This is a genomic window from Isoptericola sp. NPDC019571 (assembly GCF_044389385.1).
GTDB lineage: Bacteria > Actinomycetota > Actinomycetes > Actinomycetales > Cellulomonadaceae > Isoptericola > Isoptericola nanjingensis.
In genome coordinates, this window is sequence record NZ_JBIRXZ010000003.1 from 1 (window position 1) to 57275 (window position 57275).

General features: G+C 73.2%; 50 protein-coding genes and 2 rRNA genes (1 of these 52 running past the window's edge). 42 read left to right on the forward strand and 10 right to left on the reverse strand.

Annotated elements, in window-relative coordinates; genetic code table 11:
* The 6 genes from ACH443_RS05785 to ACH443_RS05810 all read left to right on the forward strand — a co-directional run.
* A 23S ribosomal RNA gene (locus tag ACH443_RS05785) occupies positions 1 to 144 on the forward strand; the annotation flags it as partial.
* A 135-nt stretch (positions 145 to 279) separates the two neighbouring features.
* Positions 280 to 396, forward strand: a 5S ribosomal RNA gene (gene rrf / locus ACH443_RS05790).
* Positions 397 to 950: 554 nt separating this feature from the next.
* Positions 951 to 1454, forward strand: coding sequence for a 2-oxo-4-hydroxy-4-carboxy-5-ureidoimidazoline decarboxylase (uraD, locus tag ACH443_RS05795; RefSeq protein ID WP_430589728.1), 504 nt, complete (start codon positions 951 to 953; stop codon positions 1452 to 1454).
* Positions 1451 to 1789, forward strand: coding sequence for a hydroxyisourate hydrolase (gene uraH / locus ACH443_RS05800; protein WP_429763806.1), 339 nt, complete (start codon positions 1451 to 1453; stop codon positions 1787 to 1789). The genes uraD and uraH overlap by 4 nt, the downstream gene beginning before the upstream one ends.
* Before the next feature lie 129 nt (positions 1790 to 1918).
* Positions 1919 to 2863, forward strand: coding sequence for a factor-independent urate hydroxylase (pucL, locus tag ACH443_RS05805; RefSeq protein ID WP_430556055.1), 945 nt, complete (start codon positions 1919 to 1921; stop codon positions 2861 to 2863).
* 55 nt (positions 2864 to 2918) lie between these two features.
* Positions 2919 to 4616, forward strand: a complete 1698-nt coding sequence (locus ACH443_RS05810; RefSeq protein ID WP_429763808.1) for a nucleobase:cation symporter-2 family protein — start codon at positions 2919 to 2921, stop codon at positions 4614 to 4616.
* An 80-nt stretch (positions 4617 to 4696) separates the two neighbouring features.
* Here ACH443_RS05810 and ACH443_RS05815 read toward each other — a convergent pair whose 3' ends face one another.
* Positions 4697 to 5449, reverse strand: a complete 753-nt coding sequence (locus ACH443_RS05815; protein ID WP_429763809.1) for an IclR family transcriptional regulator — start codon at positions 5447 to 5449, stop codon at positions 4697 to 4699.
* A gap of 106 nt (positions 5450 to 5555) precedes the next feature.
* Between ACH443_RS05815 and ACH443_RS05820 the strand changes: the two genes are divergently transcribed.
* From ACH443_RS05820 to ACH443_RS05880, 13 genes are all read left to right on the forward strand, one after another.
* Positions 5556 to 7034 carry an NAD-dependent malic enzyme gene (locus ACH443_RS05820; RefSeq protein ID WP_429763810.1) on the forward strand — a complete coding sequence of 493 codons (1479 nt, stop codon included), beginning with the start codon at positions 5556 to 5558 and terminating at the stop codon, positions 7032 to 7034.
* Positions 7031 to 8287, forward strand: coding sequence for a DUF6986 family protein (locus ACH443_RS05825; protein WP_430589729.1), 1257 nt, complete (start codon positions 7031 to 7033; stop codon positions 8285 to 8287). Before ACH443_RS05820 ends, ACH443_RS05825 begins: the two co-directional genes overlap by 4 nt.
* A gap of 204 nt (positions 8288 to 8491) precedes the next feature.
* Positions 8492 to 9295, forward strand: a complete 804-nt coding sequence (locus ACH443_RS05830; protein WP_430589997.1) for a hydroxypyruvate isomerase family protein — start codon at positions 8492 to 8494, stop codon at positions 9293 to 9295.
* Positions 9296 to 9305: 10 nt separating this feature from the next.
* Complete coding sequence (locus ACH443_RS05835) at positions 9306 to 10223, forward strand: 2-hydroxy-3-oxopropionate reductase (RefSeq protein ID WP_430589998.1); 918 nt, start codon at positions 9306 to 9308, stop codon at positions 10221 to 10223.
* Between the two features lie 45 nt (positions 10224 to 10268).
* Positions 10269 to 12056, forward strand: coding sequence for a glyoxylate carboligase (gene gcl, locus ACH443_RS05840; protein ID WP_430589730.1), 1788 nt, complete (start codon positions 10269 to 10271; stop codon positions 12054 to 12056).
* Positions 12057 to 12146: 90 nt separating this feature from the next.
* On the forward strand, positions 12147 to 13313 hold the full coding sequence (locus tag ACH443_RS05845; protein ID WP_430589731.1) for a glycerate kinase: 1167 nt from the start codon (positions 12147 to 12149) through the stop codon (positions 13311 to 13313).
* On the forward strand, positions 13310 to 14641 hold the full coding sequence (gene allB / locus ACH443_RS05850; RefSeq protein ID WP_430589732.1) for an allantoinase AllB: 1332 nt from the start codon (positions 13310 to 13312) through the stop codon (positions 14639 to 14641). The genes ACH443_RS05845 and allB overlap by 4 nt, the downstream gene beginning before the upstream one ends.
* Positions 14642 to 14706: 65 nt before the next feature.
* Positions 14707 to 15183, forward strand: coding sequence for a thioredoxin-dependent thiol peroxidase (bcp, locus tag ACH443_RS05855; protein ID WP_429731455.1), 477 nt, complete (start codon positions 14707 to 14709; stop codon positions 15181 to 15183).
* 121 nt (positions 15184 to 15304) lie between these two features.
* Complete coding sequence (gene aceB / locus ACH443_RS05860) at positions 15305 to 16891, forward strand: malate synthase A (RefSeq protein ID WP_430589733.1); 1587 nt, start codon at positions 15305 to 15307, stop codon at positions 16889 to 16891.
* Between the two features lie 159 nt (positions 16892 to 17050).
* Positions 17051 to 17347, forward strand: a complete 297-nt coding sequence (gene gatC, locus ACH443_RS05865) for an Asp-tRNA(Asn)/Glu-tRNA(Gln) amidotransferase subunit GatC (protein ID WP_429731461.1) — start codon at positions 17051 to 17053, stop codon at positions 17345 to 17347.
* A gap of 1 nt (position 17348) precedes the next feature.
* Complete coding sequence (gene gatA / locus ACH443_RS05870; protein WP_430589734.1) at positions 17349 to 18911, forward strand: Asp-tRNA(Asn)/Glu-tRNA(Gln) amidotransferase subunit GatA; 1563 nt, start codon at positions 17349 to 17351, stop codon at positions 18909 to 18911.
* Between the two features lie 18 nt (positions 18912 to 18929).
* Positions 18930 to 20435 (forward strand): Asp-tRNA(Asn)/Glu-tRNA(Gln) amidotransferase subunit GatB, encoded by a 1506-nt coding sequence (gene gatB, locus ACH443_RS05875; protein ID WP_429763817.1) that lies wholly within the window; start codon positions 18930 to 18932, stop codon positions 20433 to 20435.
* Entirely contained in the window at positions 20435 to 21019 is a 585-nt protein-coding gene (locus tag ACH443_RS05880) for a GNAT family N-acetyltransferase (RefSeq protein WP_429763818.1), read from the forward strand. Before gatB ends, ACH443_RS05880 begins: the two co-directional genes overlap by 1 nt.
* 26 nt (positions 21020 to 21045) lie before the next feature.
* Here ACH443_RS05880 and ACH443_RS05885 read toward each other — a convergent pair whose 3' ends face one another.
* Together ACH443_RS05885 and ACH443_RS05890 are read right to left on the reverse strand one after the other, a co-directional pair.
* On the reverse strand, positions 21046 to 21780 hold the full coding sequence (locus ACH443_RS05885; RefSeq protein WP_430589735.1) for an aspartate/glutamate racemase family protein: 735 nt from the start codon (positions 21778 to 21780) through the stop codon (positions 21046 to 21048).
* Positions 21781 to 21797: 17 nt separating this feature from the next.
* The gene (locus tag ACH443_RS05890; protein WP_429763819.1) at positions 21798 to 23342 is read right to left on the reverse strand and encodes an NCS1 family nucleobase:cation symporter-1; all 1545 of its coding nucleotides are present in this window, start codon (positions 23340 to 23342) and stop codon (positions 21798 to 21800) included.
* Between the two features lie 269 nt (positions 23343 to 23611).
* Here ACH443_RS05890 and ACH443_RS05895 point away from each other — a divergent pair, with 269 nt between their 5' ends.
* A complete protein-coding gene (locus tag ACH443_RS05895; RefSeq protein ID WP_429763820.1) occupies positions 23612 to 24451 on the forward strand; it encodes a bifunctional allantoicase/(S)-ureidoglycine aminohydrolase in 840 nt (279 codons plus the stop codon).
* A 15-nt stretch (positions 24452 to 24466) separates the two neighbouring features.
* Here ACH443_RS05895 and ACH443_RS05900 read toward each other — a convergent pair whose 3' ends face one another.
* Entirely contained in the window at positions 24467 to 25843 is a 1377-nt protein-coding gene (locus ACH443_RS05900) for a cryptochrome/photolyase family protein (protein ID WP_430589736.1), read from the reverse strand.
* Between the two features lie 67 nt (positions 25844 to 25910).
* Between ACH443_RS05900 and ACH443_RS05905 the strand changes: the two genes are divergently transcribed.
* The gene (locus tag ACH443_RS05905; protein WP_430589737.1) at positions 25911 to 27431 is read left to right on the forward strand and encodes a peptide MFS transporter; all 1521 of its coding nucleotides are present in this window, start codon (positions 25911 to 25913) and stop codon (positions 27429 to 27431) included.
* A 30-nt stretch (positions 27432 to 27461) separates the two neighbouring features.
* Here the strand turns inward: ACH443_RS05905 and ACH443_RS05910 are convergent, their stop codons facing one another.
* Complete coding sequence (locus tag ACH443_RS05910) at positions 27462 to 28037, reverse strand: DoxX family protein (RefSeq protein WP_430589738.1); 576 nt, start codon at positions 28035 to 28037, stop codon at positions 27462 to 27464.
* Positions 28038 to 28282: 245 nt separating this feature from the next.
* On the opposite strand from ACH443_RS05910, the gene ilvD (ACH443_RS05915) reads away from it, so the two are divergent.
* The 13 genes from ilvD (ACH443_RS05915) (at position 28283) to ilvC (ending at position 43759) form a co-directional block, all read left to right on the forward strand.
* The gene (ilvD, locus tag ACH443_RS05915; RefSeq protein WP_429763824.1) at positions 28283 to 30145 is read left to right on the forward strand and encodes a dihydroxy-acid dehydratase; all 1863 of its coding nucleotides are present in this window, start codon (positions 28283 to 28285) and stop codon (positions 30143 to 30145) included.
* 32 nt (positions 30146 to 30177) lie between these two features.
* On the forward strand, positions 30178 to 31092 hold the full coding sequence (locus tag ACH443_RS05920) for a tryptophan 2,3-dioxygenase (RefSeq protein WP_430589739.1): 915 nt from the start codon (positions 30178 to 30180) through the stop codon (positions 31090 to 31092).
* Complete coding sequence (locus ACH443_RS05925) at positions 31089 to 32102, forward strand: hypothetical protein (protein ID WP_430589740.1); 1014 nt, start codon at positions 31089 to 31091, stop codon at positions 32100 to 32102. Before ACH443_RS05920 ends, ACH443_RS05925 begins: the two co-directional genes overlap by 4 nt.
* Positions 32099 to 33352 (forward strand): kynureninase, encoded by a 1254-nt coding sequence (locus ACH443_RS05930; RefSeq protein ID WP_430589741.1) that lies wholly within the window; start codon positions 32099 to 32101, stop codon positions 33350 to 33352. Before ACH443_RS05925 ends, ACH443_RS05930 begins: the two co-directional genes overlap by 4 nt.
* Positions 33349 to 34191: a PaaX family transcriptional regulator C-terminal domain-containing protein gene (locus ACH443_RS05935; RefSeq protein ID WP_430589742.1), complete on the forward strand. Its 843-nt coding sequence runs from the start codon at positions 33349 to 33351 to the stop codon at positions 34189 to 34191. The genes ACH443_RS05930 and ACH443_RS05935 overlap by 4 nt, the downstream gene beginning before the upstream one ends.
* The gene (gene ilvD, locus ACH443_RS05940; protein ID WP_430589743.1) at positions 34188 to 35900 is read left to right on the forward strand and encodes a dihydroxy-acid dehydratase; all 1713 of its coding nucleotides are present in this window, start codon (positions 34188 to 34190) and stop codon (positions 35898 to 35900) included. Before ACH443_RS05935 ends, ilvD (ACH443_RS05940) begins: the two co-directional genes overlap by 4 nt.
* Before the next feature lie 60 nt (positions 35901 to 35960).
* Positions 35961 to 36275, forward strand: coding sequence for a 4a-hydroxytetrahydrobiopterin dehydratase (locus tag ACH443_RS05945; protein ID WP_430589744.1), 315 nt, complete (start codon positions 35961 to 35963; stop codon positions 36273 to 36275).
* 138 nt (positions 36276 to 36413) lie between these two features.
* The gene (locus ACH443_RS05950; RefSeq protein WP_430589745.1) at positions 36414 to 37742 is read left to right on the forward strand and encodes a VOC family protein; all 1329 of its coding nucleotides are present in this window, start codon (positions 36414 to 36416) and stop codon (positions 37740 to 37742) included.
* Positions 37743 to 37874: 132 nt separating this feature from the next.
* Positions 37875 to 38903, forward strand: coding sequence for an ABC transporter ATP-binding protein (locus tag ACH443_RS05955; RefSeq protein ID WP_430589746.1), 1029 nt, complete (start codon positions 37875 to 37877; stop codon positions 38901 to 38903).
* The gene (locus tag ACH443_RS05960) at positions 38900 to 39988 is read left to right on the forward strand and encodes an ABC transporter permease subunit (protein WP_430589747.1); all 1089 of its coding nucleotides are present in this window, start codon (positions 38900 to 38902) and stop codon (positions 39986 to 39988) included. Before ACH443_RS05955 ends, ACH443_RS05960 begins: the two co-directional genes overlap by 4 nt.
* A 290-nt stretch (positions 39989 to 40278) precedes the next feature.
* Positions 40279 to 42117, forward strand: a complete 1839-nt coding sequence (locus ACH443_RS05965) for an acetolactate synthase large subunit (RefSeq protein WP_429763834.1) — start codon at positions 40279 to 40281, stop codon at positions 42115 to 42117.
* 5 nt (positions 42118 to 42122) lie between these two features.
* Positions 42123 to 42644 carry an acetolactate synthase small subunit gene (gene ilvN, locus ACH443_RS05970; RefSeq protein WP_429763835.1) on the forward strand — a complete coding sequence of 174 codons (522 nt, stop codon included), beginning with the start codon at positions 42123 to 42125 and terminating at the stop codon, positions 42642 to 42644.
* 86 nt (positions 42645 to 42730) lie between these two features.
* Positions 42731 to 43759, forward strand: a complete 1029-nt coding sequence (ilvC, locus tag ACH443_RS05975) for a ketol-acid reductoisomerase (RefSeq protein WP_429763836.1) — start codon at positions 42731 to 42733, stop codon at positions 43757 to 43759.
* 152 nt (positions 43760 to 43911) lie between these two features.
* Here the strand turns inward: ilvC and ACH443_RS05980 are convergent, their stop codons facing one another.
* The gene (locus ACH443_RS05980) at positions 43912 to 44346 is read right to left on the reverse strand and encodes an NUDIX hydrolase (RefSeq protein WP_430589748.1); all 435 of its coding nucleotides are present in this window, start codon (positions 44344 to 44346) and stop codon (positions 43912 to 43914) included.
* 27 nt (positions 44347 to 44373) lie between these two features.
* Between ACH443_RS05980 and ACH443_RS05985 the strand changes: the two genes are divergently transcribed.
* A complete protein-coding gene (locus ACH443_RS05985) occupies positions 44374 to 44901 on the forward strand; it encodes an ASCH domain-containing protein (protein ID WP_429763838.1) in 528 nt (175 codons plus the stop codon).
* A 34-nt stretch (positions 44902 to 44935) separates the two neighbouring features.
* On the opposite strand, the gene ACH443_RS05990 is transcribed toward ACH443_RS05985, so the two are convergent.
* Entirely contained in the window at positions 44936 to 46705 is a 1770-nt protein-coding gene (locus ACH443_RS05990) for a DUF222 domain-containing protein (protein ID WP_430589749.1), read from the reverse strand.
* A 140-nt stretch (positions 46706 to 46845) separates the two neighbouring features.
* Between ACH443_RS05990 and ACH443_RS05995 the strand changes: the two genes are divergently transcribed.
* The 4 genes from ACH443_RS05995 (at position 46846) to ACH443_RS06010 (ending at position 51183) form a co-directional block, all read left to right on the forward strand.
* A complete protein-coding gene (locus ACH443_RS05995; RefSeq protein WP_430589750.1) occupies positions 46846 to 47349 on the forward strand; it encodes a GNAT family N-acetyltransferase in 504 nt (167 codons plus the stop codon).
* A gap of 196 nt (positions 47350 to 47545) precedes the next feature.
* Entirely contained in the window at positions 47546 to 48589 is a 1044-nt protein-coding gene (locus ACH443_RS06000) for a 3-isopropylmalate dehydrogenase (RefSeq protein ID WP_429763839.1), read from the forward strand.
* 218 nt (positions 48590 to 48807) lie between these two features.
* Positions 48808 to 49980 carry a branched-chain amino acid aminotransferase gene (locus ACH443_RS06005; protein ID WP_430589751.1) on the forward strand — a complete coding sequence of 391 codons (1173 nt, stop codon included), beginning with the start codon at positions 48808 to 48810 and terminating at the stop codon, positions 49978 to 49980.
* 24 nt (positions 49981 to 50004) lie between these two features.
* On the forward strand, positions 50005 to 51183 hold the full coding sequence (locus ACH443_RS06010) for a winged helix DNA-binding domain-containing protein (RefSeq protein ID WP_430589752.1): 1179 nt from the start codon (positions 50005 to 50007) through the stop codon (positions 51181 to 51183).
* Here the strand turns inward: ACH443_RS06010 and ACH443_RS06015 are convergent.
* Entirely contained in the window at positions 51134 to 51718 is a 585-nt protein-coding gene (locus ACH443_RS06015) for a hypothetical protein (RefSeq protein ID WP_430589753.1), read from the reverse strand. The two genes, ACH443_RS06010 and ACH443_RS06015, sit on opposite strands and share 50 nt — an antisense overlap.
* 277 nt (positions 51719 to 51995) lie before the next feature.
* Between ACH443_RS06015 and cimA the strand changes: the two genes are divergently transcribed.
* Positions 51996 to 53645, forward strand: coding sequence for a citramalate synthase (gene cimA, locus ACH443_RS06020; RefSeq protein ID WP_430589754.1), 1650 nt, complete (start codon positions 51996 to 51998; stop codon positions 53643 to 53645).
* A gap of 6 nt (positions 53646 to 53651) precedes the next feature.
* On the opposite strand, the gene ACH443_RS06025 is transcribed toward cimA, so the two are convergent.
* Both ACH443_RS06025 and ACH443_RS06030 read right to left on the reverse strand, forming a co-directional pair.
* The gene (locus ACH443_RS06025) at positions 53652 to 54536 is read right to left on the reverse strand and encodes a MurR/RpiR family transcriptional regulator (protein WP_429763844.1); all 885 of its coding nucleotides are present in this window, start codon (positions 54534 to 54536) and stop codon (positions 53652 to 53654) included.
* Positions 54533 to 55591: an N-acetylglucosamine kinase gene (locus ACH443_RS06030; RefSeq protein WP_430589755.1), complete on the reverse strand. Its 1059-nt coding sequence runs from the start codon at positions 55589 to 55591 to the stop codon at positions 54533 to 54535. Before ACH443_RS06030 ends, ACH443_RS06025 begins: the two co-directional genes overlap by 4 nt.
* A gap of 91 nt (positions 55592 to 55682) precedes the next feature.
* Between ACH443_RS06030 and ACH443_RS06035 the strand changes: the two genes are divergently transcribed.
* A complete protein-coding gene (locus tag ACH443_RS06035) occupies positions 55683 to 56759 on the forward strand; it encodes a lipoyl protein ligase domain-containing protein (RefSeq protein WP_430589756.1) in 1077 nt (358 codons plus the stop codon).
* 339 nt (positions 56760 to 57098) lie between these two features.
* Positions 57099 to 57275, forward strand: the start of a protein-coding gene (locus ACH443_RS06040) for a sugar ABC transporter substrate-binding protein (RefSeq protein ID WP_430589999.1). The gene runs 1128 nt beyond the window's last position; 177 of the gene's 1305 nt are visible here — the first part of the coding sequence; the start codon lies at positions 57099 to 57101; the stop codon falls past the right edge of the window.

Sequence of the window (57275 nt, forward strand, 5' to 3'; positions counted from 1 at the left end):
GAAGCCTGCTTCAAGATGAGGTTTCCATCCCCCTTGCGGGGTGAAGGCACCCAGCTAGACCACTGGGTAGATAGGCCGGATGTGGAAGACAGGACCAAAGACTGTCGGAGCTGACCGGTACTAATAAGCCAACAACTTCACACACCTACCAAACACTGTTTGGTCAATAACACTGCTTCGCGTCCACTGTGCGGTTCCCGAGAAACGGGCACCACCCCCACCACCACCAGATACCCACCTGGTGGCAGGCAAGGGGTCACCCCGAAAACTCGATACTGTTACGGCGGTCATAGCGTCGGGGAAACGCCCGGTCCCATTCCGAACCCGGAAGCTTAGCCCTTCAGCGCCGATGGTACTGCCCTCGCGAGGGGGTGGGAGAGTAGGACGCCGCCGGACACCCATTCACGAAAGGCCCACCCCACACCGGGGTGGGCCTTTCGCATACCCGCAACACCCCACCACGCCGCCGTGCCGATAGGCGTGCTCGGCGGCGAGCCGGCCCGTGGTCGCGCACACGGCATCCCGCGCCGTCCGGGGGCGCGCGGCAGTGGCGGGCCCGACGACACGATGACGTGGCGTGCGCGCCGCGACACCGTCCCGTTCCGCTGCGCGCCGGCGCCCGCGTGCTCCGAGCTCCGGGGGAACTCCCGAGGTCGGCGCGCTGGACCTGCGGGCGGGCCGGCGCGCGCTGGCGGGAGCTTCCGCGTCCTCCGACCGGCGCTGAGCCCCCTCTGCACTCTTCTCAGGGTCTTCACGAGCGTGTCCGGGCGGTCGTTTCAGGCTGCTGACCTGGGGTGATGATGTGCCGCAGCGAGTGTGCTCGGCTGGTGCCGTGCGGCAGGTCGCTACTGAGCGCAGACTCACTTGACATGGCACCGGGCCGAGGGCGAGACTTCACTGAACGGAAACCCACTTCCGGTGGGTGGAATCGCCCGAAGGAGGATCGCTCGATGACGAGTGCAGGTCTCGAGGCATTCAACGCGGCGGACATCGACGCCGCACGCGCCCGGGTGCTCTCGTGCGCGGCCGTGACCCGGTGGGCTGACGCGGTGGTCGCCGGCCGCCCGTACGCCGACACCGCGGCTGCACTCGCGACGGCGCGCGTCGTGGCGGACCCGTGGAGCGAGGAGGAGATCGACTCCGCGCTCGCCCGTCATCCGCGCATCGGCGAGCGTGCCTCCGGGGAGGACGCGGACGCTGCGCACTCGCGCCGGGAGCAGGCCGGGCTCGGGGACCTGACCGGTTCGGTGGAGGAGCGCCTGCGCGCGGGCAACCGTGCCTACGAGGAGCGGTTCGGTCACGTCTTCCTCATCCGGGCCGCGGGCCGCACCGCCGACGAGATCCTCGCCGCGCTCGAGGAGCGCCTGGGGAACGATCCCGCCACCGAGCGACGCATCGCCGGCCAGCAGCTGCGGGAGATCGCCGTGCTGCGGCTGGAAGGAGAGCTCTCATGACCTCGCACATCACCACCCACGTGCTCGACGCGGTGTCCGGCCTGCCGGCCGCCGGTGTGGCCGTCTCCCTGTGGAGCGTCGGCGCGGACAGCGCCGCGCGGCTCGCGGACGCCACGACCGACGCCGACGGCCGGGTCAAGGACCTCGGCCCGAAGTCCCTCGAGCCCGGCACCTACCGCGTGACCTTCGCGACCGGCGACTACTTCGCCGCGCAGGGGGTCGCGACGTTCTACCCGTCGATCACCATCGACTTCACCGTCGAGGCCGGGCGCGACCACTACCACGTGCCCTGCCTGCTCAGCCCGTTCGCGTACTCGACGTACCGCGGGAGCTGACGGGCCGCCAGGCCCGCATCACCGGCCGCGGCAGAGACGCCGCGGCCTGCGTCATCGTCATCGGAGACGTATGGGGGCCGCCCTCGGGGCGGTCCCGCGACAACGCAACAACAGATGAAGGAGTCAGCAATGACCGCCACCGCCACCGACGCCCAGGCCGCCACGGGCACGATCGTGCTGGGCGACAACCAGTACGGCAAGGCCGAGGTACGCGTCATGAAGGTCGACCGTGACCAGGCGCGCCATCGGATCACCGAGCTCTCGGTGACCTCGCAGCTCCGCGGTGACTTCTCCGCCGCGCACATCGACGGCGACCAGGGCCGCGTGGTCCCCACGGACACGCAGAAGAACACGGTGTTCGCGCTCGCCAAGGACGGCATCCCCTCGCCGGAGGAGTTCGCCCTCCGCCTGGGTGAGCACTTCGTCTCGAGCTTCGACTGGATCGAGGGCGGCCGCTGGGAGGCCAAGGAGTACACCTGGGAGCACATCCCCTCGTCGCTCACCTCCCACGTGACCGACGGCGAGCACGACCACGCGTTCGTCAAGGGCGGCACCGAGACCCGCACGACCGTCGTCCAGCGCGAGGGCGACGAGGTCTTCGTCGTCTCCGGCCTCGAGGACCTCAAGGTGCTCAAGTCCACGGGCTCCGAGTTCCACGGCTTCCCGAAGGACCGCTACACCACCCTGCAGGAGACCACCGACCGCATCCTCGCGACGTCGGTGACCGCCCGCTGGCGCTACACGTCGCTGGACATCGACTTCAACGCCGTCTACGACGACGTGCGTCGCATCCTGCTCGAGACGTTCGCCGACGTGCACTCGCTCGCGCTGCAGCAGACCCTCTACCAGATGGGCAAGCGGGTGCTCGAGGCGCACCCGGAGATCGGCGAGATCAAGTTCTCGATGCCGAACCTGCACCACTTCGTCGTGGACTTCGAGCCCTTCGGCCTGGAGAACCCGAACGAGGTCTTCTACGTCGCCGACCGCCCGTACGGAAAGATCGAGGCGGAGGTGAAGCGGGAGGGCGCCGACCAGGAGCCGCGCGCGTGGGCCACCGTCACGGGGTTCTGCTGATCCAGGTTCCCCTGATCAGCGAGGCACCGTGCAGTCGGTTCGAAGGAGCATCGAGATGAGCACGACGACCATCGACGCGGCGGGCGTGACCGGCGTGCCGCAGGGCGGTCGACCGGAGGACGAGCGCTACCCGCTCGGCAAGACGTTCCTCTACGGCCTGCAGCACATCATGACGATGTACGGCGGCGTGATCGCGCCGCCGATCATCGTCGGGCAGGCGGCGGGCCTGACCGGGGCGGAGATCGGCGTCCTCGTGTCGGCCGCGCTGCTCGTCAGCGGTCTGGCCACCGCGCTCCAGACGCTCGGCATCCGCTTCTTCGGGTCGCAGCTCCCGCTCGTCCAGGGCATCTCGTTCGCCACCGTGTCCACCATGGTCGCGGTGGCGAGCGGGGACGGCGGGCTCCCCGCCGTCTTCGGCGCCATCATCGTGGCCGCCGTGATCGGCCTGGCGATCAGCCCGTTCTTCGCGCAGGTCGTGCGGTTCTTCCCGCCGGTCGTGACCGGCACGATCATCACGATCATCGGCATCTCGCTGCTGCCCACGGCGGCCGGCTGGATGATGGGCGGCGACGAGGAGGCGGCCGACTGGGGCTCGGTGCCCAACATCGCGCTGGCGCTCGGCACGCTCGTCGTGGTGCTCGCGCTCAGCCGCTTCCTGCAGGGCACGATCTCCCGCCTGTCCATCCTCTTCGGCATCATCCTCGGGACCGTGGCGGCGGTGCCGCTCGGGCTGGCGGACTTCTCGGGGGTCGGAGAGGGGTCGCCGTTCGCGCTGCCGACGCTGTTCGCCTTCGGCGCCCCGGTGTTCGAGATCGGCGCGATCATCTCGATGACGATCGTCATCCTCGTCATCATGACGGAGACGACCGCCGACATCATCGCCATCGGCGAGGTGCTCGACACCAAGGTCGACGCGAAGCGGGTGGGGGACGGCCTGCGGGCCGACATGGCCGCGACGCTCATCGCGCCGTTCCTCAACTCGTTCCCGGCCTCGGCGTTCGCGCAGAACGTCGGCCTGGTCGCGATCACCGGCATCCGTTCGCGGTTCGCCGTGGCGGCGGGCGGCGGCGTCCTGTTCGTCCTGGGGCTGTTCCCGGTGCTGGGACAGGTGGTCGCGGCGATCCCGTCGCCCGTGCTGGGCGGCGCCGGCATCGTCCTGTTCGGCTCGGTGGCCGTGTCCGGCATCCGCACGCTGTCGCGGGTCGAGTACGAGGGCAACCTCAACCTCACGCTCGTCGCGGTCGCGTTGGGCTTCGGCATCATCCCGATCGCCGTCCCGGACTTCTACGACCAGTTCCCGACCTGGGTGGGCATGATCTTCCACTCCGGGATCGCGGCCGCAGCCGTCGTCGCCGTCCTGCTCAACCTCGTGTTCAACGAGATCCGCTGGGGCCGGCGCAGCAAGGACCCGTCGGTGTTCACCGCCGGTTCCTCGGCGCGACTGGTCGTGACGGAGGAGCAGGAGCAGCGACGGGCGGAGTACTTCGCGCGCCTGGACGCCGAGCGTCAGGAGGAGCGTCGCCGCGCCCGTCTCAACGCGGACGTGCGGGCGCGGGTGCGCCACGGCCACGGCCGCCGGTCGGGCTGCGTGTCGGCCATCGACCTGGACGCGGACGGCGTGCCGGACGTGCTCCAGATCCGCGAGGGCGCGCGCGACGCGGTCGCCGGTCGACGTCCCGGCGCTCACGCGGCGGCGGACGACACCCGTCCGCAGCTGGTGCACGCGGGCGCCGCCGAGCCGGGGGACGGGTGACCACGATGCGCGCCCCGGCACGACGCAGGGCGCGAGGCGGGATCCCCGCCTCGCGCCCCGCGTCGGGTCGCCGCGTGCCGTCAGGCCGCGGAGAGCAGCTCCTTCGAGATGGTGTCGGCCATCTCGTGCAGCAGGGGGAGCGCGGCCTCGCCGAACTCGTAGGTCACGCGGGCAGCGGGCCCGGAGACCGAGAGCGCGGTCGGGGTGGGAGCGCCCTTCACGGGGACGGCGAAGCACCGCACGCCGATCTCCTGCTCGCCGTCGTCGACGGCGTAGCCCTGCTCGCGGATCGTGCCGATCTCCTTGAGGAGGTCGTCGACGTCCGTGATGGACAGGTCGGTGGCGGGCGGCATCCCGACGCGACCGACGATGTCGCGGATCGTCTGGTCCGGCAGCTCGGCGAGCACCATCTTGCCGACGCCGGTGCAGTGCGTGTAGACGCGCCGTCCCACCTCGGTGAACATCCGCATCGAGTAGGACGACGAGGCCTGGGCGACGTACACCACCATGTCGCGGTCGATCATCGCGAGGTTGGCGCTCTCGCCGAGCTCGCGGGCGAGCCGCTCCAGGTGCGGGCGGGCGCTGGCGCCGAGCTGGCGGCCGGCGCTCTCGCCCAGCCGGATGAGGCGCGGTCCCAGGGTGTACCGGCGGTTCGGGAGCTGACGGGCGTAGCCGCGGCCGACGAGCGTCCGCATGAGCCGGTGGATCGTCGGGAGCGGGAGGCCGGCAGCGGCCGCCAGCTCGCTGAGCGCGGCGTCGCCGCCGAGGTCGGTCATGATCTCGAGCAGGTCGATCGCCCGGTCCACCGACTGGACTCCGGTGCCGTTCGCCATGGGTCGTGTCCCCCTTTGAGTCTCACGAACCGGTCCCGGTTCTAGAAACCATCCTTCCACATCTCGAAACTTCATGTCATCAGCACCTCGAAAGGAAACCCAGGCCATGGCGATGCCCAGCCCCAGCTACACGATCACCCTCCGCGTCGAGGCCCCGGCCTCGCAGCGCGCGACGAGCGAGATCGTCCACGAGATCGCCACGGCCGGCGGATCGGTCATGGGCGTCGACATCGCCCAGTCGCACGCCGACACGATCGTCGTCGACGTCACCTGCGACACGGTCGACGCCGAGCACGGCGAGCGGATCGTCGCGGCGCTCGACGCCCTCGACGGCGTGCGCGTGCTGAAGATGTCCGACTCGACCTTCCTCATGCACCTCGGCGGCAAGATCTCCGTCACCCCCAAGGTGCCGCTCAAGACGCGCCGCGACCTCTCGCGCGCCTACACGCCGGGCGTCGCCCGCGTCTGCCTCGCGATCGCCGACCGCCCCGAGGACGCGCGCCGCCTCACCATCAAGCGCAACACCGTCGCGGTCGTCACCGACGGCACCGCCGTCCTCGGCCTCGGCGACATCGGCCCCGAGGCCGCCATGCCGGTCATGGAGGGCAAGGCGGCGCTGTTCAAGCAGTTCGCCGACGTCGACGCGTGGCCCATCGCCCTCGACACGACGGACACGGAGGAGATCATCCGCACCGTCAAGGCGATCGCCCCGGGCTTCGGCGGCGTGAACCTCGAGGACATCTCCGCGCCCCGCTGCTTCGAGATCGAGAAGCGCCTGCGCGAGGAGCTCGACATCCCCGTCTTCCACGACGACCAGCACGGCACCGCCATCGTGGTGCTCGCGGCGCTCATCAACGCGCTCAAGGTCGTGAACAAGAAGATCGAGGACGTCCGCATCGCGGTGTCCGGCGTCGGCGCCGCCGGCTCGGCCATCATCCGCCTCCTGCTCGCCCAGGGCGCGAGGGACATCGTCGGCTTCGACCGGCACGGGGCGCTCACGCCCGAGTCGGCCGGCGACGACGCGAACCGCGCCTGGATCGTCGAGAACACCAACCCGTCCGGGTTCACCGGGACCCTCAAGGAGGGGCTCGTCGGCGCCGACGTCTTCGTGGGCGTCTCGGCGGGCAACATCCTCACGGGCGCGGACGTCGCGGCGATGAACGACGACGCGATCGTGTTCGCCCTCGCGAACCCGACGCCCGAGGTCGACCCCATCGCCGCGGGCGAGACGGCCGCCGTCGTGGCGACCGGCCGCAGCGACTACCCGAACCAGATCAACAACGTGCTGGCGTTCCCCGGCCTGTTCCGCGGCCTGCTCGACGCGGGCGCCACGCAGATCACGGACGAGATGCTGCGCGTGGCGGCGGTCGCGATCTCGTCGGTGGTGAGCGAGGACGAGCTCAACTCGGCCTTCGTCATCCCGGGCGTGTTCGACAGCCGCGTCGCCGAGGCCGTCGCGGAGGCCGTCCGGGCCGAGGGCCTCAAGGAGGTCCCGGTGGCGGAGCACCGTGCCGGGGACGCCGAGCACCTGGCCCAGCACCTGGGCCGTGCACTGCAGGCCGAGGGCGCGGCGGTGGCCCGATGAAGGCGTCCCTCGACCAGGCCGCGCTCGACGCCGTCGAGCGGCGGCTCGCCGCGCACGACGCCCACCTCGAGCGCGCCTACCCGGGCGACGACGGCACGCGCCAGCCCGTGCACACCGTGTACGTGCCGGCGCACCGGTACGCGGCCGGGCTCGCGAGGGACTGGGGCGCACAGGCGCTCGCGGCCGTCGAGGCGCAGGGCACGGACGTGCTGCTGGACGCCGTCGGCGTGCGGGACGACCTGCGCGAGGCGGTCGCGGCCCAGGTGGAGCGCAAGCTCGCCGCCGAGCCGATCGAGGACCTGCGCATCGACCTCGAGGACGGGTACGGCACCCACCCCGACGCCGACGAGGACGAGGTGACCGCCGCCGCGGCCGCCGCGCTGCGCGCCGAGCTGGACGCCGGGGGAGCGACGCCGTTCGTCGGCATCCGGTTCAAGTGCTTCGAGCGGCCCACCCGGGCGCGCGGCCTGCGCACGCTCGACGTGTTCGTCAGCACGCTCGCGGCGTCGGGCGACCTCCCCGACGGGCTCGTGCTGACCCTGCCGAAGGTGACCGGCGTCGTGCAGGTCGAGGCGATGGTCTCCGTCTGCGAGCGGCTGGAGGAGGCGAACGGCCTGCCGGCCGGGCGCCTGCGCTTCGAGGTGCAGGTGGAGACGCCGCAGTCGATCCTCGACTCCGAGGGCACGGCGACCGTGGCGCGGATGATCCACGCGGGGGCGGGGCGCGTGAGCGGCCTGCACTACGGCACGTACGACTACTCGGCGGCGCTCGGCATCGCCGCGGCGTACCAGTCGATGGAGCACCCGGCGGCGGACCTGGCCAAGGAGGTCATGCAGCTCGCGGCCGCCGGCACCGGCGTCCGCCTGTCCGACGGGTCGACGAACGTGCTGCCGGTCGGCGACGACGCGCAGGTGCGCGCCGCGTGGGCGAACCACGGGCGTCTCGTGCGGCGCTCGCTGGAGCGCGGCTTCTACCAGGGCTGGGACCTGCACCCGGTTCAGCTGCCGAGCCGGTTCGCGGCGACGTACGCGTTCTACCGCGAGGGCTTCGAGCCGGCGGCCGAGCGGCTGTCGAACTACGTGAACGAGGTGGAGGGTGCGGTGCTCGACGAGCCCGCCACCGCCAAGGCGCTCGCGTGGTACCTCAAGCGCGGCGTCGACTGCGGAGCCCTGGGCGTCGACGAGATCGTCGAGCGCACCGGCCTGCGGCCGGACGAGCTCACGGCGATCGTGACGCGCCCGCTCGGGGGCTGACGCCCGGGCATCGGCGCAGCGCACGGCCACGACGGCCCGGCAGGACGACGTCCCGCCGGGCCGTCGTCGTGTGCGCGGCGTCACGACCGCACTGCGGGACGGCCCCGGGCAGGGGTTGACCGATCGCGCCGACCCGGCGTAGCGTTTTCACTACAAGGAACCAATCTTCCATCTGGCGAAAGCGAGTCAGCGATGACGGACCAGATCCCCTACACCGTGAACTGCTCGATCCTCCTCACGGACCTGCCGCTCCTGGAGCGTCCGGCGGCCGCGAAGGCGGCCGGCTTCGACGGCGTCGAGCTCTGGTGGCCCTTCGCCACGCCGACCCCCGACGCCGACGAGATCGACGCGTTCGTCGGGGCCCTGGCCGACGCCGGCGTGCAGCTCACCGGCCTCAACTTCGACGCCGGCAACATGCCGGGCGGCGACCGCGGCCTGATCTCGTGGCCCGAGCGCTCGGCCGACCTGCGCGCCAACCTCGACGCCGTCGCCCGCATCGGCGAGCGCACCGGCTGCCGCGCGTTCAACGCGCTGTACGGCAACCGCGTCGAGGGCGAGGACCCGGCCGCGCAGGACGCGCTCGGCGCCGAGAACCTCGCGCTCGCGGCGAAGGCCGTCGAGCGCGTCGGCGGCACCGTGCTGGTGGAGCCGGTCTCCGGCGTCCCCGCGTACCCGCTGAAGACCTCGGCCGACGCCGTCGCCGTCCTGGACCGCGTGCGCGACGAGCACGGCGCGACCAACCTCGGCCTGCTGTTCGACGTCTACCACCTGTCGGTCAACGGCTCGGACGTGGACCTCGACCTCAAGACCTACGGCGACCGCATCGCCCACGTCCAGATCGCCGACGCCCCGGGCCGCGGTGCCCCGGGCAGCGGGGACCTGCCGATCCAGCGCTGGATCGGCGACCTCCGCGCCGCCGGCTACGCCGGCCCCGTCGGCCTCGAGTACAAGACGGCCGACGCCGACCCGTTCGCCTGGCTGCCCCGCGCCGAGCGCTCCGCGCGCTGAGTGCCCCGCGCTGCAGCGACCCCTCGACCTCCCCGGAAGGACACGACCAATGAGCACCATCGCCTTCATCGGCCTCGGCATCATGGGCAGCCCGATGGCCGTCCACCTGCAGGACGCCGGGCACGCCGTCGTCGGCTTCAACCGCACGGCCGGCAAGGCCCAGCCCCTCGTCGAGGCGGGCGGCACCGCCGCCTCGTCCGTCGCGGAGGCCGTGAAGGCCGCGGACGTCGTGGCCGTCATGGTCCCGGACTCCCCGGATGTCGAGGGGGTCCTCACCGGCGACGACGGCGTCTTCGCGAACGCGCAGCCGGGCACGCTGATCGTCGACTTCTCGTCGATCCGCCCGGACGTCACCATCGCGCTGGCCGAGCAGGCGACGGCCGCCGGCTTCCGCTACCTCGACGCGCCGGTCTCCGGCGGCGAGGCGGGCGCGAAGAACGCCGCCCTGTCGATCATGGTCGGCGGCTCCGCCGAGGACTTCGCCGCAGCGTCCGACGTGTTCGACGCCGTCGGCAAGACGGTCGTGCACGTCGGCCCCTCGGGCTCCGGCCAGACCGTCAAGGCCGCGAACCAGCTCATCGTCGCCGGCAACATCGCGCTGCTCGCGGAGGCCGTCGTCTTCCTCGAGGCGTTCGGCGTCGACACGGAGGCGGCCGTCAAGGTCCTCGGCGGCGGCCTCGCCGGCTCCGCGGTGCTCGACCAGAAGGCCGAGAAGATGCTGGGCCGTGAGTTCGCCCCCGGTTTCCGCATCGACCTGCACCACAAGGACCTGGGCATCTTCACGACCGCCGCGCGCGAGCAGGGCGTCGTCGCCCCCGTCGGCGCCGTCGTCGCACAGCTCATGGCCGCGGCCCGCGCCGAGGGCGACGGGTCGCTCGACCACTCCGGCCTCTTCCAGGCGATCGCGCGCCTGTCCGGTCGCGACTGACCTCGCGCCCGCCCCGACATCCCCGAAGACTCGAAGGAGAGCACCATGCCCCGCATGCGCGCGGTCGACGCCGCGGTCGCCATCCTGGCGAAGGAGGGTGCCACCGAGGCCTTCGGCCTCCCCGGCGCCGCCATCAACCCGTTCTACGACGCCATGCGCCAGCACGGCGGCATCCACCACGTGCTCGCCCGGCACGTCGAGGGCGCGTCGCACATGGCCGACGGCTACTCGCGCGCCGAGCGCGGCAACATCGGCATCTGCATCGGCACGTCGGGCCCCGCGGGCACCGACATGATCACCGGCCTGTACGCCGCGTGGGCCGACTCGATCCCGATGCTGTGCATCACGGGCCAGGCCCCGGTGGCCAAGCTCGACAAGGAGGACTTCCAGGCCGTCGACATCGCGTCGATCGCCGCGCCGGTCACCAAGCTGGCGAAGACGGTCCTCGAGGCGTCGCAGGTGCCGGGCGTCTTCCAGCGCGCGTTCCAGCTGATGCGCTCGGGCCGTCCCGGCCCGGTCCTCATCGACCTGCCGATCGACGTGCAGATGACGGAGATCGAGTTCGACCCGGAGACCTACCGGCCGCTAGCTCCGGAGCGACCGGAGGCCACCCGCGAGCAGGTCGCCAAGGCGATCGACATGCTGCTGGCCGCGGAGCGCCCCCTGATCGTCGCCGGCGGCGGCATCATCAACGCCGGCGCGGAGGCCGAGCTCGTCGAGCTCGCGGAGACCCTCGGCGTGCCGGTGGTCCCGACCCTCATGGGCTGGGGCGCGATCCCCGACGACCACCCGCTGACCGCGGGCATGGTCGGCATCCAGACGTCGCACCGCTACGGCAACGCGACGTTCCTGGAGTCGGACTTCGTGATCGGCGTCGGCAACCGGTGGGCCAACCGCCACACCGGCGGCCTGAAGACGTACACCGAGGGCCGCACCTTCGTGCACGTCGACATCGAGCCCACGCAGATCGGCCGCGTGTTCGCGCCCGACTACGGCGTGGTCTCCGACGCGGGCGCCTTCCTGCGCACCGCGCTCGAGGTCGCCGCGGAGCGCAGGGCCGCCGGGCAGCTGAAGGACTACTCCGCGTGGGCCGCGTCCGCCCAGGAGCGCAAGGGGAAGCTGCAGCGCAAGACGCACTTCACCGAGATCCCGATCAAGCCGCAGCGCGTGTACGAGGAGATGAACAAGGCCTTCGGCCGCGACACGGTCTACGTCACCACGATCGGCCTCTCGCAGATCGCCGGCGCGCAGCTGCTGCACACGTACCACCCGCGGCACTGGATCAACGCCGGGCAGGCGGGCCCGCTGGGCTGGACCGGTCCGGCCGCTCTCGGCGTCTCGCGGGCGCTGCCCGAGGGCAACGTCGTCGCCCTCTCCGGCGACTACGACTTCCAGTTCATGCTGGAGGAGCTCGCCGTGGGCGCGCAGCACCACCTGCCCTACGTGCACGTCGTGGTGAACAACGCCTACCTGGGCCTGATCCGTCAGTCGCAGCGGGCGTTCGAGATGGACTACCACGTGTCCCTCGCCTTCGACAACATCAACATGTCGCACGGTGACGGGGAGCCCGAGGGCTACGGCGTGGACCACGTCAAGGTCGCCGAGGCGCTGGGCTGCAAGGCGATCCGCGTCAAGGACCCGGAGGACCTGGGCGCCGCGTTCGCCAAGGCGCAGGCCATGACCGCGGAGTTCCGCGTCCCCGTGGTGGTCGAGGTCATCCTCGAGCGCGTCACCAACATCGCGATGGGAGCGGAGCTCAACGGGGTGAACGAGTTCGAGGACCTGGCCATCTCGGCCGAGGACTCGCCCACGGCCATCGCGCTGCTCGACTGAGCGCGACAGGCTGAGCAGTACCCGACGACGGCGACGGGAGAGACGATGGCGAGGACGGGCAGGACCGACGGACGAGGGGGTGGAGCGGCAGTGACGACGACGGGACCGACGGCGGCGCGCGTGCTGCTCGCCCCGGACAAGTTCAAGGGCTCCCTGACCGCCGGCGAGGTGGCCGCCCACCTGGCGGCCGGCCTGCGGCGGGCGGTGCCCGGCGTCGTCGTCGGCGAGCTCCCCGTGGCCGACGGCGGCGAGGGCACCCTGGAGGCCGCCCTCGCCGCCGGCTACACCGCGGTGGACCTGGTGGCGACCGGCCCCGTCGGGGAACCGGTCGCCACCCGGTACGCCCGCCGGGGCGCCACCGCCGTCGTCGAGATGGCGGCGGTCACCGGCCTCGCCCAGGTGACCCCGACGCCGGCCACCGCTCTCGCCGCGACCTCCCGGGGGCTCGGCGAGGTCATCGCGCACGCCCTGGACGCGGGGGCACGGGAGATCGTCGTCGGGGTGGGCGGCTCCGCCAGCACCGACGGCGGGGCGGGCATGCTCGCCGCGCTCGGCGCGCGCCTCGCGTCGGGGGCGGGGGACGTCGCCGACGGCGGCGGCCACCTGCACGAGCTGACCGACGTGGACCTCGCGGGGCTGCACCCCGCGCTCGCCGACACCGAGATCGTGCTCGCGAGCGACGTGGACAACCCGCTGCTCGGCGAGCAGGGCGCGGCCGCCGTGTACGGGCCGCAGAAGGGCGCCGACCCGGCGACGGTGGACCAGCTCGAGCTCGGCCTGGCGACCTGGGTCGACGTGCTGGCCACCGTCGGCGTCACGGGCGCCCGCGGCTACGCCGCCGAGCCCGGCGCGGGCGCGGCGGGCGGCGTGGGCTTCGCCTGCCTGCTGCTCGGCGCCGAGCGCCGCCCCGGTGTCGAGGAGGTGCTGGCCCTCACGGGCTTCGCGGACCGCCTCGCCGGCGTCGACCTGGTCGTCACGGGAGAGGGCAGCCTCGACGAGCAGTCCCTGCACGGCAAGACGCCGGTCGGCGTGGCCGCCGCCGCGGCCGTCGCCGGCGTCCCCACGGTCGCGGTGTGCGGCCGCACCACCCTGAGCCCCGCACGAGCGGCCGCCGCCGGCCTCACCGCCGTGCACGCCCTCGCCGACGTCGAGCCGGACGTCGCCCGCTGCATCGCCGAGGCGGGCCCGCTGCTCGAGACCCTCGCGGCGCGGCTCGTCGACCACCTGCCGTCCCTGAACACCCTGGAGATCGCATGACCCACGACCTCGTCGTCCGCGCCGCCCGCGCCGTCACCCCCGAGGGGGAGCGCGCCGTCGAGGTGGGCGTGACCGACGGCCGGATCGCCGCCGTCGTTCCGCTCGGCACCGGCCTGGCCGGTGCCGAGGTGCTGGAGCTCGCCGAGGACGAGGTGCTGCTGCCCGGCCTCGTCGACTCGCACGTGCACGTCAACGAGCCCGGCCGCACCGAGTGGGAGGGCTTCGCCACCGCCACGCGCGCCGCCGCGGCCGGCGGCGTCACGACGATCGTCGACATGCCGCTCAACTCGCTGCCCCCCACGACCTCGGTCGCGAACCTCGAGGTCAAGAAGCAGCGCGCGGTGGACCAGGCGTTCGTCGACGTCGGCTTCTGGGGCGGCGCCGTGCCGGGCAACACGGCGGACCTCAAGCCTCTGCACGATGCCGGCGTGTTCGGCTTCAAGTGCTTCCTTGCCGACTCCGGGGTGCCGGAGTTCGGCCACCTCGAGGACGCGGAGCTGCGCGCCGACCTCGCGGAGCTGACGTCGTTCGGCGCCCTGATGATCGTGCACGCGGAGGACCCGGGCACCCTCGAGGACGCCCCGCAGGAGCCGGGCCCCACCTACAAGAACTTCCTCGCCTCGCGGCCCGCCAAGGCCGAGTCGACGGCGATCGCCTCGCTCATCGACGCGGCCCGCGCCACCGGCGCGCGGGCGCACGTGCTGCACCTGTCCGACGCCGACTCGCTGCCGATGATCGCGGCCGCCCGTGCGGAGGGCCTGCGCCTCACCGTCGAGACCTGCCCGCACTACCTGTCCCTGGACGCCGACCACGTGCCCGACGGCGCGACGGCCTACAAGTGCTGCCCGCCGATCCGCGAGCACGACAACCAGGACCGCCTCTGGCAGGGCCTGCGCGACGGCCTGATCGACGTCGTCGTCACCGACCACTCGCCGGCCACCGCCGAGCTCAAGCAGCCGGCCTCGGGCGACTTCGCCGAGGCCTGGGGCGGCGTCGCGTCGCTGCAGCTCGGCCTCGCCGTCGTCTGGACCGAGGCGCGCCGCCGCGGGGTGCCTCTCGCGGAGGTCGTCGGCTGGATGTCCTCCGGCCCGGCCGCGCTGGTCGGCCTGGAGCGCAAGGGCGGCATCGCCGTGGGCAAGGACGCGGACCTCGCGGTCTTCGCGCCCGAGGCGACGTTCGTCGTCGACCCGGCCCGCCTCCACCACAAGAACCCGGTCACGCCGTACGCCGGTCGTGACCTCACGGGAACGGTACGGCGCACGCTGCTGCGCGGGCGTCCCGTGGGCGACGAGCCCACCGGCACCCTGCTGCGCCGCGGCGAGGCCTGAGCAGGGCCCGACGACGAGAACGCTGACGAGAACGACGACGAGAACGACCACGAAGGACGACTGACATGACGCGACTCCAGCCGGGCGACACCGCTCCCGACTTCACCCTGCCCGACTCCGCAGGCACGCCGGTGTCCCTCGCGGACGTGCGCGCCGGGGCGGACAAGGGCGTGGTCGTGTACTTCTACCCGAAGGCGGGCACCCCCGGGTGCACCACCGAGGCCTGCGACTTCCGCGACAACCTCGCGTCGCTCGCGGGAGCCGGGTACGCCGTCGTCGGCGTCTCCGCCGACCCGGTGGAGGACATCCGCGCCTTCGTGGAGGCCGAGCACCTGACGTTCCCCCTGCTGAGCGACGCGGACCATGCCGTGGCCGACGCCTACGGCACGTGGGGCCCGAAGACGATCGGCGACCGGACGTTCGACGGGGTGCACCGCTGCACCTTCGTCGTCGAGCCGGACGGGACCCTGCGGTCCGCCGAGTACGACGTCGAGGCCACCGGGCACGTGGCCGCGCTGCGCGCGCAGCTGGTGGGTGCCTGAGCACCCACGACCCGGTAGGGTCGGTCTGGCAGGTTTCCGCTAGGCGTAATACGAATTCCGCTGTGCAACGACCGCACGGCAGCAGCACACCCCCGTAGAACGAGAACAAGGAGGGACTGTCGTGGAGCTCCCCGACGGCCTGACCATCAACGCCGAGATCGGTGAGCGCGACACCGAGGTGCTCACCCCGGCCGCGCTCGACCTCATCGTGACCCTGCAGCGCGAGCTGGGCGCCCGCCGCCTCGAGCTGCTGGAGGCGCGGCAGCGTCGCCGCCAGGCGCTGGCCGACGGCGGCACCCTCGACTTCCTCCCGGAGACCGCGCACCTCCGCGCCGACGACTCCTGGAAGGTCGCCGAGCCCGCCCCCGGGCTCGTCGACCGCCGCGTGGAGATCACCGGCCCGACCGACCGCAAGATGACCGTCAACGCGCTCAACTCGGGCGCGAAGTGCTGGCTCGCGGACCAGGAGGACGCGAACACGCCGCAGTGGAGCAGCGTGGTGGGCGGCCAGCTCAACCTCCTCGACGCCATCGAGCGCCGGATCGACTTCACCAACGAGGCCGGCAAGTCCTACGCGCTGAAGCCCGACGACGAGCTGGCCACGATCATCATGCGCCCCCGCGGGTGGCACATGAACGAGAAGCACGTCCTCGTCGACGGCCAGGAGACCTCCGGCTCCCTGGTCGACTTCGCGCTCTACGTCGCGACCGCGGGCCTGCGGCAGATCGCCAAGGGCCTCGGGCCGTACTTCTACCTGCCGAAGATGGAGTCGCACCTCGAGGCGCGGCTCTGGAACGACGCGTTCGTCCTCGCCCAGGACGCGCTGGGCATCCCGCGCGGCACCATCCGCGCGACCGTGCTCATCGAGACCATCCCGGCCGCGTTCGAGATGGAGGAGATCCTCTACGAGCTGCGCGAGCACTCCGCGGGCCTCAACGCCGGCCGCTGGGACTACCTGTTCTCCGTGGTGAAGAACTTCCGCACCCGCGGGTCGGAGTTCCTGCTGCCCGACCGCAACCAGATCACCATGACGGTGCCGTTCATGCGGGCCTACACCGAGCTGCTGGTCCGCACCTGCCACAAGCGCGGCGCGCACGCCATCGGCGGCATGGCGGCGTTCATCCCGAGCAAGGACGCCGCGGCCAACGAGCAGGCCTACGCCAAGGTGAGCGCCGACAAGGCGCGCGAGGCCGGCGACGGCTTCGACGGCTCCTGGGTGGCGCACCCCGGCATGGTCGCCACGTGCAAGGAGGCGTTCACCGCGGTGCTCGGCGACCGGCCGAACCAGATCGACCGTACGCGCGAGGACGTGCGCGTCACGGCCGCCGACCTGCTGTCGGTCGACAAGACGCCCGGCACCGTCACCGAGGCCGGCCTGCGCAACAACGTCTCCGTCGGCATCCAGTACCTCCAGGCCTGGCTGGGCGGCCTCGGCGCCGTCGCCATCTTCGGCCTCATGGAGGACGCCGCGACCGCGGAGATCTCCCGCTCCCAGGTGTGGCAGTGGCTGCACAACGACGTCGTCCTCGCCGACACCGGCGAGAAGGTGACGCGGGAGCTCGTCGACCGCATCGTCGAGGAGGAGGTGGCCAAGCTTCCGGGCGGCGCCGCCGCCTTCGACGAGGCGCGGACCACCTTCATGGAGGTCGCCGTGGCCGACGAGTACATCGACTTCCTCACGACGGCCGCCTACGAGCGGATGGACTGAGGAACCCGGCACCGCTCGGCTGCGACGGGGGCGCCGAGCACCGCCGGTGCGTGACGGCCGGGACCACGTCCTGTGTGGCGTGGTCCCGGCCGTTCGTGCGCCCGCACCGTCATGCGGGGACAACCTCCCCGACACGTGCCGCCCACTAGACTGGCGGCCATGTCCACCATCTCCCGAGACGAGGTCGCGCGCGTCGCCGCCCTGGCCCGGATCGACCTGCGTGACGACGAGGTCGACCGGCTCGCCGGCGAGCTCGACGTCATCGTCGACTCCATCGCCCGCGTGCGCGAGGTCGCGACACCCGACGTGCCGGCCACCAGCCACCCGCTGCCCCTGACGAACGTGTTCCGCGAGGACGTGCCCCAGCCGGCGCTGCCCGTGGCCGACGTGCTGGCCGCCGCGCCCGACGCGCAGGACGGGCGCTTCGCCGTCCCGCAGATCCTCGGGGAGGAGTGAGATGACGGACCTGACCCGCCTCAGCGCTGCGGAGCTCGCCGAGACCCTCACGCGCCGGGATGCCTCCAGCGTCGAGGCCACGCGCGCCCACCTGGACCGCATCGCGGCCGTCGACGGCGACGTGCACGCGTTCCTGCACGTGAGCGAGGACGACGCGCTGGCCACGGCCGCCGACGTCGACGCGCGCCGCGCCGCCGGCGAGGAGCTGCACCCGCTGGCCGGCGTGCCGATCGCCGTCAAGGACGTCGTCGTGACGAAGGGCCTGCCGTCCACGGCGGGCTCGAAGATCCTCGAGGGCTGGATCCCGCCGTACGACGCGACCCTCGTCGAGAAGCTCCGCGCCGCGGGCCTGCCGATCCTCGGCAAGACGAACATGGACGAGTTCGCGATGGGCTCGTCCACCGAGCACTCCGCGTTCGGCAACACCCACAACCCGTGGGACCTCGACCGCATCCCCGGCGGCTCGGGCGGCGGCTCCGCCGCGGCCGTCGCCGCCTTCGAGGCGCCGCTCGCGATCGGCACGGACACCGGCGGCTCGATCCGCCAGCCGGGCGCCGTCACCGGCACCGTCGGCGTGAAGCCCACCTACGGCGGCGTCTCGCGCTACGGCCTCATCGCGATGGCCTCCTCGCTGGACCAGGCCGGCCCCGTGACGCGCACCGTGCTCGACTCGGCGCTGCTGCACGAGCTCATCGGCGGCCACGACCCGCGCGACTCGACGTCGATCCCCGAGCCGCTCCCGCCGCTGGTCGAGGCCGCGCGCCAGGGCGCGCTGGGCGACCTGTCGGGCCTCAAGGTCGGCGTCGTCACGCAGCTGCAGGGCGAGGGCTACCAGCCCGGCGTGCTCGCGCGGTTCCACGAGTCGCTCGAGCTGCTGACCAAGGCCGGGGCCGAGGTCGTCGAGGTCTCCTGCCCGAGCTTCGACTACGCGCTCGCCGCGTACTACCTGATCATGCCGGCGGAGGCGTCGAGCAACCTCGCGAAGTTCGACGGCATGCGCTTCGGCCTGCGCGTCGAGCCGACCGACGGCCCGGTGACGGCCGAGCGCGTCATGGCCGCGACCCGCGGCGCCGGCTTCGGCGACGAGGTCAAGCGCCGCGTCGTCCTCGGCACCTACGCCCTGTCGGCCGGGTACTACGACGCCTACTACGGCAGCGCGCAGAAGGTCCGCACGCTCATCCAGCGCGACTTCGCCGCCGCGTTCGCGCAGGCGGACGTGCTGGTCTCGCCCACGGCGCCCACCACGGCGTTCAAGCTGGGGGAGAAGCTGGACGACCCGCTCGCGATGTACCTCAACGACGTCGCGACCATCCCGGCCAACCTCGCCGGCGTGCCGGGCATCTCGGTGCCCAACGGCCTGTCCGACGACGGCCTGCCCGTCGGCTTCCAGATCCTCGCGCCGGCGAAGGCGGACGACCGCCTCTACCGCGTCGGTGCCGCGCTCGAGTCGGCCCTCGAGTCCACGTGGGGCGCCCCGCTGCTGTCCCGTGCCCCCGAGCTCTCGCCTCCCGGGTCTCCTCGCTTCGCTGCGGGGACCCGCGAGGACTCCGAGACGCTGGGCTGAGAACAGGAGAACACCACTGTGACCACCACGACCCCTGCTCTCGTCGCCTACGACGACGCCGTGCGCCGCTACGACCCGGTGATCGGCATCGAGGTGCACGTCGAGCTCGGCACCCGCACCAAGATGTTCTGCCCGGCCGAGCAGTCGTTCGGCGCCGAGCCGAACACGCAGACCACGCCGGTGTCGCTCGGGCTGCCGGGCGCGCTGCCCGTCGTCAACGGCACCGCCGTCGAGTACGCGATCCGCATCGGCCTGGCGCTCAACTGCCAGATCGCGGAGAGCTGCCGGTTCGCCCGGAAGAACTACTTCTACCCGGACGTGCCGAAGAACTTCCAGACGTCGCAGTACGACGAGCCGATCGCCTTCGAGGGCTGGCTCGACGTCGAGCTCGAGGACGGCACGGTGCACCGCGTCGAGATCGAGCGCGCGCACATGGAGGAGGACGCCGGCAAGAACACGCACGTCGGCGGCTCCGCCGGCCGCATCCACGGCGCCGAGTACTCGCTGGTCGACTACAACCGCGCCGGCGTGCCGCTGGTGGAGATCGTCACCAAGCCGATCACCGGCGCGGGGGACCGGGCGCCCGAGGTGGCCCGCGCATACGTGCAGGCCCTGCGCGACATCTTCCGCGTGCTCGACGTGTCCGAGGCGCGCATGGAGCGCGGCAACGTCCGCGCCGACGTCAACCTGTCGCTGCGCGCGACGCCCGAGTCGCCGCTCGGCACGCGCACGGAGACGAAGAACGTCAACTCGTTCCGCTCCGTGGAGCGCGCGGTGCGGTACGAGATCTCGCGCCAGGCCGCGCTCCTCGACGCGGGCGAGACCGTGATCCAGGAGACGCGCCACTTCCACGAGGAGGACGGCTCGACGTCGCCCGGCCGCGTGAAGTCGGACGCCGAGGACTACCGGTACTTCCCGGAGCCCGACCTCGTGCCCGTCGCGCCGTCGCGCGAGTGGGTCGAGGAGATCCGCGCGACGCTGCCCGAGCTGCCGCAGGCCCGGCGCCGCCGCCTGCACGACGAGTGGGGCTTCGCGGACGCCGAGATGCGCGACGTCGTCAACGCCGGCGCGCTCGACCTCATCGAGGCGACCGTCGCCGCCGGCGCCACGCCGGCCGCCGCGCGCAAGTGGTGGATGGGCGAGCTGGCCCGCCGCGCCAAGCAGGACGAGGTCGAGCTCGCGGATCTCGCGATCACGCCCGCGCAGATCGGCGAGCTCCAGCGGCTCGTCGACTCCGGCCGCATCAACGACAAGATCGCCCGGCAGGTGCTCGACGGCGTGCTCGCCGGCGAGGGCGACCCGGAGGCGGTCGTCGTGGCCCGCGGCCTGGAGGTCGTCTCCGACGACGGGCCGCTCCTCGAGGCCATCGACGCGGCGCTCGCGGCGCAGCCCGACATCGTGGAGAAGGTCCGCGGCGGCAACCAGGGCCCGGTCGGCGCCATCATCGGCTCGGTCATGAAGGCCACCCGGGGCCAGGCGGACGCCAAGCGCGTGCGCGAGCTGGTGCTGGAGAGGATCGGCTGATGCGGTCGCCCGTCCTGCACGGGGAGCTCGTGCGCCTGCGCCCGGTCGAGGCGCGGGACGCCGAGCGGCTGTGGGCGTCGTTGCGCGACCCGGAGGGCGGGCGCCTCACGGGCATGGGCACGAACGCCGCGTCGTCCCGGGCCGAGGTGGACGCCTGGGCCGCGAGCGCGGCCGACCTGCCCGGCCGGTACGACTGGGCGATCACGTCGGCCGCCGTGCGGGACGGGGAGCTCGTCAGCGACGACCTGCTGGGCGAGATCTCCCTTGACCGGGTGGACCTCGAGCTGCGGTCGGCGAACCTGCGCCTGCGGATGATGCCGGACTACCGGGGCCGCGGGTACGGGCGCGAGGCGATCGGGGAGGTGCTCCGCTTCGCCTTCGACGGCGGCGCCGGCCCGGGGCTCCACCGCGTGAGCCTCGCGGTGATCAGCATCAACCCGCGGGCGCGGGCGCTGTACGACTCGCTCGGCTTCCGGGAGGAAGGGCGCCTGCGCGACGCCTTCCGCGACGGGCAGGGCTGGGCGGACGCCGTCGTCATGAGCATCCTCGAGGACGAGTTCCGCGCCGGGGCCGGCACGGACTGAGGCACGGCTCGCCGTGCCCGCCGCGATCACACCGCGGCGGGCACGGCGAACGGCCACCCGACGACGGCCTTGGGCCGCGGCGGCGCGTAGGTGCGCACCTTCGAGGTGGACAGCCCGAGACGCACGAGGCCTTCGGCGACCGCCACCGCCGCGCGCACGCCGTCGACGACGGGCACGCCGGTGGCCGCCGCGACGCGCTCCTCGAGCTCCGCCATCCCGCCGCACCCGAGGCAGATCACCTCGGCCCGGTCCACCTCGACGGCGCGGCGGGCCTCCGCGACGATCGTGGCGACGGCCCGCTCGGGGTCGGCCTCGAGCTCCAGCACGCCGAGCCCGCTCGCGCGCACCGAGGCGCACCGCGCGTCGAGCCCCGCCAGGCGCAGCCGGTCCTCGATCAGCGGGACCGCGCGGTCGAGCGTCGTGACGACGGAGTACCGGTGCCCCAGGTACATCGCGGTCGACGCCGCCGCCTCGGTGATGTCGACGACCGGCACGTCGAGCAGCTCCTGCAGCCCCTCGCGCCCGTGCTCCCCGTACCCGGCCTGCACGACGGCGTCGAACGGCTCCGGGTAGGAGGTCACGGCGTCCATCACCGCGAGGGCGGCGAGATAGCTCTCGAAGTTGCCCTCGCAGGAGTCCGGGCCGAACCGCGGGGTGATCCCCACGATCTCGGTGCCGAGGGAGGCGACGGAGCGCGCCGAGGCGGCGATCGCGTCCGTCATGGACGACGTGGTGTTGACGTTGGCGACGAGGATGCGCACGGGGTCTCCGGGTGGGGCTAGTGGGTGCTCGGCACGGCGAGGTGCTCGCCGTCCGCGTCGTGGAAGGTCTGCCGCCGGTCGGCGACGAGGAGGTACAGGACGGCCCCCAGACCCGCGCCGAGGAACCACGAGAACTCCGAGACGACGGCGAACGCGGGGACGAAGGCGAGCAGCAGGGCCACGAGTGCGGTCGGCACCAGCGCGAGCACGGCCCGGCGGTTGAACCCGCGGGCGTAGTGGTAGCTGCCGTCGGGGTCCTCGCGGTACAGGTCGGGCACGTGCACACGGGCCCGGCGCAGCAGCCAGTAGTCGGCCATGATGATGCCGAACAGCGGGCCGAGCAGGGCGCCGAGGCCGCCGAGGAAGTACGTGATCACGGCGGGGGAGCCGTACAGGTTCCACGGCAGGATGACGAGGCCGAGCGCGCCGGAGAGCAGGCCCGCGCGGCGGAAGTTCAGCCTCCGCGGGAAGAGGTTGGTCAGCGCGTAGATCGGCGCGACGAAGTTGGCCATGAGGTTCACCGCGACGGTGAGGACGAGCAGGGCGAGGCAGGCGAGGACGAGCAGCGGGGTGCTGGGGATCGCCCGCACCACGTCGGACGGGGACTCGATGATCGTGCCGTCGATGGCGAACTGGGCGCCCGAGAGCACCACGACGATCGCGCCGAAGACGGCCATGTTGAGCGGGATGCCGAGGAAGTTGCCCCGCACGATGGACCGGCGCGAGACGGCGCCGCGCGTGAAGTCGCAGAAGTTCAGCACGAACGTGCCGTAGATGGCGACCCACATCGCCGCCCCTCCCACGACGGCGAGCCACATGTCCGCGCCGTGCTTGGTGTCCGGGGTGCTCCAGGCGATCGTGCCGTCGGCCTGGAGGAACATCCAGACGGCGAGGGCCGCCATCGTCACCAGGATGACGGGCCCGGCGAACGCCTCGTACCGGCGGATCATCTCCATCCCGTAGCTGACGATGAGCAGCTGCACGCCCCACAGGGCGAGGAAGGTGATCCAGCCCAGCGTCGACAGGCCGAGGACGGAGTTCCGGTCGAGGCCGGCGGCGGCGGGCACCAGCGCGACGACCAGGATCCGCAGCACCACGGAGGCGAGGAACGTCTGGATGCCGAACCAGGCGACCGCGACGGAGCCGCGGACGAGGGCGGGGATCTGGGCGCCGCGGATGCCGAACGCGATGCGGCTCATGACCGGGAACGGCACGCCGGTCTTCTCGCCCATGAAGCCCGACAGGGTGAGGAGGCCGAAGAGGAGGGCGCCGCCCAGCACGAGGGCGAGGAGGATCTGCCAGCCGCCGAGCCCGAGGGCGAAGAGCCCGATGGCGAAGGCGTAGTTCCCGAGGGAGTGCACGTCGTTGGCCCACAGCGTGAAGATCGAGTACGTCCGCCAGGTGCGGCCGGCGCGCTGCGTCGGGGCGAGGTCGTGGTTGTAGAGGCGGGGGCTGAGGCCGAGCGGCGGCGTCGTCGCCGTGGCGCGGGGGGAGGTCGCGACCGTCGTCGGTGCGGCCAGGGCCTGCGGCGTCGCTGCCGCGGCCCGGTCGAGGGTGCTCATGGAGTTCGTCCTCCAGGTGCCGTACGGGCGGATTTCGTCGAGCGAAAGCGCGCTTCCGTAGCGCGTTGGTATACCAATTTGAGTGGAGCCGACCCGCTTGTCAAGCCCGTCGCGCGCGGCGACGGGTCGTCGGTCGCGGCGGGCGCGGGCAGGATGAGGCTGCCTCTTGACCGCCGAGAGGCGTCCGCACTAATCTCACATAGCAGAAACTGAATTCCGTCTCACGAAAGACAGGTGTTCAGTCGTCCATCACCACAAGGAGCGTGCCGATGACGCAGCCAGGTCCCCAGACCACCCGCTACTACACCCCGCAGGGCGGGCTGCCCGGGCAGGAAGAGCTGCTCACCGACCGGGCGATCGTCACGGAGGCGTACACCGTCATCCCGCGCGGCGTGCTGCGCGACATCGTCACCTCCAACCTGCCCGGCTGGGACAAGACCCGCCTGTGGGTGCTCGCGCGCCCCGTCGAGGGCTTCGCGACCACGTTCGCGCAGTACGTCGTCGAGGTCTCCCCGGGCGGCGGCACCGACCGTGGCGAGATCGAGGACACCGTCCAGTCGGTCGTCTTCGTCACCGAGGGCACGCTGACCCTCACGGTCGGCGGAGAGGAGCACACCCTCGAGCCCGGCGGCTACGCCTACCTCGCCGCCGGCGACCAGTGGTCGCTGCACAACCGCTCCGACGCCAAGGCCGCGTTCCAGTGGGTCCGCAAGGTCTACGAGCGCATCGACGGCTACGCGGCGAAGACCTTCGTCACCCGCGAGCAGGACATCGAGCCGCGCCCCATGCCGGACACCGACGGCGCCTGGGCCACGACGCGCTTCGTCGACCCCGACGACCTGGCGCACGACATGCACGTCAACATCGTGACGTTCCAGCCCGGCGGCTCCATCCCGTTCGCGGAGACCCACATCATGGAGCACGGCCTGTACGTGCTGGAGGGCAAGGCCGTCTACCGCCTCAACGGAGACTGGGTCGAGGTGCAGGAGGGCGACTTCATGTGGCTCCGCGCCTTCTGCCCGCAGGCCTGCTACGCCGGCGGCCCGAAGCCGTTCCGCTACCTGCTGTACAAGGACGTCAACCGGCAGGTGAAGCTCGACCGGCGCTGACCCGCCCGGTCCTGCTCAGCGGCGCGCGCGCTCGAAGTCGTCGAGCGCGACGCGCCGCTCGTGCGCGTGGTCGACGATCGGCGCGGGGTAGCCCCCCGGCGGCGGGTCGAGGCGCCAGGGCTCCTGCACGCGCTTGCCCTCGACACCGCGCAGCTCGGGCACCCAGCGGCGCACGTAGTCGCCGTCCGGGTCGAACTTCTTGCCCTGCGTCACCGGGTTGAACACCCGGAAGTAGGGGGCGGCGTCGTGGCCGGTGCCGGCCACCCACTGCCAGTTGAGCTGGTTCTGCGCGACGTCGCCGTCGACCAGGTGCGCCATGAAGTGCGCGGCGCCCCGTTGCCAGCGCACGTGCAGGTCCTTGACGAGGAACGACGCCACCACCATCCGCACCCGGTTGTGCATCCATCCGGTGGCGAGCAGCTGGCGCATGCCGGCGTCGACGAGCGGGAACCCGGTGCGACCGGCGGCCCAGGCGTCGAACGCGTCCCGCTCCGCCGCTCCGGTCGCCCAGGCGTCGTCGGGCACGACGGCGCGCAGCGACCGGAGCCGGGCGTCCGGCCGGTGGTGCAGGACGTCGGCGTGGAACTCCCGCCACGCCAGCTCCGAGCGGTACGTGGCGACCGCCTCGGCCGGGAGGCCGGCGGCCTCCGCGGCCGCCAGGTCGGCCAGCATCGTCCGCGGGTGGATCTCGCCCCAGCGCAGGTGCGCCGACATCTCCGAGGTTCCCGCCAGGTCGGGGCGGTCGCGGCCCTCGGCGTAACCGGCCAGGCCCTCGCGGACGAACTCGTGCCAGCGACGCCGGGCCGCCGCCTCGCCCGCCCTCGGCAGGCGTGCGTCGCACGGTGGGGCCGCGGGGACGCCGTCGGACGGCAGCCGGGCCCACGGGACCTCGCGCGGCCGCGGCGCGGGGGCCCGCCAGCCGTGGGCGAGCCAGGCACCGCGGAACGGGGTGAAGACCTGGTAGGGCGAGCCCTGCCCGGTGCGCAGCCGCCCGGGGGAGACGGCGTACGCCGAGCCCGTCCTGGTCAGGACGGCGCCCGCGTCGGCCAGGTTCTCCTCGACCGCGCCGTCGCGCCGGCGGCCGTACGGCTCGTGCCCGGCCGCGACGTGCACGCCGCGCGCGCCCACCGACCGCGCGACCTGGGGGACGACCTCGCGCGGGTCTCCGCGCCGCACCACGAGCCGGCCGTCGCACGCGTCGTCGAGCTTCGCCAGGGAGTCCGCCAGGTAGGCGAGGCGCGCCGCGCCGGCCCGCCGCCACAGCGCGTCGTCGAGCACGTAGAGGCCGACGACGTCCCCGCCCGCGTCGCGCGCCTCCTCGACCGCGGCGAGCAGCGCCGGGTTGTCGTGCAGCCGCAGGTCTCGCCGGAACCACATCACGCTCGCCGCCATGCCGTCACCGTACGTGTCCCCGGCGTTCCCGGTCGCCGTCGACTTCCGCCGGTGCGACAGTTTTTTCATGACCGATCAGGCAGCGGCGCCGTCGCACCCGGAGCACGAGGGCGACCGCGCGTTCTTCGGGCACCCGCGCGGCCTCATGACGCTGGCCGGCACGGAGCTGTGGGAGCGGTTCAGCTACTACGGGATGCGCGCCATCCTGCTGTACTACCTGACCGACACGGTGGCCAACGGCGGCCTCGGGATGGACGCCACCACCGGCGCGGCGTTCGTGTCGATCTACGGCACGTCGGTCTACCTGCTGTCGGTGGTCGGGGGCTGGCTCGCCGACCGGATGATCGGGGCGCGGCGCGCCGTGCTGTACGGCGGGATCGTCATCGCGGCCGGGCACGTGTCGCTCACGCTGCCCACCTACGGCTTCTCGATGCTGGGGATCGGCCTGGTCGCGTTCGGCACCGGCCTGCTCAAGCCGAACGTGTCGTCGATGGTGGGCGAGCTGTACTCGCGCGACGACGAGCGCCGGGACCCCGCCTTCTCGATCTTCTACATGGGGATCAACATCGGGTCGTTCTTCTCCCCGCTGATCGTGGGCGTCGTGGAGCAGGCGTGGGGCTACCACGCGGGGTTCGCGGTGGCGGCGATCGGGATGGCGTTCGCGCTCGTGTTCTTCGTCGGCGGCTACCGCTACCTCGGCGCCGCCGGGACGGACGTGCCGAACCCGATCACGCCCGAGGACCGCCCCGCCGTCGTGCGGCTGGGGCTCTACGTGGTCGGCGCCATCGTGGTGGCGGCCGCTCTGGCCGCCGTCGTCGCCGGGGGCTGGGCCGTCGAGACGTTCATCGACGCCGTGTCGTACCTCGCGCTCGTGACGCCGGTCGTGCTCCTCGTCGTGATGTACCGGTCGAAGCGCGTGACGGCGGCCGAGCGGCCGCGCGTCGTGGCGTACGTGCCGCTCTTCGTCGCGGCGATGCTGTTCTGGATGATCTTCGAGCAGGCGGCGACGACGCTCGCGGCCTTCGCCGCCGACCGGACCCAGCTGCAGCTGTTCGGCATCGACCTGTCGCCGGCGTTCTTCCAGTCGGTCAACCCGGCGTCGATCATCATCCTGGCGCCCGTGTTCGCGTGGATCTGGACGAAGACGGGGGACCGGCCGCCCACGGCGTACAAGTTCGTCATCGGCCTGACGCTCGCGGCCCTGTCGTTCCTGTTCCTGGCGGGGATGTCGGAGGTGTTCACGGACGAGCTCGCGCCGCCGTGGGTGCTCATCGTGGTCTACGTGATCCAGACGCTCGGCGAGCTCTGCCTGTCGCCGGTGGGGATCGCGGCGACGACGCTGCTGGCGCCGCGCGCCTTCCGCGGCCAGGCGATGGCGCTGTGGTTCCTGTCGTCGGCCGCCGGCCAGGCGATCACGGCGCAGACGATCGAGGCGACCGAGGGGGCCTCCGACACCGCGTACTTCGGCGGGATCGGCCTCGTGGCGCTCGTGTTCGCGGGGATCCTGCTGCTGCTCGCCCCGTGGGTGACGCGGCACATCCGCCACGCCGACGAGCTGGAGCACACCCACAGCGCCGGCGCGGCCTGACCGTGCCGGCGCCGTGGGGTGCCGGGCGCGTCAGCGCAGCCAGCTCGCGCTGCCGGGGACCGGCGACGCCGCCCAGGCGCGGCCGAGGCCCCAGGTGTCGCCGGCGCGGGTCAGCGCGAGGGCGGCCAGCAGCGCCGTGAAGACGAGGTGCTGGTCGACCAGCGGGTTCTGCGAGCCCGCGGCGAAGGGCCAGGTCGACAGCCACAGCGTGAGCATGAGCAGCCCGCCCGCCACGGCGGCCGCGCGCAGCCCGATGCCGAGCAGGAGCGCGAGCCCCGTCCCGAGCATCCCGAGCATGAACAGCCAGTCGACGACGGGGCCGCTCAGGGCCGCGAACCCGCCGGCCAGCGGGCTCTCGATCGAGCTCAGGTAGCCCTCCGTCGGCGAGCTGCCCGCCACCCAGGCCCGCTCGTCCGGCGTGGCGTACCCGAGGCCGAAGGTCTTGTCGGCCACCGGCCAGAGGAAGACCACGGCCAGGAGGATGCGACACAGCGCGAGGGCGCGCCGGGCGCCGGGCCGGGTGACGACGTTCTCGGCGTCCTCCCCGCTCCGGGCGCGGTCGGTGACGGTCGTGCCGGTCGTGCTGCCTGCGGCGGTCGCGGTCATGAGTGAGCTCCCTGATCGTGGTGCGCTGCGTGGGGATGGTTCGTCCGGTTTGAACGGATAACGGTTGAACCGTGGACAACTTGCACACGTCGCCCAGGGCACCGCAACCGATCCCTGGTCTTCGGAACGTTTCACCCGACAAACCGACCAGTGGGCGGACGGATGCCCGCGATGCGGGACGGCGGGCGTAGCGTGCCCGTGCGCGCCGTCCGCGACGCGCCGCAGAACTCGTCGAAGGAGCTGACATGAGCCGTCCCCTGCGCTCTCGGACGTCCACCCACGGCCGCAACATGTCCGGTGCCCGCGCGCTCTGGCGCGCGACCGGCATGGGCTCGGAGGACTTCGGCAAGCCGATCGTCGCGATCGCGAACTCGTACACGCAGTTCGTGCCCGGCCACGTCCACCTCAAGGACATGGGCGACCTCGTCGCTTCGGCGATCCGCGAGGCGGGCGGCGTCTCCAAGGAGTTCAACACCATCGCGGTGGACGACGGCATCGCGATGGGCCACGCCGGGATGCTCTACTCGCTGCCGAGCCGCGACCTCATCGCCGACTCGGTCGAGTACATGGTCAACGCGCACTGCGCCGACGCCCTCGTGTGCATCTCCAACTGCGACAAGATCACGCCGGGCATGCTCAACGCGGCGCTGCGCCTCAACATCCCGGTGATCTTCGTGTCGGGCGGGCCGATGGAGGCCGGCAAGGCGGTCGTCGCCGACGGCGTCGCGAGGACGCCCCTGAACCTCATCAACGCGATCAACTACTCGGCCGACGACAACGTGTCCGACGCCGCGCTCGCCCAGGTCGAGGAGAACGCCTGCCCGACCTGCGGCTCCTGCTCCGGCATGTTCACCGCCAACTCGATGAACTGCCTCACGGAGGCGCTCGGGCTGTCGCTCCCGGGCAACGGCTCCACGCTGGCCACGCACGCCGCCCGCAAGGAGCTCTTCCTCGAGGCCGGCCGCACCATCGTCGACCTCGCGAAGCGCTACTACGAGGACGAGGACGACTCGGCCGCCCCGCGCTCGATCGCCACGAAGGCCGCGTTCTCGAACGCCATGGCGCTCGACGTCGCGATGGGCGGCTCCACCAACACGGTGCTGCACATCCTGGCCGCGGCCCAGGAGGGCGAGGTCGACTTCGACCTCACGGACATCGAGGCGATCAGCCGCCGCGTGCCGTGCCTGAGCAAGGTCGCGCCGAACCACCCGGACTTCCACATGGAGGACGTGCACCGCGCCGGCGGCATCCCCGCGCTGCTCGGTGAGCTGGACCGTGCGGGGCTGCTCGACCACGACGTCACGTCCGTGCACACGCCCACGCTGCGTGCGTGGCTGGACGACTGGGACGTGCGGGGCGGCAAGGCGACCGAGCGGGCGCAGGAGCTCTTCCACGCCGCCCCCGGCGGGGTCCGCACCACCCAGGCCTTCTCGACGTCCAACGTCTGGGAGAGCCTCGACACCGACGCCGCGAACGGCTGCATCCGCGACCTCGAGCACGCGTACACCGTGGAGGGCGGCCTGGCCGTGCTGCGCGGCAACCTCGCCGAGGACGGCGCGGTCTTCAAGACCGCGGGCGTCGACCCCGACGTCTTCCACTTCGTGGGGAAGGCCCTCGTCTGCGAGTCGCAGGACGACGCCGTCGAGAAGATCCTCACCAAGCAGGTCCAGCCGGGCCACGTCGTCGTGGTGCGCTACGAGGGGCCGTCCGGCGGCCCGGGCATGCAGGAGATGCTCTACCCGACGTCGTTCATCAAGGGCCGCGGCCTGGGCAAGGTCTGCGCCCTCATCACCGACGGCCGGTTCTCCGGCGGGTCGAGCGGCATCTCGGTGGGGCACGTCTCGCCCGAGGCCGCGGCGGGCGGCACGATCGGCCTGATCGAGGACGGCGACGAGATCGAGATCGACGTCGACACCCGCCTCATCCGGGTCAACGTGCCCGACGAGGTGCTCGCCGAGCGCCGGGCCAAGATGGAGGCGCGGGAGAACCCGTGGCAGCCGCTGAACCGCGACCGCTACGTCTCCCCGGCGCTGCAGGCGTACGCCGCGATGGCGACGTCGGCCGACCGCGGCGCCGTGCGCGACGTGTCGCTCATCGCGCGTCGCTGACGGGCGTCACGTCCGTGACATAGGCTCCGGGCATGGTCGACCAGCCCGGGCCCGCCGCCGCGCGCGCCGAGACGAACGAGCGCGAGCTCGAGCCGGAGATCGTCACCGACCTGCGGGAGCGGATGACGTACGGCTCGTACCTGCACCTGGACACGCTGCTCGCGGCGCAGGAGCCGATCAGCGCGCCGGCGCACCACGACGAGATGCTGTTCATCGTGCAGCACCAGACCACCGAGCTGTGGCTCAAGCTGGTGCTGCACGAGCTCGTCTCCGCGCGCGACCTGCTCGCGGCCGACGAGCTCGGCGCGGCGCTCAAGCGCATCGCCCGCGTCAAGCACGTGCAGCGCACGCTCACCGAGCAGTGGTCCGTGCTCGCGACGCTCACGCCCAGCGAGTACGCCCAGTTCCGCGGGTCCCTCGGCAACGCGTCAGGGTTCCAGTCCTGGCAGTACCGCGCCGTGGAGTTCCTGCTCGGCAACAAGAACGCGCGGATGCTCGCGGTGTTCGAGGCCGAGCCCGCGGCGCGCGCGGAGCTCGCGCGGCTGCTCGCCGAGCCCAGCGTGTACGACGAGTTCCTGCGCTACCTCGCGCGGCACGGCCACGACGTGCCGCGGCGGGTGCTCGACCGCGACGTCACGACCGCCCACACGCTCGACGACGACCTCGTGGAGGTGTTCCGCCGCATCTACGCGGACCCGGAGTCGGACTGGTCGGCGTACGAGACGTGCGAGGAGCTCGTCGACCTCGAGGACAACTTCCAGCTCTGGCGCTTCCGCCACATGAAGACCGTGCTGCGCATCATCGGCACGAAGCGCGGCACCGGCGGTTCCAGCGGCGTCGGCTTCCTGCAGCGCGCGCTCGACCTCACCTTCTTCCCCGAGCTCTTCGCCGTGCGCACGGAGCTCGGCCCGCCCGCGGGCCCGAGTTCGACGACGGTCCGGTCATGACCGGTGCTCTGGTGGTGCCCCCGGGCGTCGCCCCGGTCGTCCTCCCCGCGGGCGTCCCGCCGGAGGTGCGGCGCCGGCTGGGGGAGTCCGGCACGCTGCTGCCGCCGTTCACCGACACGCACGTGCACCTCGGCCTCGTGGACCCCGCGCCGCTGCGGGCCCGCGGCGTCGCGGCGGTGCACGACCTGGGCGGGACCCCGGCCGACGTCGCGGCCCTGGCCGACGACCCGGCCCTTCCGCGCGTCGCGTACGCGGGCGCGTTCCTCACTGCGCCCGGCGGGTACCCGAGCGACCGGCCGTGGGCCCCCGCGGCCTGGGTCGAGGAGGTCGCCGACCCGACGTCCGCCGTCGCCGCCGTGGACCGCCAGGTCGCGGCCGGGGCGTCGTTCGTCAAGGTCGCCCTGCACGCCGACGCCGGGCCGACGCCCGACGACGCCACGCTCGCCGCCGTCGTGGCGCGGGCCCACGCGCGGGGCCGCGCCGTCGTCGCGCACGCCGAGGGCGCCGGCCAGGCGGCCCGCGCGGTCGCGGCCGGCGTCGACCGCCTGGCGCACGCCCCGTTCAGCGAGCGCCTCGACGACGACCTGCTCGTGGCCATGGCCGCGCGGGGCACGACGTGGCTCAGCACGCTCGACATCCACGGCTGGGGCGACCCGACGCCCGAGCTCGAGGTCGCGCTCGACAACGTGCGCCGCTTCGCCGCGGCGGGCGGGCGCGTCCGGTACGGGACCGACCTCGGCAACGGCCCGCTGCCGGTGGGGCTCAACGCCAGGGAGCTGGCGGCGCTCGCGGCCGCCGGCCTCGGACGGCGGTCGCTGCTGGTCGCGCTCGTCGGCGACGAGCCGCCCGCCGGCCTCGTGTCGTTCGTGCCGGGCCCCGCGCCCGCGCCGGCCGACCCCGGCGCCGTCCACGCCGCCTGGCTCGCCCGCGCCACGGTCCTCGCCGTGAGCGACCTCAGCGACCCCGACTTCGTCCCGCCGACCGCGACTCCCTCCGGAGGACCCGCATGACCACCGACGCCCCCACCCGCCGCGACCGCGCCGCCGCGCTGGACGCCGCCGACCCGCTGGCCCGGTTCCGGTCGGCGTTCGTCGGCTCGGACGAGGTGACGGCCTACCTGGACGGCAACTCGCTGGGCCGGCCCACGCGGGCGTCGGCGGAGCGCCTGGCCCGCTTCGCGACCGACGCCTGGGGCGCCCGGCTGATCCGCGGCTGGGACGAGGAGTGGTACGAGCTGCCGCTGCGCCTCGGCGACCGGGTCGGCGAGGTCGCGCTGGGCGCGGCGCCGGGGCAGACGTTCGTCGGGGACTCCACGACCGTCATCCTCTACAAGCTCGTGCGGGCGGCGCTGTCCTCCCCGCGGGTGGCCGGGCGCGACGAGATCGTCCTCGACTCGGGCAACTTCCCGACCGACCGCTTCGTGCTCGAGGGCGTGGCGCGCGAGCACGGCGCCACGCTGCGCTGGATCTCGCCGGACCACGACGGCGGGGTCACGCCCGCGCAGGTGTCCGCGCTCCTGTCCGAACGGACGGCGCTCGTCGTGCTGAGCCACGTCGCGTACCGCTCCGGGTACGTGAGCGACGCCGCGGAGATCACGCGGCGCGCGCACGACGCCGGCGCCCTGGTGCTCTGGGACCTGTGCCACTCCGCGGGTGCGGTACCCGTCGAGCTCGACGCGTGGGGTGCGGACCTCGCCGCCGGCTGCACCTACAAGTACCTCAACGGGGGACCCGGGTCGCCCGCGTTCGGCTACGCGCGGGCCGACCTCCAGGGCGAGCTCGTCCAGCCGATCCAGGGGTGGATGGGCAGCGACCGGCCGTTCGAGATGGGGCCCGCCTACGCGCCGCACGCCGGGGTGCGACGGTTCCTCTCCGGCACGCCGGCGATCGTCGGGATGCTCGCGATGCAGGACATGCTCGACCTGGTCGGCGAGGCAGGCCTCGGCGCCGTCCGCGCGAAGTCCGTGGCGCTCACGAGGTTCGCGCTCGAGCTGGTCGACGACCTCCTGGTACCGCTCGGCGTGCGCGTCGCCTCCCCGCGGGACGACGAGCGGCGGGGGAGCCACGTCACCGTCGACCACGACGCGTTCGCCGACACCCTGCCCCTGCTGTGGGAGCGCGGCGTGATCCCCGACTTCCGCCGCCCGAACGGCCTGCGCCTGGGCCTCTCGCCCCTGTCGACGTCGTTCGACGAGGTGCGCGTGGGCGTCGAGGCGGTGCGGGACGCGCTGGTCGAGGTCACGGGGCGCGACGCCGCGTGATCCTCGACGACCTCGACGCCCGCCCCGGGAGCGCGACGTCGCTGCTGCGGACGGTCGTCGGCCTGTACGCCCGCGGCCTCGGCGGCCGGATGGCGGCGGGCGACCTCGTCACGCTGCTCGGCGCGGCCGGCGTCGCGTCGGGGGCCGCGCGCTCGGCCGTGTCGCGGGCCAAGGGCAAGGGCCTGCTCGAGGCCGAGGAGGTCGACGGCCGGGCCGGGTACCGGCTCGCGGCGGGCGCGGCCGCGATGCTCGAGCGCGGCGACCGGCGGATCTTCGGCTACCGGCAGCAGGGCGACGACGACCCCTGGTGCCTGGTGTCGTTCTCCATCCCCGAGGAACGCCGAGACGCCCGTCACCAGCTGCGGCGGCACCTGGCCGGCATCGGCTGCGGCACGGTCGCGACCGGCCTGTGGATCTGCCCCGGCCACCTCACCGACGAGGTCGAGGGGGTCCTCGACGGGCTGGGGCTGCGCGACGCCGCGACCGTGTTCGTCGCGGGGACGCCGCGCGTCGCCGGGTCCCTCGCGGACGCCGCCGCCCGCTGGTGGGACCTCGACGGCCTCGCCGCGCGGCACCGTGGCTTCCTCGCGGCGCACCCGGACCCGGACGAGGGCGAGGAGACATCCGTCCACGCGCCGGGCGAGGCGTTCGCCCGCTGGGTGCGCGCCGTCGACGACTGGCGCCCGCTGCCGTACGCCGACCCCGGGCTGCCGACCGCCGTCCTACCCCCGGACTGGCCCGGGACGGCGGGCGTCGCGCGGTTCGCCGCCCTGCGCGCCGCGTTCGCCGGCGCGGCCGCCGCGCACGTGCGCGCCGTCGTCCCTACGCTCGGGGCATGAGCGCCGACGCCCCAGCCACCCCGGACCTCAAGCCCCGTTCCCGCCAGGTCACCGACGGCCTGGAGGCCACGGCCGCACGCGGCATGCTGCGCGCCGTCGGCCTGGGCGACGACGACTTCGCCAAGCCGCAGATCGGCGTCGCGAGCTCGTGGAACGAGATCACGCCGTGCAACCTGTCGCTCGACCGGCTGTCGCAGGCGGTGAAGCACGGCGTGCACGCGGGCGGCGGCTACCCGCTCGAGTTCGGCACCATCTCCGTCTCCGACGGCATCTCCATGGGGCACGAGGGGATGCACTTCTCGCTCGTCTCCCGCGACGTCATCGCCGACTCCGTGGAGACGGTCATGCAGGCGGAGCGGCTCGACGGCTCCGTGCTGCTCGCCGGGTGCGACAAGTCGCTCCCCGGGATGCTCATGGCCGCCGGGCGCCTCGACCTCGCGAGCGTGTTCCTCTACGCCGGGTCGATCATGCCCGGCTGGGTGAAGCTGTCCGACGGCACCGAGAAGGACGTCACGATCATCGACGCGTTCGAGGCCGTCGGGGCCTGCGCGCGGGGGCTGATGAGCGAGGAGGACGTCGGCCGCATCGAGCGCGCGATCTGCCCGGGCGAGGGCGCGTGCGGCGGCATGTACACCGCGAACACGATGGCGTCGGCGGCCGAGGCGCTGGGCATGTCGCTGCCCGGGTCGGCCGCGCCGCCGTCCGCCGACCGCCGGCGCGACGCCTTCGCGCAGGCGTCGGGCGAGGCCGTCGTCGAGCTGCTGCGGCGCGGGATCACCGCACGCCAGATCCTCACCAAGGAGGCCTTCGAGAACGCGATCTCCGTGGTGATGGCGTTCGGCGGCTCCACCAACGCGGTGCTGCACCTGCTCGCCATCGCGCACGAGGCCGAGGTGGAGCTCACCCTCGACGACTTCTCCCGTGTCGCCGACCGCGTGCCGCACCTCGGCGACCTCAAGCCGTTCGGCCGGTACGTGATGAACGACGTCGACCGCATCGGCGGCGTCCCCGTGGTGATGAAGGCGCTGCTCGACGCCGGGCTGCTGCACGGAGACCAGCTCACCGTCACCGGGCGGACGGTCGCCGAGAACCTCGCGGACATCGCCCCGCCCGACCCGGACGGCAAGATCCTGCGGGCCCTCGACCGGCCCATCCACCCCACGGGCGGCATCACGATCCTGCACGGCTCGCTGGCCCCCGAGGGCGCGGTGGTGAAGTCGGCGGGCTTCGACTCCGACGTCTTCGAGGGCACCGCCCGCGTCTTCGAGCGCGAGCGCGGCGCCCTGGACGCGCTGGAGGACGGCACGATCACCGCGGGGGACGTCGTCGTCATCCGCTACGAGGGCCCCAAGGGCGGGCCGGGGATGCGCGAGATGCTCGCCATCACCGGCGCGATCAAGGGTGCCGGCCTGGGCAAGGACGTCCTGCTCATCACCGACGGGCGGTTCTCCGGCGGGACGACCGGACTGTGCGTCGGGCACATCGCGCCCGAGGCCGTCGACGCCGGGCCCATCGCGTTCGTGCGCGACGGCGACCGCATCCGCCTCGACGTCGCGAGCAAGACGCTCGACCTGCTGGTCGACGACGCAGAGCTCGCCGCCCGCCGGACGGCGGACTGGACCCCCGTGCCGCACGGCTACACCCGCGGCGTGCTCGCCAAGTACACGAAGCTGGTGCAGTCCGCGTCCAAGGGCGCCGTGCTGGGCTGAGCGCCCCTGCCCGCCGGCTGACACCGCGCGAACGGTGCCCGGTCGGGCCATGCTGGGCGCATGACCGACTCGATCACCCCGCGACAGTTCGCCCACTCCGACGGCGTCGGCGACTGGCACGCGGACGAGGGCTCCGCCTGGGCCGTGTTCCGCACCGGGTCCTTCGCGGCCGGGGCGCGGTTCGTGGACGCGATCGCCGAGATCGCGGACGCGGTGAACCACCACCCCGACGTGGACCTGCGGTACGGCACCGTCGTGGTCCGCACCTCGTCCCACGACGCCGGCGGCCTGACGACGCGCGACGTGGACCTGGCCCGGCGGATCAGCGACGCCGCCGCCGAGCTGGAGCTGCCGGTCGAGACGTCGCGGAGCTGACGCCCTCGGTCAACGCAGCCGTCACCGCAGCCTCCCGACGCCGACCCCTCCGGCCTCGCCCCGCCACCGCGCGAGACGCGCGGCGGCGGGGCAGGGTGGACCGGGCAGGTGGCGGGACACCGACGGACGGGGGAGGCCATGGCCGACGAGATCACCGCGGCCGGGTTCGAGGCCGCGTCGGGCACCGGTGACTGGCGCGCCCTCGCCCGGGGCGCGAGCGCCCTCTTCCGCACGCACGCCGCCGGCGAGGGCGCCGTCCTCCTCGAGCGTGTCCGCGTGCTCGCGGACGCGGCGAACCACCACCCGGACGTCGACCTCCGGCCCGGCGGCGTCGTCGTGCGCGTGCAGTCGCACGACGTCGACGGCCTGAGCGAGCGCGACGTCGCCCTGGCACGGGAGGTCTCCGCCGCGGCGGCGGACCTCGGGCTCGACGCCGACCCCGCGGCCCTGCAGGACGTGGAGCTGACCGTCGACGCCGCCGATCGCGAGCAGGTCATGCCCTTCTGGGGCGTCGTCCTCGGGCACTCCCGCTCGGGCGGGGATCTGCTGGACCCCCACCGGCGGTGGCCGGGCGTCTGGTTCCAAGCGATGGACGAGCCACGCCCCCTGCGGGGCCGCCTGCACCTCGACGTCTTCGTGCCCGACGACGTGCGGCAGGCACGCGTCGACGCGGCGCTCGCGGCCGGCGGGCGCGTCACGACCGAGGAGTTCGTGCCGCAGTGGTGGACGCTCGCGGACGCCGAGGGGAACGAGGCGGACGTCATCGCCTGGGAGGGGTTCGAGGAGGACCTGGCCGACGGCCTGCTCACGCCCGAGGAGTTCCGGGCGGCGGGCGGCGTGGAGGACTGGCGGGTGCTCCAGGGTGCTAGCGCGTACTACGCGACGGGCGGCTTCGACGCGGGCGTCGAGCTGGTCGCCCGGGCGGCCCGCGCGGCGGACGAGGCCGGCGTGCCGCTGTTCGCCGACCTGCGGTACTCCGGCGTCACCTTGCGGGTCGGGCCGCCCGAGGACGGCTGGATCGGCCCCGCCCGGCTCGGGGTGGCGCAGCGGGCGCAGGCCGCCGCGCGCGACCTCGGGCTGCGCGCCGAGCCCTCGGTCCTGCGCGACGTCCAGCTCACGTTCGACGCGCTCGACGTCGACGCGGTGCGCCGGTTCTGGGCCGCGGCGCTCGGGTACCTCGAGCGCGGGGTGACGGACCTGTACGACCCGCTGCTGCGCGGCCCTTCGGTGTTCCTGCAGCAGATGGCCGAACCGCGCGTGCAGCGCAACCGCATCCACGTGGACGTGTTCGTCCCTGCCGACGTCGCCGACGCCCGGGTCGCGGCGGCGGTCGCCGCCGGCGGCACGGTCGTGCGCGACGCGGAGGCGCCGTTCTGGCGGACGGTCGCCGATCCCGAGGGCAACGAGGTGGACATCGCCGTGATCCCGGGGCGTGCGGAACGCTGGGCGGGCGAGCCGGACGCGTGAGCCGTCGCGGCCGGGTCAAACTCGGGTAGCGGGGACCTTTCGCCCACGTCAAGGCTGCTCTATCCTCCCTGGCAGCGCCGTCGTCCGACGGGCGCGACCGACGGGCCGCGCCGCGGCCACGAGGAGGTGGCGGTGGCCGTGCTGGACGGTTCCCGAGGTGGTGGCGAGCTCGCGATCGAGACGCGAGGGCTCCGCAAGACGTACCGGAGCGCGCGAGGGAGATCGGTCGGGGTCGAAGGTCTCGACCTGCAGGTGCCCGTGGGCGGGGTCCACGGCTTCCTGGGGCCCAACGGGTCGGGGAAGACGACGACGATCCGCATGCTCCTGGGCCTGGTCCGGCCCGACCGCGGGACCGCGACGATCTTCGGGCACGAGGTGCCGAAGCGGCTGCCCGAGGTGGTGGGCCGCGTCGGCGCCATCGTCGAGAGCCCCAAGTTCTTCCCCGCGTTCAGCGCGCGCCGCAACCTGCGCCTGCTCGCGGACGCGATCGGTGCGCCCGCGGGCCGGGTGGACGCCGTCATCGACGAGGTCGGGCTCACCGGGCGGGCCAAGGACAGGTACAAGGGCTACTCGCTCGGCATGAAGCAGCGGCTCGCCATCGCGGCGACCCTGCTCAAGGACCCCGACCTGCTCATCTTCGACGAGCCGACGAACGGCCTCGACCCCGCGGGCATCCGCGAGATCCGGCAGACCATGCGCGGCCTCGCCGACCAGGGCAAGACGGTGCTGGTGTCCAGCCACATCCTGGCCGAGGTCGAGCAGATCGCCGACACGGTCTCGATCGTGGCCCGCGGCCGCCTCGTCGCCGCGGGGCGGGTGGCCGACCTCATCGGTGCCGGCTCCGTGACCGGGTCGGTCCGGCTGCGCGTCGCGCCGACCGACCTGACCATCGCGACCAGCGTGCTCGAGACCGGCGGGCTGCTCGTGCGGCGCGAGCACGACGCGCTCCTCGTCGACGGCGCCGCCGACCCCGCCGCGGTGAACCGCGCCCTCGGCGAGCGTGGCGTGTGGGTGCGCGAGCTCACCCCGCTCCAGGCCGACCTCGAGTCGGTGTTCCTCGGCCTCACCGCGGGGGAGGTCCCCGGTGGTGGCGGACGCGGTCCGGTGCCGGCGGCGGCGAGCACCGGGGCCGGCACCGGGACGACGGAGGTGGACGCATGAGCCGCCTCCTGCGGGTCGAGCTGCGCCGGTTGTGGGCGCGTCAGGTGACGCGCTGGGCGTGCGTCGGAGTTCTCGTGCTGGTCGCCCTGAGCGGTGCGGCGACGTATCTGTCGGCGCCGCCGCCGAGCGACCGGGAGGTCGCGGACGCGCAGGAGATGTTCGCCGCCGACCAGGAGCAGTGGGAGAAGGACGGGGAGCAGCAGGTCGCCGACTGCGAGGCCGGGGCCGAGGACGAGGGCGCCACCCCGGAGGAATGGGGTTGCGACCAGATGGCCCCCCGCCTGGACTGGTACCTGCCGCCGACGCCGACGTTCGTCCCCGACCCGGCTCAGAACGAGATGCTCTACGGGGAGCCGGAGGTCAACGCGCAGGACGACGCGACCCGGGCCGCCGTGGCGGACATCCAGGCCTCGGTGTGGAGCGGGTGGTCGGGCCTGGCGTCGCTCGACGACCTCGCGGTCCTTCTGCTCCTCGTCGCGCTGGTGGTCGGGGTGAGCTTCGTGACCGCCGAGATGAACAGCGGGTCGCTGGGGATGTGGCTCACGTTCGAGCCGCGCCGGCAGCGGGTGTACTGGTCGAAGGCGGTGGCCGCCGCGGTCGGCACCGTCCCGCTGGTGCTGGTCGGGTTCGCGCTCCTGGTCGGTGCCTCGTACGCGGTGTACGCCTCGTACGGCACGCTCGGGGAGGTCACCGGCGCCGTCTGGCTCGAGGTCGCCGCGTTCACCGGGCGCCTCGTCGCGGCCGGGGCGGTGCTCGCCGCGCTCGGCGTGGCGCTGGGCACGCTGTTCAAGCACGCGGCCGCCGCCGTCGGCCTGGTCGGCGTGGTCGCCTGGGTCTGCGTGGCCTTCGCCTACTCGTTCGGCGACGTGCAGCGCTGGCTACCGACGACGGCGCTCTCGGCCTGGCTGCAGGGCGGGGTCGTGTTCCAGACGGAGCGGTGCACGCCGAGCGCCGACGGCGTGTTCGAGTGCGTCCCGGTGGACCACGTCGTGACCACCGCGCAGGGCGGGCTGACCGTGGCGGCGCTCGCCGTCGTCGTCACTCTGCTCGCGGTGCTCGTGTTCCGGCGACGCGACGTGAGCTGACCGACGCCGTCGCGGCGCAGGTCGTGAGCCCGGTGACCCCCATGCTGTCCGCATGATGGGACACCGGGCTCACGACGTGACATCGAGGAGACGCGGGCGTAACGTTCGATCCGTGCAGACGATCCTCGTAGTACTTCTTCCCGGGCGCGCCGACTAGGCCCACGCACCAGGCTTTCGTCAGCGCGCTCACCCCTCGTCAGTCCCGTCATCCCGGGACCGGGGGGTTTTTCATTGCAGCGACACCCCTCGCCAGACCCTTCGCCCGCAAGACCGACCGGCAGGAGAGACCGATGGTCCAGCCGAACCCGACCCCCGCCCAGGTGGCCGCCCGCACCGCGTCCCGCAGTGCCGACGGTGCCACCGGCCGAACCGTGTCCGGTGAGGAGGTCACCGGCGCCGAGTCGATCGTCCGCTCGCTCGAGTCGGTCGGCGTCGAGAACGTCTTCGGCATCCCGGGCGGCGCGATCCTTCCGCTCTACGACCCGCTCATGGACTCGAAGCAGATCCGCCACGTCCTGGTGCGGCACGAGCAGGGCGGCGGGCACGCGGCCCAGGGCTACGCCCACGCCACCGGCAAGGTCGGCGTGACGATGGCGACGTCGGGGCCCGGTGCCACCAACCTCGTGACGCCGTTGGCCGACGCGCACATGGACTCCGTCCCGCTGGTCGCGATCACCGGCCAGGTGGCGCAGTCGCTCATCGGCACCGACGGGTTCCAGGAGGCGGACATCGTCGGCATCACGATGCCGATCACCAAGCACTCCTACCTGGTCACGGACCCGGCGGAGATCCCGCGCACCATCGCCGAGGCGTTCCACATCGCGTCGACGGGCCGGCCCGGCCCGGTGCTGGTCGACATCGCGAAGTCCGCGATGCAGGCCACCACCGAGTTCTCCTGGCCACAGGACCTCGCGCTGCCCGGGTACCACCCGGTGACCAAGCCGCACGCGAAGCAGATCCGCGAGGCCGCGAAGCTGCTGGCCACCGCCCGCCGCCCGGTGCTGTACGTGGGTGGCGGTGTCATCCGTTCCGGCGCGTCGGAGGCGCTGCGCCGGCTGGTCGACACCTCGGGAGCGGCCGTCGTCACGACGCTCACCGCCCGCGGCGCCGTCCCGGACAGCCACCCGCAGCACCTGGGCATGCCCGGCATGCACGGTACCGTCCCGGCCGTGGCCGCGCTGCAGAAGGCGGACCTCGTGGTGGCCCTCGGCGCCCGATTCGACGACCGCGTCACCGGCCGGCTGTCGAGCTTCGCCCCGGGCGCCGCCGTCGTGCACGCCGACATCGACCCCGCGGAGATCGGCAAGAACCGCCCCGTGGACGTGCCGATCGTCGGCGACCTGCGCGAGGTCATCGCCGACCTGGTGCCGGCCCTCGAGGCCGAGCACGCCAAGGGGGGCAAGCCCGACCTGGCGGCCTGGTGGCACCAGCTCGACACCTGGCGCGAGACGTACCCGCTGGGCTACTCGCCCACGGACGACGGCCACCTGTCCCCGCAGCACGTGATCTCCCGCCTGGGCGAGCTGGCCGGCCCGGACGCGATCTACGCCGCGGGCGTGGGGCAGCACCAGATGTGGGCGGCGCAGTTCATCCGCTACGAGCGCCCCCGCACCTGGCTGAACTCCGCGGGCCTCGGCACCATGGGCTTCGCGGTCCCCGCCGCGATGGGCGCCAAGGTCGGCGAGCCCGACCGTGAGGTGTGGGCCATCGACGGCGACGGCTGCTTCCAGATGACCAACCAGGAGCTCGCGACCTGCGCGATCAACGACATCCCCATCAAGGTGGCGCTGATCAACAACAGCTCGCTCGGCATGGTGCGGCAGTGGCAGACGCTCTTCTACGACGAGCGCTACTCCAACACCGACCTGCACACCGGCCACGGCACCCGCCGCATCCCGGACTTCGTGAAGCTCGCGGACGCGTACGGGTGCGAGGGCATCCGCGTCGAGCGTGAGGACGAGGTCGACGCCGCGATCAAGCGGGCGCAGGAGATCGACGACCGCCCCGTGGTCATCGACTTCCAGGTCTCGCGCGACGCCATGGTGTGGCCGATGGTCGCCGCCGGCGTGCCGAACGACGACATCCAGTACGCGCGCGGCATCTCGCCGGCGTGGGACCGAGAGGACTGAGACCCATGTCGCGTCACACCCTGTCCGTGCTGGTCGAGAACAAGCCCGGCGTCCTCACCCGCGTCACCGCGCTGTTCGCGCGCCGCGCGTTCAACATCCACTCCCTGGCCGTCGGGCCCACGGAGCACGAGGAGATCTCGCGCATCACCGTGGTGGTCGACGTCGAGGAGCACCCGCTCGAGCACGTGACGAAGCAGCTCAACAAGCTGATCAACGTCATCAAGATCGTCGAGCTCGACCCCGAGTCGTCCGTGCAGCGCGAGCTCCTGCTCGTCAAGGTGCGGGCCGACCAGGCCACCCGCGCGGGGGTGCTCGAGGTCGTCGACCTCTTCCGCGCCCACGTCGTGGACGTCGTCCCCGACACGGTCGTCATCGAGGCGACCGGCACCGCCGCCAAGCTGTCCGCGCTGCTCGGCGCGCTCGAGCCGTACGGCGTCCGCGAGATCGTGAAGTCCGGCACGCTCGCCGTGGGCCGCGGCTCGCGGTCCATCACCGACCGAGCGCTGGAGCGCGTGCGCACGGCCTGACGCCGTTCGCGTACCGTCATCCCCGCGGGTGACCACATACCGACCTGAAGTGACGAACGCAGTACCGAGAACCGAGGAGCATCACCGTGGCTGAGCTGTTCTACGACGACGACGCCGACCTGTCCATCATCCAGCAGCGCAAGGTCGCGGTCATCGGCTACGGGAGCCAGGGCCACGCGCACGCGCTGAACCTGCGCGACTCGGGCGTCGACGTCCGCGTCGGCCTGCGCGAGGGCTCCGGTTCCGCGAAGAAGGCCGAGGACGAGGGCCTGCGCGTGCTCACCGTCGCCGACGCCGTCAAGGAGGCGGACGTCGTCGTCATCCTCGCGCCGGACCAGGTGCAGCGGCACGTGTACCGCGACGAGATCGCCCCGAACCTCAACGAGGGCGCGGCGCTCGTCTTCGGGCACGGCTTCAACATCCGCTTCGGCTACATCAAGCCCGAGGCCGGCCACGACGTGCTCATGGTCGCCCCCAAGGGCCCGGGTCACCTCGTGCGCCGCGAGTACGTCGACGGCCGCGGCGTGCCGGTGATCGTCGCCGTCGAGCAGGACGCGTCGGGCTCCGCCTGGGAGCTGGCCCTGTCCTACGCGAAGGGCATCGGCGGCCTGCGCGCCGGCGGCATCAAGACCACCTTTACCGAGGAGACCGAGACCGACCTGTTCGGCGAGCAGGCCGTGCTGTGCGGCGGTGCCTCGCAGCTGGTCCAGTACGGCTTCGAGACGCTGACCGAGGCGGGCTACCAGCCCGAGGTCGCGTACTTCGAGGTGCTGCACGAGCTGAAGCTGATCGTCGACCTCATGGTCGAGGGTGGCATCGCCAAGCAGCGCTGGTCGGTCTCCGACACGGCCGAGTACGGCGACTACGTCTCCGGCCCGCGCGTCATCGACCCGCGCGTCAAGGAGAACATGAAGGCCGTCCTCGCGGACATCCAGAACGGCGCCTTCGCCGAGCGCTTCATCGCGGACCAGGACGCGGGCGCGCCCGAGTTCACCGCGCTGCGCGAGAAGGGCGAGGCGCACCCGATCGAGACCACCGGTCGTGAGCTCCGGAAGATGTTCTCGTGGATCAAGCCCGCTGACTCCGACTACACGGAGGGCAGCGCCGCTCGCTGACCCACACCGTCAGCAGCGACGCGCGCGGCCGTCGTCCCCCACCCGGGGGCGGCGGCCGCACGTGCGTCCGGGCCCAGGCGAGGTAGTCCGGGGCGTGCCGAGGTAGTACGAACCGCGCCGAGGTAGTACGAGGAACGGCGAGGTAGTACCGGTCAGTCGAGCAGCCCCGCCCACCCCCGGACGACGTCGACGAGCCCCACGCGGTCGAGCGCGTCCACGTCGGACAACCGGTGCCACGCGACGGCGTCGGTCGTGCCGTCGGACTCCCTGGTGAGCTCGCCGCCGACGACGTGCGCGCGATAGACGATGCGGATGCCTTGTACCGCCACCGTGTGGTCGGTGCCGTCCACGACGACGCGGTCCTCGGGCGGGATCACGATGCTGTCGACGCCGAGCAGGCCGTCGAGCGCGACGTCGTACCCGGTCTCCTCTCGCAGCTCGCGGACGGCTGCATCCTCCGGGTGCTCGCCGGGGTCGATGCCGCCCCCGGGCATGGTCCAGCCCGCTCCGACGTCGCTGGACCAGTGGGGGAGGAGGATGCGGTCGCCCTCGACGACCAGGGCGTAGGCGGCGACGCGGGTGTCCATGCTGGCCATCCTGGCAGGATGGACCCCATGAGCGACGACGCGAACCCTGGGCTGGATCCCGAGCAGGCCGACAGCATCACGCAGTTCTGGGACGTCGCGCGCCCGAGCGCCGGCCGCACGAGCCACGGGGGAGCCGTGGGGGAGCGCTCCGAGAACGTGGTGCCGCCGCCCGCGTGGTCGTTCGGCGACTCGGCGGAGCTGGCCGACGAGCTGCTCGGACTGGTGCTCGACGGCGTGAAGACAGGCACCGCCGCCGCGGTCTGGGAGTACGAGGCCGCCGACGAGCCGCTGCCGCGCAAGGGCGACCTGTCGATCGTGCTCGACGGCGCCGGTGCGCCCCGCCTCCTCATCAGGACGACAGAGGTCGAGACGGTCCCGTTCGACGAGGTGACCGCCGAGCACGCCGCCGCCGAGGGCGAGGGCGATCGCACCCTGGCGGACTGGCGCGACGGGCACGAGCGCTACTGGCGCCGCACGCTCCCGCAGATCGGTCGGGAGTTCGACCCGACCATGCCCGTGGTCTGCGAGCGGTTCAAGGTGCTCTACCGCGCCTGACGCCGCGGAAACCTTCCCGGTCAGAACCTCGCGGTCAGAACGGCGGGTCGCCGGCGCGCCAGTGGTCCGGACGGTCGTGTTGGTGGTCGTGCGGCATGTCGCGCGCCATGTCGACCGGGTCATCGAGGCCCTGACCGAGTGGTTCATGCCCGCGCGGCGGGTGCCGGTGCCTGGTGGTCTCGACGAGTTCGGCTCGGGTCTCGTATCGCCGCCCGGTGGGGGAAGTCCATTCGAGAGTCCCGCCCCAGCCGGTGGTCTGTCGCTGCGTGACCTGCCACGCGGTCTGGTGCTTCATCGTGTGGTGTCGACGGCACAGCGCGGCCAGGTTGGTGGCGGTGGTGGCGCCGCCGCCGGCCCATGCCTGGGTGTGGTCGAGGTCGGACTGGGTCGCGGGGTGGGTGCAGCCGGGGAACCGGCAGGTGGTGTCGCGTGCGCGGACCAGGGCCTTGAGGTCGGCGGGGACGGCGTAGGCGGTGCGCCCGACGGACAGGACGGTGCCGGTCTCTGGGTCGGTGAGGACGCGTCGGAGCGAGGGCGCCAGGGCGGTGAGCCGACGGGCCGTGTCCGGGTCGATAGGGACGTGGCCGTTCATGGTGGCGGGGGCGTCGGTGAGGCCGAGCAGGGTCAGGACCGGGACGGTGACGGTGAGCTGGGGGCGGATCGAGCGGGCCAGGGTCGCCAGTGTGGACCGCGTGTGCAGCAGCGCGGTGACGGGCTCGACGCCGAGTGCCTCGTCCGGGTCGTGCGTCTCGTCCCTCTCGTCGCCAGGATCCGTGCTCGTGGGCACGCTGTGATCGAGGGTGCCGTCGTCCAGAAGGAGGGCGGCGAGGGCGTCGGCGCGGGCTTGGGCGAGGGTGCGTCGTTCGCCGCTGCTCACGACGCTGCCGCTGCGGCTGCCGTTGCTCCCGCTGCTGGTGGCGAGGTGCCCGGCGGTGCGAGTGAGGCGGTCGTAGGCGGCGTGGGCCAAGGGTGCGGGCAGGTGGGCGGTGAGCCAGGCCATGCCGTCGTGGCCGTCGTCGAGCCAGACGGCGCGGTGCTGGGTGGCTTCGGCGTGGCGGACATCGGCGGGAGTGGGGTGGGCCGTCTCGCGGGCTCGGCGTGCGCGGCGTCCGGTCTGCGTGGGTGTGCACGTGACAAGGCCGGTGTCGCGGTCGAGGATCGTGGCCAGGACGGACCGTTCCACGGCTGCGGATTCCTCGGGGCTCAGGTCGGTGAGGTGCGTGGTGATGGCGGTGGCGTGCCCCCACGACAGCCGGCCCTCGTGCAGGGCGGCCAGGGTCGCGGGAGCCTTGCTGCTCAGGGTGACGGCGTGGTCGGTGAGGGTGCCCGCGGTGTGCTCCCCGATCCGGAGTGCGGTGGCGATCTCGGCGGTCAGGGCGCGGTGGGCGAGCTCGAGCCGGCGGGCCGAGGGGGCGCGCCTGGCGGTGGGGTCGTCGTGGTCAAGCAGGTCGGTCTCCAGCGCCTCGGCCAGGCCGGCGGCCCGTGCGAGCAGGACGGCACGCTCGGCGTGCAGCGCTGCGACCTGGGTGTCGTTGGCGGCGAGCGCGTCCAGCACGCGGTCGAGGTGTGCCAGCGTCGGTCGCCCTGTCAGCGGCGGGCGGTCAGTCGACGACTGCGGGGGCTCGGTCTCGTGCCGGTCGGTGTCGTGCCGTCGTGACTCCTCCGCGAGCAGCTCGCCGATCGACGGGGTCCACGACCGTGGCATCGCGGCGAGCCGGTCCGCCGCCACGCGCAGGCCAGCGCTCGCGCCGACGCGCACGCCGGAAAGGGTGCTGGTCGCGGGGGCGGGGAGCGTCGTCGTCATGCCCCGACCCTACCGACCTTCGAACACCTGTTCTAGGCCTCGCCCGCACCTGTGGACGATCAGCGTCGCCGACACGAGAGCGGCGAGGAGGTGTCGCCATGTCGGCGCGATCGTGCCGGCCGGAACGGCAGGATGGGGCGATGCCCGCCGTGCCGCCGACGTCGTTCGCCATCCGACCTGCCGTCGCCGACGACGCGCCCGGGTGCGCGTTCGTGCACCACACCTCATGGGTGGAGACGTACTCCGCGCTGCTCCCGGCGGCGCACTGGGAGTCCGACACCCTCGAGCGGCGCACGGCCACCTGGCGGCTTTGGCTCGCCGGCGAGCTGACCGTCACCGTGGCGGAGGAGTGCGGCCGGGTCGTCGGGGTCGCGTTCGCGAGCGCCGGGCGGCGGATCGGAGATCATCCGCCGGTCCGGGACCGGGAGCTCTGGCTGCTCTACGTGCTGGCCGCGCACCACGGGACCGGCGTCGGCCAGGCGCTGCTCGACGCCGTGCTGCCGCCCGGGACGCCCGCGCAGCTCTGGGTCGTCGAGGACAATCCGCGGGCGCGGCGCTTCTACGGTCGCAACGGGTTCCGTCCTGACGGCGCGCGCGACGTCGACGCGTGGTCGGGGCTCGCGGACGTCCGCTGCGTGCGCTGACGGGCCGACGCACCCCGCGCCCACGTTCGGCCACGCGTCCGCCGTGCCCTCCCGTGACGTGGCGTCGGCCTTGTGGGAGGTCGCCCGGTCGCCCAGTGCGCGCGCGGCCGTGCTCTGCCCCCGAGACCATCGGCCGGCACGTCCGAGGAATGAGATCTGTGTCCGCATCATGACCCGAGGGGCATAGGCTCGGCCCATGACGCGGAGCATCGACCTGGCAGTGGTGGCCGGCGACGGCATCGGCACGGAAGTCGTGGAGCAGGGCCTGGCGGTCCTCGAGGCGGCCGTGGCCGGCTCGGACGTGAAGATCTCCACCACCGAGTTCGACCTGGGCGCGCGCCGCTGGCACGCGACCGGCGAGACGCTCACGGACGCCGACCTCGAGGCCATCAAGCAGCACGACGCGATCCTGCTGGGCGCCATCGGCGACCCGAGCGTGCCGTCGGGCGTGCTCGAGCGCGGCCTGCTGCTCAAGCTCCGCTTCTCGCTGGACCACTACGTGAACCTGCGCCCCGGCAAGCTGTACCCCGGGGTCACCAGCCCGCTGGCCAACCCCGGCGACGTCGACTTCGTCGTCGTGCGCGAGGGCACCGAGGGTCCGTACGTGGGCAACGGCGGAGCGCTGCGCGTCGGCACCCCCCACGAGATCGCGACCGAGGTGTCGGTCAACACCGCGTTCGGCGTGGAGCGCGTCGTGCGCGACGCCTTCGCCCGTGCTCAGGCACGCCCGCGCAAGCACCTCACGCTGGTGCACAAGCACAACGTGCTGGTGCACGCCGGCCACCTGTGGCGCCGTACCGTCGAGGCCGTCAACGCCGACTTCCCCGACGTCACCACGGACTACCTGCACGTGGACGCCGCCACGATCTTCCTCACGACGAACCCGTCGCGGTTCGACGTGATCGTCACCGACAACCTGTTCGGCGACATCCTCACGGACCAGGCCGCCGCCATCACCGGCGGTATCGGCCTCGCCGCGTCGGCGAACATCAACCCCGACCGCACCGCGCCGTCCATGTTCGAGCCGGTGCACGGCTCGGCCCCGGACATCGCGGGCCAGGGCAAGGCCGACCCGACCGCCACGGTCCTGTCGGTCTCGCTGCTGCTCGACCACCTCGGCCTCGCCGAGGAGAGCAAGCGCGTGGAGGCGGCCGTCGCGGCCGACCTCGTCGAGCGCGGCGACCGAGTACGCACGACGGCCGAGGTCGGGCGCGACCTCGCCGCACGCGTCAACGGCTGACGACAGCCCCACCGTCGTCATCCGGACGGCGCGGCGCCACCCGCGCCGCGCCGTCGGACGTGTCGTCCGAGCCACCGCCCGCCCCGGCCGTCATCCCCTGTCGACCACCCGACATCCACTTCTGTCCGGGTGGCCGCTGTGGTCGGAGCGACGCCGGTGCCCACGAGGTGCACGGTCGTGGAAAACTACAGGGGTCACCCGGTGAAAGGCCCCCGATCATGACCACTTCCAGCACCTCTCCGTCCGCCGCGAGCGCTACGCCGAGCACCGGCGGGTCGGGCATCCTCCCGGCCGAGCTCGAGGACCTCGTCGCCCTGTTCGACGTGCGCGCCACGGACTCACCCACCCCGGACGCCGAGCGCGAGGCCGCTCTGCGGTCCCCGAAGTTCGGCACCGTGTTCACGGACCACATGGCGCGCGTCAGCTGGCGTCAGGGTGACGGGTGGCTCGACCGTCGCGTCGAGAAGTACGGGCCGCTGCAGATCGACCCCGCGACCGCCGTCCTGCACTACGCGCAGGAGATCTTCGAGGGGATGAAGGCGTACCGGCACGCGGACGGCTCCGTCTGGACGTTCCGTCCCGACGCCAACGCGGCCCGGTTCGCGCGCTCGGCGCACCGCATGGCGCTGCCCGCGTTGTCGGTGGACGACTTCATCGGCTCGATCGCGGCGCTGGTGCGCACCGACATCGACTGGGTGCCGTCCGGTGAGGACTTCAGCCTCTACCTGCGGCCCTTCACGTTCGCGTCGGAGGCGTTCCTCGGGGTGCGTCCCACGAACGAGGCCGAGTACCTGGTCATCGCCTCGCCCGTCGGCCCGTACTTCGCGGGCGGCGTGAAGCCGGTGTCGATCTGGATCGACGAGCACTACCACCGCTCCGGCCCCGGCGGGACGGGCGACGCGAAGTACGGCGGCAACTACGCGGCGAGCCTCCTGCCGCAGCGGCTCGCCGGGGAGAAGGGCTTCGACCAGGTCTGCTACCTCGACGCCGTGACGAACACGTCGCTCGAGGAGCTGGGCGGCATGAACGTCTTCGTCGTCATGGCCGACGGCTCGGTGCACACGCCGGAGCTCACCGGCACCTTCCTCGAGGGCGTCACGCGCTCGTCCATCCTGCAGCTCGCCGCCGACCGCGGGCACCAGGCCGTGGAGCGGCGCATCCCGCTCAACGAGGTCGTCACCGGCCTCCGGGACGGCACCGTGCGGGAGATCTTCGCCTGCGGCACGGCGGCGGTCATCACCCCCGTCGGCCGCCTCGCGGGCGACGAGTTCGACCTGCAGGTCTCGGGCGGCGAGCCCGGCGAGCTCACCATGGCGATCCGCGAGGAGCTCACCGACATCCAGTACGGTCGGGCCGCGGACCGGCACGGCTGGATGCGCCGGCTCGCCTGATCAGACAGGGAGGTCCCCCGCGCGATGCCCACCACCCCGATCACGGCGGACGCGCTCAACCGGACCACGCTCGCGCGCCAGCAGCTGCTCACCCGCTCCGACGACGACGTCCCCGCCGTCGTCGGGCGGGTGGGCGGCCTGCAGGCGCAGCACGCCGACATGCCGTACATCGCCCTGTGGGCGCGACGCTCCGGGCAGACGATCGGGGTGCTCGAGGAGGCCCTGACCGACGGCGAGGTCGTGAAGGCGACCGTCATGCGGTCCACGCTGCACGTGGTGCCCAGCGCGGACTGGCCGCTGCTCGACGCCGTCTCCGCGGAGCAGCGGCTGGCGGCGTGGCGTGCGAGCGCCCGGCGGGCGGGCGTCGACCTCGTGGGCCTCAACGCCGCCGTGCGCGCGTACTGCGCCGAGCCCCGCACGCTGGACGAGGTGGAGGCGTTCGCCGCCGACCAGTACCCCGGGGTCGACGCCGTCGCGGCGATCCCGGGCGGCGTGAGCCGCGCGTGGTGGCGGCTCGCGAGCGCGGGCGGCGGCCTCGTGCACGTGCCGCCGAGCGGGCTGTGGGGCTCCCACGTCGCGGCGCGCTACCAGGACGGCGCGCGCTGGCTCGCCGACCGCGTGCCGCACCCGCTGCCCGAGACCGCCCCGGACGAGGCGCGGGCCCGCGTCGTCGCGAAGTACCTGCGGGCCTTCGGGCCGGCGTCCGCCCGCGACGTCGCCCGAGGCGTCGGCATCCGCGGCGTCGGGGCGCTGAAGCGTGCACTCGCGCTCCTGGAGGTGCGGACGTACGCCGCGCCCGACGGCCGCGAGCTGGTCGACCTGGCCGACGCCGAGATCGTGCCCGGGGACGTGCCCGCGCCGGTGCGGCTCCTGCCGCGCTGGGACCAGCTGCTCGTGGCGCTGGACGAGCGGTCACGGATCGTCGACGCCGAGCACGCGGGGCTCGTCTACCGGCGCAACGCGGACGTGCTCCCCACCCTCTGGGTGGACGGCCGCGTGGCCGGCACGTGGACCCTGGACGTCGACGCCCGCCGTGCCACCGTGCACGTCGAGCCCTTCACCGGCGACGCCTGGGCGCACCACCGGACCGAGGTGGAGGCGGAGGCCGCCGCGCTGCTCGATCTTGCCGCGGCCGACGCCCCCGAGCGCGAGGTCACCTGGGCGGCTGAGGCCGCACGAGAGTCCGGCCGAGCACGCCGTTGAGCATCGCCGAGACGGCGACGCCCACGACGATCCACACGAGGGCGGTCACGAGCGCCGAGGCCGCGTCGCCGGGGCCCGTGAACGCGAGGGCGGCGAGGATCACGGTGACCAGCGCGACCAGCCAGCCGAAGAACATCCGCGGCCGCGGCACGACGCGCACGAGCGCCTGGAGCACCACGGCCGCGAGCAGGGCGAACAGGGCACCGGTCAGCGCCCACGCCAGCCCGGGGGCGCCGGGCACCAGGCGGGACGGGCCGAGCAGCCCGACGTCGAACGCGCTGTCGAAGACCACCGACGCCGCGAGCCCCAGGACGGCGCAGACCACGACGGTCACGGCGGCGCCGGACCAGAAGCGGCCGCGGTCCAGCTCGAGCAGCCCGCGGGACGTCGGCGCCGGCGCGTCCCAGGCGTCCGCGGGCTCCGCCGTGGGCACCACGGACGGGGGCGGCGTGACGCCGCCTGGGGTCATGCCGGGCGTCCACGTCGTCGGGTCGCCCGGGTTCGTCGGGCCGCCTGGGGGCCGCGTGTCGGTCATCGGTTCTGCCTCCTGCCCTCGGTGACGGTGCCAGCCGACCACACCCCGGGTGCGGTCGCACGGGCGGGACGTCCCGTGCCACGCCGTGGACGGCCTGTCCGGCCTGCCCGCGGGTGTGGCACCATGTGGCCCATGACACGCCTCGCGCACCAGCGTCGCTCGCTCATCATTCGGTAGCGCGTCCGGCACACCCGCCGGACGCGCAGACCTTCCGTACCCCGGGGGGTCTTTTTTGTTGACCAGAACGCCCAGAGCTTCTCGACGTGGGGAGTCCCGCATGACCGCCACCCCGTTCCACGTGTACGACACCACCCTGCGCGACGGCGCGCAGCAGGAGGGCATGAACCTCTCCGTGGCGGACAAGCTGGCCATCGCGCCGCTGCTGGACGAGCTGGGGGTCGGCTTCATCGAGGGCGGTTGGCCGGGCGCCGTGCCCAAGGACACCGAGTTCTTCCGCCGGGCGGCGAAGGAGCTGGAGCTGAGGAACGCCGTGCTCGCGGCGTTCGGCGCCACCCGCAAGGCGGGCACCCGCGCGTGGGACGACCCGCAGGTGCGGGCCCTGCTCGACTCCGAGGCGCCGGTGGTGACGCTGGTGGCGAAGTCGGACGTGCGGCACGTGGAGCGGGCGCTGCGCACCACTCCCGACGAGGGCCTCGCGATGATCGCGGACACGGTGGCGTTCCTCGTGGGAGAGGGCCGCCGCGTCGTGGTGGACGCCGAGCACTTCTTCGACGGCTACCGGTTCGACCCGGTGTGGTCCCGGGCGGCGGCGGAGGCGGCGTTCGAGGCGGGCGCCGAGGTGGTCACGCTGTGCGACACGAACGGCGGCATGCTGCCGCACTGGGTGACCGACGTCGTGACCGAGGTGCGGGAGTCCCTGGGCCTGCCGCACGGGCATGACGCCGTCGCGGGGGACCGGCTGCTCGGCATGCACGCCCACAACGACTCGGGCTGCGCCGTCGCGAACACGCTCGCGGCGGTGGCCGCCGGCGCGTGGCACGTGCAGGGCACGGTCAACGGCTACGGCGAGCGCACGGGCAACGTGGACCTCGTCACCGTCGTCGCGAACCTCGAGCTCAAGCACGGCCTGCGCACCCTCGCCGGGGAGGGGCTCGAGGACGCGACCCGCATCGCGCACGCGGTCGCCGAGATCACCAACATCTCCCCGTACGCCCGCCAGCCCTACGTGGGGGCGAGCGCCTTCGCCCACAAGGCGGGCCTTCACGCGAGCGCGATCAAGGTCGACCCCGACCTGTACCAGCACATCGACCCCACCGCCGTCGGCAACGACATGCGCATGCTCGTGTCCGACATGGCCGGGCGTGCGTCGATCGAGCTCAAGGGCCGCGAGCTGGGCTACGACCTCAGCGGCCAGGCCGAGCTGCTCACCCGCGTCACGACGCGGGTCAAGGACGCCGAGGCGCAGGGCTACACGTTCGACGCCGCCGACGCGTCGTTCGAGCTGCTGCTGCGGGAGGAGCTCACCGGAACCCGGCAGACGTACTTCCGCGTCGAGAGCTGGCGGACCATCGTCGAGACCGTCGCCGGCGGGCCCGGGCACGACGCGTCGAGCCGGGAGGCCGACGCGGTCGCCGAGGCGACGGTGAAGCTGCACGCGGGCGGCGAGCGCGTGGTCGCGACCGGCGAGGGCAACGGCCCCGTGAACGCGCTCGACCAGGCGCTGCGCAGCGCGCTGACGCGCGTGTACCCGCAGATGGAGAAGTTCGAGCTCATCGACTTCAAGGTGCGCATCCTCGACGCGCAGCAGGGCACCGACGCCACGACGCGCGTGCTGGTCGAGACCACGGACGGGCAGCACTCCTGGTCGACGGTGGGCGTGGGCCCGAACGTCATCGAGGCCGCGTGGGAGTCGCTCATCGACGCGTACGTCTACGGCCTCGTGCACGGGGGCGTGGAACCGCGCTGAGCGGGGCTACCGCGGAGGGCGGCCGTTCGTCAGGCGGTGCGGCCGGACGGCCTCGTACGTCGCCTTGAGGGCGGCCGTGGTCCGGTCGTAGCGGCGCTGCGCCACGCGCACGAAGAGGAAGTCGACGACGGCGAGCTGGGCGATGCGGCTCGACATGGCGCCCGAACGGAACTGGGTCTCGCGCGCCGTCGTCGCGAGGACGACGTCGGCGAGCTCCGCCAGGGGTGAGGCCGGGAAGTTCGTGACGGCCACGGTGGTGGCGCCCGCGTCGCGTGCCAGCGTGAGCGCCTGCACGGTCTCCACGGTGGTGCCCGTGTGCGAGACAGCGACGGCCACGCAGCCCTCGCCCAGGAGCGCCGCGGACTGGAGCTGGCCGTGCAGGTCCACGGGCGCGAAGCAGGCGATGCCGATGCGGGTGAGCTTCTGGCCGAGGTCCTGCGCCGTGAGGCCGCTCGACCCGGCGCCGTAGACGTCCACGCGGGGCGCGGAGGCCACGGCTTCGACGGCGTGCTCCAGGGCGTCGAGGTCGAGCATGCGCGCCGTCTCCTCGATCGTCCGCGCCTCGTGGAAGGCGATCTTGGAGACGACGTCGGTGGCGGTGTCGGTCCGGTTGATCTCGCCCTCGGCGATGCCGGAGCGCTCCAGCTCGACGGCGCGCCGGCTCGTGGCCTGCGCGAGGTCGATGCGGAACTCGGGGTAGCCGGCGTAGCCGACGGCGCGGCAGAACCGGACGACCGTCGCCTGCGAGGTCCCCGCGCGGGCGGCGAGCTCGGTGATGGTGGCGCCGACGACGCCGGGCGGGTCGTCGAGCACGACCGCGGCGATCCGCGCCTCCGCGGGGCGCAGCGTGGGCAGCGCCTGGCGGAGCCGGACGAGGACGTCACCGTTCATGCGCGGATCTCCTTCCCGGCGGACGCCGGAGACGGGTGGGTGGGTTCCCGGACCGTGAGCCAGGTGTCGTGCGGTTCCACGAGCTCGCCGTCGCGGGGGTCGACGAGGGACCGGGCGAGGCGCAGCGCGCCGTCGAGAGGGCTCCCGTCGGCGGGGACGAGCCGCACGTCGGGACGCAGGGCGGACAGGCGGGCCCTGAGCGGCGTGGTCACGGGGGCGCCGATCTGCAGGACGCCGCCCGTGACCGCCGCGAGCGGCGGGATCCCGGGGCGCAGCGCGGCGGCGAGGCTCTCCGCGAGGTGGGTCCCGGCGTCGTGCAGGATGCCGCTCGCGACGAGGTCGCCCGCGGCGGCGGCGTCGGCGACGGCCGGCGTGAAGGACGCGAGGACGTGCGCGCGGTCGGGGCGCCCGTACAGCGCGGCGGGCCAGCCGTCGACCGGGCCGAAGCGCTCGAGCGCGGCGGCGAGCAGCGTGGGGGAGGCGGGCCCCGGGCGCCCGTCGTGGGTGGCGACGGCGGCCCGCAGGCCGTGCGCGCCGATCCACGACCCGGAGCCGAGGTCGCCGAGCAGGTGGCCCCAGCCGTCCGCGCGGTGCCACCGGCGCCGCAGGTCGGTGGCGAGGACGATCGCGCCCGTGCCGACCGCGGCGACGGCGCCGGGCCGGCCGCCGAGGGCGCCGAGGTGCGCGGCGAGCGCGTCCGCGGCGACCGCCGTGGCCGGGGCGCCCGCGGCCTGCAGCACCTCGTGCAGGGCGCCGGGGTCGGGGACGAGCGACGGGAGGCCGGTGACCGACACGGCGGCCGCGGCGACGCGCAGTCCCGGCTGCCGCACGGCGAGGGTGTCCACCAGCTCGGCGACGACGTCGGCCGCGTCGCTCCCGGAGGCGGTGATGCGGACCGGGCGGCCGGTGAGCGTGATCGGGGTGCCGCCGGGGCCAGCGGTACCGTCGGTGTCGTCGGTGCCGCGCGCGGGCACGGCGACGAGGCGGGCGCCGCTGCCGCCGACGTCCACGGCGACGACGTGCTCGGGCACGAGGGAGACGTCCGGGCCGGTCACGGGACCCAGTGTGGCAGCGATTTTCTCAGGCTGGGCACCTCACAAAAAGAATCTCACCCACGATGCGTCCCGGCCCCGCTACCGTGGAGACGTGCATGGTGAGTACAAGGTTCCCGGTGGCAAGCTCGTGACGGTCGACCTCGACGTGCGGGACGGGTTGCTCGCCGACGTCAGGCTCAGCGGCGACTTCTTCCTCGAGCCGGACGACGCCCTCGAGGTCATCGACTCCGCCCTCGTCGGGCTGCCGCGCGAGACGTCGACGAGCGAGCTCGCGCGCGCCGTCGACGACGGGCTGCGCGTCGCCGAGCAGGACGGCCGCGTGACCGGCAGCGTGACGATGGTGGGCTTCGACGCCTGGGCCGTCGCGGTCGCGGTCCGCCGCGCGCTGGGGCTGGCCACGACGTGGGACGACCACACCTTCGAGGTGCTGCGCCCCGGCCCACTGCCCCCCGCGACGCTCGCCGCCCTGGACCAGGTGCTCACCGAGGAGCTGGCCGAGGGGCGCCGCGGGCCCACGCTGCGGTTCTGGGACTGGAACGAGCGCGCCGTCTTCATCGGGTCGTTCCAGTCGCTGCGGAACGAGGTGGACCCGGCGGGCGTGCGCGAGCACGACGTCACAGTGGTGCGCCGCATCTCCGGCGGCGGCGCCATGTTCATGGAGGCCGGCAACTGCGTGACGTTCTCGCTGGTCGTGCCGGCGTCGCTCGTCGACGGCCTGTCGTTCGAGCAGTCGTACGCGTTCCTCGACTCGTGGGTGCTGGGCGCGCTGCACGACGTCGGCGTCGAGGCGTACTTCTCCGGCATGAACGACGTCGCGTCGCCCGCGGGCAAGCTCGCGGGCTCGGCGCAGAAGCGCCTGGCCGGCGGCGCCGTGCTGCACCACATGACGATGGCGTACGACATCGACAACGCCAAGATGCTCGAGGTGCTGCGCATCGGCCGCGAGAAGCTCTCCGACAAGGGCACCACCAGCGCCAACAAGCGGGTGGACCCGCTGCGCTCGCAGACCGGCATGTCGCGCGACGAGATCGTCGACGCGTTCGAGGCGCACTTCAAGGCCCACCACCGGACCGTGGACTCCGCGCTGCGTCCCGACGAGCTGGACCGCGCCGAGGAGCTGGTCCGGACGAAGTTCGCCGACCCGGCCTGGATCAACCGCGTGCCCTGAGCGATCCCGCGCGCAGCCCGCGCGCCGCCCCCGCACCGACCGCGACGCGCCGAGAGGTCACCGTCCTGGCACGCATTGGTGCGGGGGCTTTCGTTATCCCCGGCCGGTCAGTTATCTTCCTCGTGGAGCGATGCCCCGGAACTTCCTTTCAAGCCGGGGCGGCGCTCGCGATCACCACGGCGATCAGCACGACAAGCGAGACGACGACGTCACGCCGGACGACGAGGACGTCGGCAGGACATGACCGCGAGAACGGCGCGCGACCGCGACAACGGCGGCGCCGCGCACCACGGAGGGCGGCCCAGCGGCCGCCGGGGGAGGACGACGATGCGTCGAGACATGTGGACCCGCAGGAACGTGGGGGCCGTGGCCACCGCGGCGCTGGTGGCGCTCGGCGTCGCCGCGTGCGGCAGCGGCGGCTCCGGGGACGGCGGCGGCGACGGGACGGTCGACGGCGAGGGCAAGACCCTCGACGTCTGGATCATGCAGGGCACGAACCCCAGCGCCGACGCCTTC

Coding starts and splice junctions, on each gene's coding strand:
- uraD (WP_430589728.1), top strand. CDS start 951: ATGACGAGTGCAGGTCTCGAGGCATTCAACGCGGCGGACATCGACGCC.
- uraH (WP_429763806.1), top strand. CDS start 1,451: ATGACCTCGCACATCACCACCCACGTGCTCGACGCGGTGTCCGGCCTG.
- pucL (WP_430556055.1), top strand. CDS start 1,919: ATGACCGCCACCGCCACCGACGCCCAGGCCGCCACGGGCACGATCGTG.
- ACH443_RS05810 (WP_429763808.1), top strand. CDS start 2,919: ATGAGCACGACGACCATCGACGCGGCGGGCGTGACCGGCGTGCCGCAG.
- ACH443_RS05815 (WP_429763809.1), bottom strand. CDS start 5,449: ATGGCGAACGGCACCGGAGTCCAGTCGGTGGACCGGGCGATCGACCTG.
- ACH443_RS05820 (WP_429763810.1), top strand. CDS start 5,556: ATGGCGATGCCCAGCCCCAGCTACACGATCACCCTCCGCGTCGAGGCC.
- ACH443_RS05825 (WP_430589729.1), top strand. CDS start 7,031: ATGAAGGCGTCCCTCGACCAGGCCGCGCTCGACGCCGTCGAGCGGCGG.
- gcl (WP_430589730.1), top strand. CDS start 10,269: ATGCCCCGCATGCGCGCGGTCGACGCCGCGGTCGCCATCCTGGCGAAG.
- allB (WP_430589732.1), top strand. CDS start 13,310: ATGACCCACGACCTCGTCGTCCGCGCCGCCCGCGCCGTCACCCCCGAG.
- bcp (WP_429731455.1), top strand. CDS start 14,707: ATGACGCGACTCCAGCCGGGCGACACCGCTCCCGACTTCACCCTGCCC.
- gatC (WP_429731461.1), top strand. CDS start 17,051: ATGTCCACCATCTCCCGAGACGAGGTCGCGCGCGTCGCCGCCCTGGCC.
- gatA (WP_430589734.1), top strand. CDS start 17,349: ATGACGGACCTGACCCGCCTCAGCGCTGCGGAGCTCGCCGAGACCCTC.
- ACH443_RS05880 (WP_429763818.1), top strand. CDS start 20,435: ATGCGGTCGCCCGTCCTGCACGGGGAGCTCGTGCGCCTGCGCCCGGTC.
- ACH443_RS05890 (WP_429763819.1), bottom strand. CDS start 23,342: ATGAGCACCCTCGACCGGGCCGCGGCAGCGACGCCGCAGGCCCTGGCC.
- ACH443_RS05895 (WP_429763820.1), top strand. CDS start 23,612: ATGACGCAGCCAGGTCCCCAGACCACCCGCTACTACACCCCGCAGGGC.
- ACH443_RS05900 (WP_430589736.1), bottom strand. CDS start 25,843: ATGGCGGCGAGCGTGATGTGGTTCCGGCGAGACCTGCGGCTGCACGAC.
- ACH443_RS05905 (WP_430589737.1), top strand. CDS start 25,911: ATGACCGATCAGGCAGCGGCGCCGTCGCACCCGGAGCACGAGGGCGAC.
- ACH443_RS05910 (WP_430589738.1), bottom strand. CDS start 28,037: ATGACCGCGACCGCCGCAGGCAGCACGACCGGCACGACCGTCACCGAC.
- ilvD (WP_429763824.1), top strand. CDS start 28,283: ATGAGCCGTCCCCTGCGCTCTCGGACGTCCACCCACGGCCGCAACATG.
- ACH443_RS05920 (WP_430589739.1), top strand. CDS start 30,178: ATGGTCGACCAGCCCGGGCCCGCCGCCGCGCGCGCCGAGACGAACGAG.
- ACH443_RS05925 (WP_430589740.1), top strand. CDS start 31,089: ATGACCGGTGCTCTGGTGGTGCCCCCGGGCGTCGCCCCGGTCGTCCTC.
- ACH443_RS05930 (WP_430589741.1), top strand. CDS start 32,099: ATGACCACCGACGCCCCCACCCGCCGCGACCGCGCCGCCGCGCTGGAC.
- ilvD (WP_430589743.1), top strand. CDS start 34,188: ATGAGCGCCGACGCCCCAGCCACCCCGGACCTCAAGCCCCGTTCCCGC.
- ACH443_RS05945 (WP_430589744.1), top strand. CDS start 35,961: ATGACCGACTCGATCACCCCGCGACAGTTCGCCCACTCCGACGGCGTC.
- ACH443_RS05950 (WP_430589745.1), top strand. CDS start 36,414: ATGGCCGACGAGATCACCGCGGCCGGGTTCGAGGCCGCGTCGGGCACC.
- ACH443_RS05960 (WP_430589747.1), top strand. CDS start 38,900: ATGAGCCGCCTCCTGCGGGTCGAGCTGCGCCGGTTGTGGGCGCGTCAG.
- ACH443_RS05965 (WP_429763834.1), top strand. CDS start 40,279: ATGGTCCAGCCGAACCCGACCCCCGCCCAGGTGGCCGCCCGCACCGCG.
- ilvN (WP_429763835.1), top strand. CDS start 42,123: ATGTCGCGTCACACCCTGTCCGTGCTGGTCGAGAACAAGCCCGGCGTC.
- ACH443_RS05980 (WP_430589748.1), bottom strand. CDS start 44,346: ATGGACACCCGCGTCGCCGCCTACGCCCTGGTCGTCGAGGGCGACCGC.
- ACH443_RS05985 (WP_429763838.1), top strand. CDS start 44,374: ATGAGCGACGACGCGAACCCTGGGCTGGATCCCGAGCAGGCCGACAGC.
- ACH443_RS05990 (WP_430589749.1), bottom strand. CDS start 46,705: ATGACGACGACGCTCCCCGCCCCCGCGACCAGCACCCTTTCCGGCGTG.
- ACH443_RS05995 (WP_430589750.1), top strand. CDS start 46,846: ATGCCCGCCGTGCCGCCGACGTCGTTCGCCATCCGACCTGCCGTCGCC.
- ACH443_RS06000 (WP_429763839.1), top strand. CDS start 47,546: ATGACGCGGAGCATCGACCTGGCAGTGGTGGCCGGCGACGGCATCGGC.
- ACH443_RS06005 (WP_430589751.1), top strand. CDS start 48,808: ATGACCACTTCCAGCACCTCTCCGTCCGCCGCGAGCGCTACGCCGAGC.
- ACH443_RS06010 (WP_430589752.1), top strand. CDS start 50,005: ATGCCCACCACCCCGATCACGGCGGACGCGCTCAACCGGACCACGCTC.
- ACH443_RS06015 (WP_430589753.1), bottom strand. CDS start 51,718: ATGACCGACACGCGGCCCCCAGGCGGCCCGACGAACCCGGGCGACCCG.
- cimA (WP_430589754.1), top strand. CDS start 51,996: ATGACCGCCACCCCGTTCCACGTGTACGACACCACCCTGCGCGACGGC.
- ACH443_RS06025 (WP_429763844.1), bottom strand. CDS start 54,536: ATGAACGGTGACGTCCTCGTCCGGCTCCGCCAGGCGCTGCCCACGCTG.